Source organism: Flavobacterium sp. PLA-1-15 (assembly GCF_049060005.1).
Taxonomy (GTDB): Bacteria; Bacteroidota; Bacteroidia; order Flavobacteriales; family Flavobacteriaceae; genus Flavobacterium.
This window is the reverse complement of sequence record NZ_JBMGQS010000013.1, coordinates 1-57,671: the sequence shown is the minus strand read 5'-3', so window position 1 is coordinate 57,671 and position 57,671 is coordinate 1. Positions and strand designations below refer to the sequence as shown.

Below are 57,671 nucleotides of genomic sequence, written 5' to 3'. Positions count from 1 at the left end.
CGTCGTTTCACGGTGCTTGGAGTACGGCAGGATTTACCGGAGCTTTGATTGGTTTGATCATGCTAGGGTTCGGACTTTCGCCCTACGTTCATTTTATAACTGTTTTTGGGATTGTATTGCTCGTAATGGCGCTCAATTTCGGTCATCTGATAAAAGCGAAAGCAAAGAAGATAGTTGAGAAAAAGAAATTCTTTACCAAGCCCGATGCCACTTTAATCTGGTTGGGTGTAATTGGTTTCTGTTGTATGGCCAGCGAAGGAGTAATGTTTGATTGGAGCGGGGTGTACTTTAAAGATGTGGTTTTAGCACCCGGACCATTGGTGATCATCGGTTATACTTCGTTTATGATCATGATGGCAACGGGAAGATTCATCGGCGACAAGCTTATCTTTAAATTTGGTCGAAAAAAGGTGATGCAAATCAGCGGTATTATGATTTCGGCAGGACTTTTTACCTCCGTTTTCTTGCCCTATCTGATACCTTCCACGATAGCTTTTATGGTAGTCGGGTTGGGTGTTTCTACAATTGTTCCGACGGTTTATAGCGTGGCAGGGAAAAACGAAAGTGTTTCGCCAAGTGAAGCTTTAACCATCGTTTCGAGTGTGAGTTTTCTTGGGTTCTTGATGGGACCTCCCATTATTGGCTATATTGCCGAAGCTTTCGGATTAAAATTTTCGTTCGCTTTTATTGGTGTTTTCGGACTGCTGATTACGTTTTTGGCTTCAAGGATAAAGGCGATTCAGTAGTTTGTTTTCAAATGGATGACTTTGCGACTTTGCGACTTTGCGAGCATTATTTCTCGCAAAGTCGCAAAGACGCAAAGCAAAATTTCAAATAAATAATTACTCCTTTACAAACCGAATCTGCTTCACACCAAAATCAGTAAACACTTTCATGAAATAAACTCCGGAAGCAAAATCGGCTATATTCCAAGAATTTTCGGTTGAGGTTTTTATTTGCTGTCCGATGGTATTATAAAAAACAACTTCCTTGATTTGTAAGCCTTGCGGAACAGTCAATCGCAATAGATCCGAGGTAGGATTTGGGTATAACATCAATTCCTGCAACATAGTAAATTCTTCTGTCGATAAATTGGTGACATTATTTTTTGAGATGATTTCCTTATTCGGATCAAAATCAAAATCGGTCACTACAAACGGAACGTTCTCGATAAACTGCTGTCCGTTTGAAGTATGGTTCAAAACCAAATCCATTTGCTGGCCCGCATTTCCATAAACCCTAACCGGCAAAGGCATTTCAAAAAACGAAACAGAAAGATGTGATTGTGTCTGGTTTACGACAAATTTCACCTGCCCAGTACCTATATTTTGAGCTTGGATGTTATACGTTGGATAACCCTGACCATACACCCAGTCATTAAGAAATTCTGTCAAGCTGATGCCTGATGCCGTTTCCAAATGCGTCTTCAAATCGTTTGTTTCAGCATAATCAAATGCTAAGTTTGCATCGGCTAGATAATTTTTTAAACCTTGAAAAAAGTTCGTATCGCCCAGTTTCAATCGAAGCATGTTCACGACCATCGCTCCTTTATTATACGTCAATCGGCCACTGAAAATTCGGTTCACATTCAAGATGTCACTTTCGGGAACATACACCGAACCTCCCAGTTGCGAAGTGATGTTGAGCGTCAAGCTGTTTTTCCAATTCGCGAAAGCAGTAGCACCATCAAACTCCTCGATAACCAAGCCTTCCATATAGGAAGCAAACCCTTCGTTGAGCCAAATGTCGTTCCAAGAAGCACACGTAATTTTGTTTCCAAACCAATGGTGACCCAATTCGTGCGCAATCAAATCCCTTCCGAAACTTCCCATAAACGAAACCGTCGTGTGTTCCATACCGCCGCCCCAGCCAAATTGTGCGTGACCGTATTTTTCATCGGCATAAGGATAGGTTTCGAATAGCTCTTCAAACAAATCCATAATTGGTAGCGTCACAGCAAGACTGTTTTGTGCTGAAGTAAAATTCTCCGGATAAATGTAATTTACAATCGGGAAGGTGTTTGGAGCAGTTCCGGCAGTCTGCGTAAAAACCTGATAATTCGTCACGGCAATCGCAACGAGATAGGCAGGAATAGGATGGTTGTGTTTGAAATGTGTCGTTTTGGTGCTGTTTGGATTGTTCACAATACCAATTTGCTTGCCATTGGCAACACTAACGTGAGCAGAAGGAGCCGTAATATAAATATCAACACTGTCGATTTTATCGTTCAAATCCTGCTTGCAAGGCCACCAATCTCTTGCTCCATAAGGTTCGGATAGCGTCCAAAGAATAGGCGTTCCGTTATGGGTGTCAATCGTAAAAGCGTCTTCTCCCTGCGAAGGTTCACCTGAATAATTGATGACAACCGTTCCCGAAGTCCCAGCAGTTTGCACCGATGGAAGTGTAATCACCAATTCGTTGTTGCTGTTTTGAACAAATGTCAGGGGTGTTCCGTTTTTAGTCACGGAACTTACCGTTAGTTCATTAGTCAAATCAAAAGTAACGGTCGACATATTAGACAAGGCGGTAAAAGTTGTCGTTACTTTTCCCGTGATAAAAAACACCGAAGGGTTCACCGTGAATTCCAGTTTATGATAGGTAACATCGTAGTTTGCCGTGTTCGGATTGGCCGAAAAAGCTATTATTTGCGAAGCCGATTTCATTTCGGCTTCAGCGATATTGTTATTCTGTGCAAAGAGCGTTATAGTTGAAAATAAAAAAACGAGGAGGTAGCTATATTTCATCGAAAAGCAAAAATTTTGCCCAAAGATAAAGAATAACTACCACTTCGGTAAGACTTTGTGAAATAGAAGGTTAATTTGTTGAGGTTGTAATTTTAAAAATCAACAAACCTGTGTACAACTGTACAACCCTCTAAAGCAAGTGCTTTTGTGCCTTGTACAACTGTACAACCCTTTAAAGCAAGTGCTTTTATGCCTTGTACAACTGTACAACCTTCTAAAGCAAGTGCTTTTGTGCCTTGTACAACTGTACAACCCTCTAAAGCAAGTGCTTTTGTGCCTTGTACAACTGTACAACCCTCTAAAGCAAGTGCTTTTATGCCTTGTACAGTTGTAACGGATTGGTTGAAAAACTATAAAAAGGACAGTTTCTCATACATCTGTATCAGATTTTGTATAAAGTGGCGAAAAAACCAATTTCTCATACAGCTGTATCAGTTTCTGTAAAAACACGAAGAATTTAGTTTCTTGTAGTTCTTATTTTAAAATGAAAAGTACCCGAAACATCTTTGATAGTGGCTTCGTTGCTCAACAAATAGGTTCTCATGTTGTATTTGCATTTCACTTTAAAGATGGAATAGTTGGCTTCGTGACCAACGTATTCTATTTTTTCTACTTCGTTATAATAGGTAGAAGAATTGTCTGCCAAACTGATTAATCTATCGGTACTACCTTGATTATCGGGTAATTTTTGCGAAAATTGAAACGGTTGATCGTTATCGCCGTAGCTCACGATTCCGTATTTTTTATAGTTCGAAACCTGGTTCATGTCCGAACTGTCCTGAGGATACGAAAAATAAAATGTTTCATTTGTGGATGCAGAAGTTGCTGAAACCGCATAAACGCCATCGGCTGGATTCATCGGCATTAAATCCAATTGTTCACAATTGATGGTTCGCTCCCAATCAGGTGTCTTGAATTTCAGATGCAAGGAATTGCTTACTGTTCCACCGCCTGTATCGTCGCCCTCTTCATCCGAAGAACAAGCAACCATAGTGGTTAAACCAACAAAGCTCAGCAATAAATAGGAAAGAATTTTAGGGGTTTTCATGATGTAAAGTTTTTCCAAAGCTACTAATCGGATTGCACATAAAAAATAACCATAAATAGGTATTTTTAGAGGCGGTTATGCCCTGAGAAGAAAATCCACATTCCGTCGTTTAATAAAAGTATTTCATTAAATTTGCGCACTTATAAAACCATATATAATGTTACAGATAGCGTTTATTAGAGAAAATCAGGAGAAAGTCCTCAAAGCTTTGGCAAAAAGAAACATGGATGCCAAATCTATTGTTGAACAAGCGGTGCAGCTCGACGAAAAAAGAAGAGCCACACAAGCTGAAATGGACAATATTTTGTCGGAATCGAACAAGCTATCCAAAGACATTGGGGAATTGATGAAATCTGGCGAGAAATCGAAAGCTGAAATCTTGAAGCAGAAAAATGTTTCATTGAAAGAAAAAAGCAAGGATTTGTCTGAGAAATTAGAGGTTTACACCAATGAATTGACGGAACAATTATACCTATTGCCAAATCTTCCTGCCGATTTAGTTCCGGAAGGGAAAACCCCAGAAGACAACTTGACGACCTTGCAGGAGGGAGAAATTCCTGTTTTGCACGAAGGAGCCTTGCCTCACTGGGAATTGGTTAAAAAATACGACATTATTGATTTCGAATTAGGAAATAAAATCACAGGTGCCGGTTTTCCGGTTTACAAAGGAAAAGGAGCCAAATTGCAACGTGCGTTGATTACCTATTTCTTGGATAAAAACACCGATGCTGGTTATCAAGAATTTCAAGTGCCTCATTTGGTAAACGAAGCTTCAGCTTACGGAACGGGACAATTGCCGGACAAGGAAGGGCAGATGTACCACGACAAAACGGACGATTTGTATTTGATTCCGACTGCGGAAGTTCCGGTGACGAACTTGTTCAGGGATGTATTGTTGCACGAAAACGAATTGCCGGTTTTGGCAACGGCTTACACGCCATGTTTCCGTAGAGAAGCAGGTTCTTATGGAGCTCACGTTCGTGGTTTGAACCGTTTGCATCAATTTGACAAAGTGGAAATCGTGCGTGTGGAGCATCCTGATAAATCATACGAAGCGTTGGAAGGCATGGTAGAGCACGTTCGCGAAATCTTGAACGAATTGAAATTGCCTTACAGAATTTTAAGACTGTGTGGTGGCGATATGGGATTTGCATCTGCAATGACCTATGATTTTGAAGTATTTTCTACGGCTCAGGACCGTTGGTTGGAAATCAGTTCGGTTTCTAACTTTGAAACTTTTCAAGCACACCGTTTGAAATTGCGTTTCAAAGATAAGGATGGAAAAAACCAATTGGCACACACCTTGAACGGAAGTTCATTGGCTTTACCACGTGTTTTAGCGGGAATTCTAGAAAACTATCAAACACCAGAAGGAATCGTTATTCCAGAGGTGTTGCGAAAATATACAGGATTTGATATTATTGACTAATCAGTTTTAGGAAGTCATACTTTTATAATGCTAAAGAGAATCGATTTTGATTTTCTTTAGCATTAAATTTTAAGATAAAATTCAAGAATACAAATTTAAAAAGTACTAAATTTCACAATTCGCTGATTAGTATAATTTCAACTTCCAATGAAGCACTTTTTTTCATATATTCTCTTATTATTCACGCTAGCCGGTTTCGCCCAAAACGAACAGCTGGCACAGAATTATTTTGAAAAAGGTGATTTCGAAAAAGCACTTATTGCCTACGAGGAATTATTGAAAAACCAGCCCGGAAATAACCTGTATTTTCAAAAAGTAGTAGAGTCGAACCAGCAACTTTCTAACTTTGACAAAGCCAAGGAGCTTATTCAGATTAGGATGGATAAGTACAAGCAGGGCAATATGATGGTGGAAATGGGCTACAACTATCAACTGCAAAAAGACGAAGCCAATGCCAAGAAATTCTACGATAAGGCATTGGAAAAAATAGACGAGAATCCTTCGAATGTATTTGCAATTGCTGTAAATTTCGAAAAGAAAGCATTGTTGGATTATGCCTTGAAAGCCTATCAGAAAGGTTCTTCAATCCAACCCTTTACCTATCAGATGGCGGTGATTTATGGTCAACAAGGCAAGACCGATATGATGATTGAAAAATTCCTTGAGGAAGCCCAGAAGAATCCACAGAGTTCCATTATGATCCAGAATCAGTTGTCGCGATTTATGACGGAAGATGCCGAAACTAGCTTTAATGATTCGTTACGAAAAGCACTCTTGATTCGAACACAAAAAGACCAGGATATCTTTTGGAATCAATTCCTGAGTTGGTTTTTTGTACAGCAAAAGGAATACGGAAAGGCATTCATCCAAGAAAAAGCCATTTATAAAAGAGAGCCTGAAACCTTTTCAAACATCGTAAACCTAGCACAATTGGCCATTGAAGAAGGCGATGACGAATCGGCAACGGAAATCATCAATTTTGTTTTGGAAAATACACAGGACATCGACTTGCAGATTTTTGCACATTCGTTTTTGATGGAAAATAAAATCAAAAAAGCCACTGAAAAGGACTATCCGGCGATAAATGCAGAACTTGAGTTGTTGCTCAAAAAGTTCGGTATCAGTCCGTATTCGTTATCGTTGCAAACGCTTCAGGCGCATTTTGTAGCCTTCAATATGAAAAATCCAGAGCTTGGAAAATCAATATTGAAGAAAGCATTGGAACTTCCGATCAACAAATATCAAGAGGCTGACATCAAAATGGAACTTGCGGACATTTTGCTTTTCGAAGAGAAATTCAACCAAGCGTTGATCTATTATTCGCAAATTGAAGAGGATTTAAAAAATGATGAAATAGGGCACGAAGCAAGCCTGAAATCGGCGAAGACCAGTTATTTTAAAAGCGATTTCGTTTACGCGACAAGTCAGTTTAAAGTGTTGAAATCAGCTTCGACGCAATTGATCGCCAATGATGCCTTGGAGTATTTCCTGTTGATAAACGACAACACTGTTTCGGATTCGACGCAAACGGCGCTGAAGAAATTCGCAAGAGCCGATTATCTTTTATACCAGAACAAGACACAGGAAGCTTTGGTACAATTTCAAAATATTTTGAAGGAAAACAAAGGTGATGAAATAGAAAGTGCGACCATCTTAAGACTGGGACAGACCTATGAAAAGCTACACGATTATAATTCGACCTTGAGCCAATACCAGAATATCATCGACAATCATAAGGAAGGAATTTACATCGATGAAGCTCTTTATTTCTCTGCCGAAATTTACAACGACCAATTCAAAATGCCTGAAAAAGCAAAGCCTTTATACGAAGCCATTTTGTTCAACCATCAGGATAGTATTTATTTTATCGAGGCTAGAAGAAAGTTCCGTCAGTTGAGGGGAGATGCGAACTTGTAAATTCCAAATAGTTGAAATCCCAAATGTCAAATCTGAAATCCTCAATCATAAATCTTATATCTAAAATCAAATGATCATATACAACGTCACTATAAACATCCACGAAAGTGTTCACGACCAATGGCTGAACTGGATGCAACAAAAGCACATCAACGAAATGCTTGCCACAGGAAAATTCTCCTCTGCCAAAATCGTAAAGGTTTTGATTGAAGAAGAAATGGGCGGAACCACCTATTCCGTTCAATATACTACTGACAGCAAGGCAACACTCGAAAGGTACTACGAGGAAGATGCACCACGTTTGCGAGAAGAAGGGCAAAGGCTTTTTGGCGACAAAATGCTGGCTTTCCGAACAGAATTGGAACTTATTTCCGAACATTAATCAGAATCTATTTTAGATAAGCAATCTAAAATCTAAATTCTATCCCGAAGCGTCGGGACTAAAATATAATCTAAAATGGAAAAAGTAAAAGCCAAGAAGCATCTTGGGCAACACTTCCTTAAGGACGAAAGCATCGCAAAGGACATTGCCGATACCTTGAACCTTAAAGGCTATCAGGACGTACTCGAAATTGGGCCGGGGATGGGAGTGCTTACAAAATATTTGCTCGACAAGCCCATCAATACCTATGTAATTGAAATCGATACGGAATCGGTGGCGTATTTGGATGAAAATTATCCAAAGCTTCACGGAAAAATCATCTCCAAGGATTTCCTGAAATACAACATCAACGAAGTTTTCGACGGAAAGCAATTCGCCATCATAGGCAATTTTCCGTATAATATTTCAACGCAAATCGTGTTCCGAGCATTGGAACTGCGCAACCAGATTCCCGAATTTGCAGGCATGTTCCAGAAAGAAGTAGCCGAGAGAATCTGCGAAAAGAAAGGAACAAAGGCCTATGGAATTTTATCGGTTTTGGCGCAGGCCTTCTACGATGCCGAATACCTGTTTACCGTTAGCGAACATGTTTTCGATCCGCCACCGAAGGTGAAGTCGGGTGTTTTGCGTTTGCGAAGAAAAGAAAATTTCACCTTGCCTTGCAGTGAGAAATTGTTCTTCACGGTAGTAAAAACAGGCTTCCAGCAACGCAGAAAGACCTTACGTAACAGTTTAAAAACATTAAATTTATCTGATAATTTAAGAGAAGATAGTATCTTTGACCTCCGCCCGGAACAGCTTTCGGTAGAGGATTTCATTGAACTGACCAAAAAAATAGAAGCAGATGGAGTTTAAGATCAGTAAGGATTTTATAATAGAGGTTGAGCAACTCATTCAAAGCAAGAACGACAGGCAACTGGAGCTTTTGCTGAACGACTTGCACCACGCCGATATTGCAGAAATCCTTGATGAGCTTGACTTTGACGAGGCAACCTATATTTTTAAGATTCTCGACAGTGAGAAAACCGCCGAAATCCTTCTCGAGCTGGACGAAGATCTGCGTGAAAACATCCTGAGCAGGCTTTCGCCAAAAGAGATTGCCGAAGAGCTGGATGAGCTGGAAACGAATGACGCGGCCGATATCATCGCCGAACTTTCGCAAAGCAAGAAAGAGGAGGTTATTTCCGAACTTCAGGACGTGGAGCACGCGAAGGACATCGTGGAACTTTTGCGTTATGACGAAGATACCGCCGGGGGTATCATGCACAAGGAACTAGTTAAGGTCAATGAAAACTGGAACGTGCTCACTTGCGTAAAACAGATGCGCATCCAGGCCGAAAACATTTCCCGCGTACATTCCATCTATGTGGTGGACGACGAGGACCGTTTGAAAGGCCGACTTTCCCTAAAAGATTTATTGACCACTTCTACCAAAACGCCTATCAGTGACGTTTACATCACCAAATTAAACTTTGTAAAAGTAGACGACGAGGATGTTGAGGTGGCGCGGATCATGCAAAAATATGACTTGGAAGCCATTCCTGTGGTAGACGAGATGGGACGACTCGTAGGGCGCATCACTATTGACGACATCGTAGACGTAATCAAGGACGAAGCCGACAAGGATTACCAGTTGGCGGCAGGTATCTCACAGGACGTTGAGGCCGATGACAGCGTGATCGAACTTACAAAAGCGCGTTTACCATGGCTGGTTTTGGCGCTATTGGGAGGTTTTATCAGCGTAACATTGCTCGAAGGTTTCCAGGACGCCATGTCTGTTTACAGAGAATTATTTTTCTTCACTCCGCTCATTGCCGCTATGGCAGGAAACGTTGGTGTACAATCGTCGGCAATCATCGTGCAGGGTTTGGCGAATCAAACCATCACGGGTTCGCTTTGGAACCGACTTGTAAAAGAAGTCAGCCTGAGTTTATTAAACGGTTTCATCCTCGGAACCATCCTCTTGTTGGGTAGCCATTTGCTCCTTGGCGTAAGCTATGAAATCGGCTTGACCGTAACCATCTCCCTGATGTCGGTAATTATTATCGCCTCTTTGATCGGGACTTTTATTCCGTTGCTGCTCGACAAATTCGGCATCGACCCCGCACTTGCTACGGGTCCGTTTATAACGACGAGCAACGACATCTGCGGAATCTTGATTTACTTTTCTATTGCAAAATTGATTTTAGGGTTTTGAATACTACTGTTTTTATCGTAATTAAATAATTTATGTATATATTTATATAAATTATTGTGATATTGTATTGAAAATGTATAATAACTAGTATTGTATTTTGTTCCTGCAGTAATCGGCGTACATAAACTATAAAGGTTATTTGCTCCTGCTATACACGGCGTACATGAACTATAAAGTTTATTTGTTCCTGCAATACTCGGCATACATGAACTATGAAGTTTATTTGTTCCTGCAATACTCGTTGTACATGAACTATGAAGTTTATTTGTTCCTATAATAGTATCCGTATAAGAACGTATTAAAATTTAGCTTAAATTTATAATAATTGTATATGAACACTTTTGTATTGTGTTAAAACCAATTCGGGACAAATCAGTACTATACTAAAAAAGTTACTTTCTAATAAAAAGATGCTCATGATAGGAGCGTTTTCATTGTCAAACCTTAAAAGCAAGCAATTATGGCAGATGAAATACACGTAGGGAAATTGATTCAAAAATTTATCGATCGAAAAAACTTCAAAAGGACCGATGTAGCGCGCAAGATTGGTGTTCCTAATACCGCCATTTATGCGAATGAAAGACAGGAATCGTTGCAAACACGCAACCTGATCAGGATGTCGCATGCTTTGAAGTATAATTTTTTTATGGACATTGCAAATTTGCTTCCCAGAGAATATGAGAGCAGTACACAGCTCGTTGCAGATAAGGATTTGCTCATACAGCAGCAGGCCGAAGAACTCCAAAAACTTCGTTGGGAGAACAATTTGCTCAAGGAATTAATCACGGCAAAGAAGTAATTCTTCCGACTTAAAGGGAAGCTTTTTCCGACGCTTGTTGCTTCGGAAAAAACTTCCAAAATAATTATTCAAAATAGCGTATATTTAGTACAATATAAAACCAGCTTTAACAGTTATGCCACTAACGGCAGTGGCTGTTTTAACCTCTTAACTCTTTATAAAAATGAAAACAAAAGGATTCGTTTACGTGGTTTTTGCATTTTTATTGTTCCAAGCGTGTAGCAAGAAATCGGCTGCCGAATTTAATTCAGATTTTTCATTGTTTAAGGAGTTCATCACCAATTTTACCGGTGGTTTGGTTTCGACCAAATCGGACATCCGCGTGGTTTTGGCGTTTGACAAAAAAGACTGGAAAGCCAATGATGTTTTAGACAGCAACTTGTTTGATATTTCGCCAAGCGTAGACGGGAAAGTCGTGGCACTGTCAAGCAATACGCTGGCTTTTATACCCGAAAAAAAACTCGACCAGAATACCGAATACCAGGTGACCCTGCATCTTTCGAAACTGATTGATACCCCGAAAGAGCTCGACGATTTCAATTTTACGGTGAAAACCATCAAGCAGGATTTCCTGATTACTACGCAAGACATACAATCCTACAGCAAGGACTACCAATACCTGAACGCGACCTTGAAAACCGCCGATGATATGGATTTGGAAACGGCTACGAAGCTTGTAATGGCCGACCAAAAGGGCAAGAAACTCAAGATAAAGTTTGACAAGGCGATGAGCTCGCCGACGGAATTCAAGTTCAGGATCGATAGCATCCAGCGGTTTGTTGAGGATTCTACGATTGAAATCCTCTACGACGGCAGCGATGTGGGGATTGAGCAAAAAGGCAAGATTAATTATACGGTGGTGGGCAAGGACAACTTTAGCGTGGTGAATGTTGAGGTGGCAAATGGAAGCAACCAAACGTTATTGATTAACTTCTCCGATCCTTTGTTGAAAGGACAGAATTTCCAAGGCTTGGTATCAGTTGAAACGGCAGAGAACATTACCTACGCCATCCAAGGAAACATGTTGAAAGTATTTTTTGATGAACCGTTGAAGGGTAATTTGCTGCTGGAAATCTTCCAAGGAATTGAAAGCGAAGACGGCTATAAGATGAAGAAAAACTTCTCGACAAAAGTGCTCTTCGACCAGCTGAAACCGGACGTTCGGTTCATCAAGAACGGAACGATCATGCCGAGTTCGAACAATTTGAAGATTAATTTCGAAGCCGTAAACCTTAAGGCGGTCGACGTTAAAGTATATAAGATTTACAAGAACAACATCTTGCAATTCCTTCAGGACAACGACCTTAATGGCGTTCGAAACCTGAAAAGAGTGGCACAGCCGGTGGCCAAGAAAACCATCAACCTAAAATCCAACACACTAATAAATACCAACAAATGGAACACCTTTGCGATGGATTTGTCAAAAATCATTACGCCCGAACCGGGAGCGATTTACCGTGTGGAATTCTCCTTTAAGAAAGCCTACTCGCTCTACAAATGCGAAAGTTCAGAACCTAATGATGCTTCAGAAGAAGAGGAAGTGGATGAAAACGACGTGAACTACAGCGGCAGCTATGAAGATTATTACTACGACTATGACGATTACGAGTGGCGCGAAAGCCAAGACCCGTGCACGAATTCGTATTTCTACAACGCAAAGATTGGTACGAATATCTTGGCTTCGGATTTGGGTGTGATAGCCAAAAGAGGCGAGAACAAGTCGTATTTTATTGCCGTAAACAATATCGTGACGACCGAACCGGTTTCGGGAGCAACGGTTGACCTGTACAGTTTCCAACAACAGAAATTGGCTTCGGCCACGACCAATTCAGAAGGGATTGTAAATTTCCAATTGAAGGGATTCGCCTATTTTGCGATTGTAACACAAGGGAATAATGCCACTTACGTGAAATTGGACGATGGTACTTCGTTGTCGCAAAGTAATTTTGATGTGGCAGGCGAAGTGTTGCAAAAAGGGTTAAAAGGATACATTTATGGAGAGCGAGGCGTATGGCGTCCGGGCGATAATCTGTACCTTTCTTTTATCTTGAACGATCAGGCCAACAAACTGCCAAAGTCGCATCCAATCAAATTCCGCCTGACGGATCCGAACGGAAAAGTGAGCTATCAGACCGTTAAGAAAGCCAATGATTTGAACCATTATGCGTTTGGAGTGCCAACAAGTTCAGATGCCCCGACAGGTAGCTGGGAGGCGATGGTGAGTGTCGGCGGTGCGAAATTCTACAAGAGCATCAAGATTGAAACCATTAAACCAAACCGACTAAAAATCAAGAACAGTTTCAAGAATGCGGTGCTTTCTTCGGCCTATCCAAACACAAGCAACCTAGAAGTAACGTGGCTTCACGGAGCAATAGCGAAGAACCTGAAGGTGGAGATGCAGGCGAAATTCTCGCAACAGGCTACAACATTCAAGAACTATAAGAATTATGTTTTTGATGATGTGGTGCGAAAATTTAACACCGAGGAAATCAATATCTTCTCAGGAAAAGTGGACGAATACGGAAGGGCTTCGGTGGATATCAATCCAAGATTAAACGGACAGGCACCTGGAATGCTGAAGGCGGCCTTCATCACGAAAGTATATGAAGAAGGGGGCGATTTCAGTACGGATGTAATGGCTACGACCTATTCGCCTTACAATACTTATGTGGGAATAAAATCACCAGAGCCAAATAAATACGGAATGCTTGAAACGAGAAAGAACAATCGTTTCGAAGTAGTTACGGTAGATGAAAACGGCCGTCCGAAATCCGTTAGAAACCTTGAAGTGCGTGTTTATAAAGTAGAATGGCGCTGGTGGTGGGATGCTTCGTATGATAATCTTTCGAATTTCAGCTCTTCGAATGCTACGACTGCCTTCAAGAATTTCTATGTAAACACTGATGCTTCGGGTAAGGGAAGTTTCCAATTTGCCGTTACCGATGAAGAATGGGGACGATATTTAGTGCGTGTTCAAAACGGAGACGATGGTCACGCCACGGCTCAAACGGTTTTAATCGATTGGCCAATGTGGTCGGGTAAGACCAAGAATACGGATGCAACAACGGCTAATATGTTGGTTTTTTCTACCGATAAAAAGAACTATGCTGTTGGCGAAGTGGCGAAGCTTTCGTTTCCGTCGAGCCAAGGAGGCAGGGCTTTGATTTCGATTGAAAATGGTTCGAGAGTGGTGCAAACCGTTTGGACGCAAACCACAAAAGGTGAAACAAAAGTGGATATTCCAATTACGTCCGCCATGGCTCCAAATGTCTATTTCAATATTACGCTGTTGCAACCGCACGCCTCGACCAAGAACGATTCACCAATCAGGATGTACGGTATCATTCCGATAGAAGTGATTGACAAGAACACCATCTTGCAACCTCAGATTGCAATGCCGGATGTATTGAAACCGGAACAGAAATTCAACCTGAAAGTTTCAGAGAAATCTGGAAAAGCAATGACTTATACCATTGCCGTTGTAGACGAAGGTTTGCTAGATTTGACGCGTTTCAAAACACCGAATGCTTGGGACAGTTTCTATGTAAGAGAAGCTTTGGGCGTGAAAACTTGGGATGTTTATGACAATATTATAGGTGCTTATGGCGGAAAAATAAATCAGATTTTCAGTATCGGTGGAGATGAGGATTTGGGTGGAGGAAAAGCCAAGAAAGCCAATCGCTTCAAACCCGTTGTGGTGTACCTTGGGCCATTTGTTTTGCCAAAAGGACAAACGAAAACACATCAGATTCAACTGCCGAAATACATTGGTTCGGTTAGAACGATGGTGGTTGCGGGAGATGACAATACGAGTGCCTACGGAAGTGTGGAGAAAGCTACTCCTGTTCGTAGTCCGTTGATGGTATTGGCCTCGTTGCCGAGAAAAATATCTCCATCCGAAAAAGTGACCATCCCCGTTACGGTTTTTGCAATGGAAAATAAAGTGAAAAATGTAACGGTTCAAATCAAGACCAATAACGGATTGCGTGTTATTGGAGCGACAACCCAGACCGTGAATTTCACACAGCCTGATGAAAAGATGACGTATTTTAATTTGGCTGTAGGAAGCGCGACTGGAATCGGAAAAGTGCAAATCATCGCCACATCGGGAAGTGAGAAATCAACCTATGATGTTGAAATTGATTTGACGAATCCAAATCCGATGACCAATATGTTCAAGGATGTTATTGTAGAACCGAACAGTTCCAAAACGATTTCTTGGGAAACCTTTGGTATAAGCGGAAGCAACAAAGCCAAGCTTGAAGTTTCGTCAATGCCAACCATCGACATCAACAGAAGATTGCAGTACTTGATTTCCTATCCTCACGGATGTGTGGAGCAGACCACTTCGGCTGGTTTTCCGCAATTGTTCTTGAATGATGTGGCCGATTTGAGTGCCTCCCAACAGAACAGTATTCAGAAGAATGTAACGGCGGGAATCAATCGTTTGGGCAGTTTCCAGTTGGCAAATGGAGGATTGGCGTATTGGCCAGGAAATCAGAATGCAGACGACTGGGGAACTTCCTATGCAGGACATTTCTTGATGGAAGCGGAGAAAAAAGGCTATGTATTGCCTATCAACTTCAAATCAAAATGGATTTCGTATCAGAAAAAAGAAGCGAAAAACTGGCGATTCGTTCCGCAGTACGGAAATGATTTGGCGCAAGCCTACCGACTTTATACGTTGGCTTTGGCCGGTGCTCCTGATTTGGCCTCAATGAACAGATTGCGCGAAACCACTGGAATTTCCAATGAAAGCAAGCTTCGTTTGGCGTCGGCCTATGTTCTCGCAGGTCAGAAACAAGCTGGAATGACGTTATTGGCTAAAAGCAAAATTGATGAGGATAACAGCAATTATCAATACTATTATTATGGTTCAAGCGATAGAAATCGTGCAATGGCTTTGGAGACTTTGGTTCTATTGGGGCAAAAGCAAAAAGCATTTGCAATGGCGAATAAACTGGCCAAGCAAATGTCAGCCAATCAATGGATGAGTACCCAAACTACAGCCTATTGCTTGTATGCCATGTCGAAATTTGCATTAAGCAACGGAAGCAAGGGCATCGATGTGCAGTACAGCAATGGTGGAAAAAGTCAAGCCGTTAAAACATCAAAATCAATTGCCAATAGAGATTTGGTTGTAAAAACGGGTAGTAACGGCGTGACGATTAAAAACAATAAAGACAACACGATTTATGTGCGATTGCTGAACAGCGGAATACTTCCGGTGGGTGAGGAGCAAGTGGTTCAAAGTAATATGGACGCCAATATTGTTTTCAAAAACAGAAAGGGCGATGTCATCAATGTTGCAAGAATCAATCAAGGAACGGAGTTTATAGCGGAAGTAACCGTTAGAAATCAAAAGAACGAACGCGTAGAAAATGTGGCATTAACGCAAATTCTTCCTTCAGGTTTTGAAATCGTCAACACCCGATTCACAGATTACGGAGATGCGACCAACAATGTTGCCGATTATATTGATATTCGGGATGATAGAACCAACTTCTATTTCAGTCTAAAATCTAACGAAACCAAGACGTTCCGAGTGCTCTTGAATGCATCATATTTGGGAACGTATTATTTGCCAGGACTTCAATGCGAAGCGATGTACGACAATACCTTCTTGGCTCGAACAAAAGGATTTTGGGTTGAGGTGGTGAAATAATAATTTAAACACAAAGGCACAAAGAAATCACCAAGTCCACAGCGATGGAATTCGTGAGCTTTGTGCCTTCTTTGTGTCTTCGTGTTAAAGATGAAAACGAAAATAAAGACTTTCTTTCAAAGAATCCTTAACTGGATCAAACGCAACAAAATAAAATCCTCAATTGCTTTCCTGCTTTTGATTGGTTATTATTTTTGCTTGCCGAGGACTTTATTTGAAGAACCTTACTCCACGGTTATCGAAAGCAAGGAAGGTGAATTGTTAGGAGCCAAAATCGCTCGCGACGGCCAATGGCGTTTTCCTGCAAGTGACAGCGTTCCTGATAAATTTAAGAAATGCATCGTTTATTTTGAAGATCAATATTTCTACAATCATCCGGGTTTTAATCCCGTTGCAATGTTTAATGCTGTTCGTCAAAATCAAAAAGCGGGAAAAGTTGTTCGTGGAGGAAGTACATTGACGCAACAGGTAATCCGCCTTTCAAGAAAGGGAAAAAGCCGAACGTATTTTGAAAAAATAATTGAAATAGTACTTTCAACCCGATTGGAATTCCGTCATTCGAAAGATAAAATTTTAGAATTGTACGCCGGTCATGCTCCTTTTGGAGGAAATGTTGTGGGTTTAGAAATGGCTTCTTGGCGGTATTTTGGTGTACAATCGCATCAATTGTCATGGGCGGAAACGGCGACTTTGGCGGTTTTACCAAATGCTCCAAGTTTGATTTACCCGGGGAAGAATCAGGAGAAATTACGCTTAAAACGAGATGCACTTTTATTGAAATTGAAAAAGGAAGGTATCATCGATCAGCAAACTTATGAACTTTCAGTTGCCGAGCCATTGCCTCAAAAACCATTTGATTTACCACAGATTGCACCACATTTATTACAACGTATATCCAAAAATCAGGAAGGGCAAAAAGTCAAAACGACGGTTGATATTGCCTTGCAAAACCGTGTCAATCAGATAGCAAAATATTATTACAGCCAATACAAGCAAAACGAAGTACACAATCTTGCGATTTTGGTCATTGATGCTTCCAACCGAAATATTATGAGCTATGTGGGCAATGCTCCAACGGATGCCAATCATCAAAAAGATGTGGATATCATTGGCGCTCCAAGAAGTACGGGAAGTATTTTGAAACCATTGCTCTATGCTTCAATGCTGGATGAAGGTGCGCTTTTGCCCAACACTTTGATTGCTGATGTTCCAACCCAGATTTCGGGTTATACTCCTGAGAATTTCAACTTGACATTTGATGGTGCGGTTCCGGCTCATCGGGCTTTGTCGCGGTCTTTGAATATTCCGGCAGTCTTGATGTTGCAGGATTTTGGCGTGAATAAGTTTTATGAAGAATTACAGAAATTCAAACTGAAAGACATTTCACAACCCCCGAATCATTACGGCTTGTCGTTGATTTTAGGAGGAGCAGAAAGTAATTTATGGGACTTGTGCAGGACGTACGCGGGAATGTCTTCTACCGTCGATTATTTCAATAAAAATCAGGGAAAATACAGGAAGAATGAATTTGCGGAATTGAATTATCAATATGATTTTGAACCCGATTTCGGAAAGGAAAGCTTTCAGAAAACAATATTAGGAGCTGGAGCAATCTGGTTAACGTATAATGCAATGGAAGAAGTAAACCGACCAGAAGGCGATGAAGCCTGGAAGTTTTACGACAGTTCGCAAAAGATTGCGTGGAAAACAGGAACCAGTTTCGGAAATCGAGATGCTTGGGCGATTGGAACCAATTCGAGATATGTGGTCGGAGTTTGGGTTGGAAATGCTTCAGGCGAGGGAAGGCCAACCTTGACGGGTGTTTCGAGCGCCGCACCGATTCTATTTGATGTCTTTAATGTGTTGCCAAGAAAGAAATGGTTTGCAAAACCTTTGAACGATTTGGAAGAAGTGGAGGTTTGCAGTTTGAGCGGTCATTTGGCACAGGAAAATTGTCCAAAAATTAAGCAGATGGTTTCGCTGAAAGGAAAAACGACCTCTGTTTGTCCGTATCATAAAACGATCCATTTGGATAAAAACCAGCAATTTCGAGTAAACAGCAGTTGCGAAAACATCGAAAACATCGTAACTAAAACATGGTTTGTTTTGCCTCCGGTGATGGAATGGTATTATAAAAGTCAGCATATTGAGTACCAAACGTTGCCTCCTTTTCGGGAAGATTGTATGGCGACACAAACGGTTTCGATGGATTTTATCTATCCAAAGATGAACAGTAAAATCTATCTGACGAAGAATTTTGACAGCGAAATTCAGCCGGTAATTTTAAGAGTCGCGCATTCGCAAAAGGAAACGGAGTTGTATTGGTATGTGGACAATGTTTTTAAGGGTACAACGAAAACCTTCCACGAAATGGTCATCGAACCGAGTTCGGGAATTCATTACATCACAGTTGTGGATGCGTTTGGGAACGAAATTAGAAGAAAAATCGAAATTATTAGTGATTGATTTCTTTAGTTTAAAAATGTAGACTTTTATTTTTATATATTTAAAAAAAATGCAATAATGAGAATCAGAGTAATACTAATAATCATATTAAGTGTTTTAGTTTCAAATTGTACTTCAAAATATTTTACTCCTTTAAAAATTAATGAATATAGATTAAACACCGAAATAAAAGAAAATGAATTGATTAAGATGACTAAAGTAGATAGAGTTTATAAAGAAGATCCTTATATTCATTATACTTATAAAGACAGTCTGCAATTAAAAAATAAGAAATACGCTATAAGATATAATTTAAGTTTATATAAAGGAAGGTTAAAATCTTATTTCTTCGCTATTGAAGGTAATCCGGAATTGTATTATGAAATAGTGAAAGAAGTTTCAAAAGGAAAAGTGTTTGAAATTGATAGTAATAAAATAAAATACCGATATTTTTTGAAAGCAGGTAAGGAAGATATTTATTTACATTATAGACCTAATTTAGTGCCAGTAATAGGAGATATAATTGGAGGGAAAGAACTACCGAAATAATAACTTAAGCAAATAAAAAAAACCGCCAATCTAACGAAAAGCGGTTTCTTATTTATTCTTTTATTTCATTTCCATCTCTGTCGAAGAAATGGTATTCCAAGAACGTATACGCATTACGCGGTATGATTTTAATCCATTTTTTGTGTTCAAAAAACCATTTTGAACGCATGGATGGAAATCCTTGGGATAGATATGCTGCCACAAATGGATGTACATTAAGCACAACTTTTTTATGGGTTTTCAATACTCTTTCAAGGTCTGACGCAATTTTGTCGATGATCAGGATTGGAGCTTCGATTTCCCCATTTTCGTTGTTGGGATCTTCTTCTCTGGTCTTGATGTTGACTTCTGGTCGGACTCTTTGCCTAGTTATCTGGACTAATCCAAATTTACTTGGAGGCAAAATCTTGTGTTTGGCTTTATCGTCGCTCATTTCTTCACGAAGAAATTCAAACAATACTTTGCGATTTTCTGGATCTGACATATCGATAAAATCGACTACGATGATTCCGCCCATATCGCGAAGGCGAAGCTGGCGTGCCACTTCGGCGGCTGCAATCATATTGACTTCAAGCGCTGTGTCTTCCTGATTGGTTGCTTTATTGGAACGGTTTCCGCTGTTTACGTCGATGACGTGTAGAGCTTCAGTGTGTTCAATTATCAAATAAGCACCTTTGCTCATTGAGACGGTTTTTCCAAATGAAGTTTTGATCTGTTTCTCTATGTTATATTTTTCGAAAATCGGCGTATCCTTTGATTGATAATGCCTCACTATTGATTGTTTTGAAGGTGCAATTTCATGCAGGTAATCCTTCGTTTGATAAAACAACTCTTCATCATCTATGTGAATGCCACTGAAAGTGTCATTGAATACATCTCTAAGGATAGAAGAAGCTCGGTTGAGTTCTCCCAACACTTTGGATGGATGATGAGCAGTTGGTAATTTTTTACACATTCCCGACCATCTGTCGATCAATGTTGCTAAGTCTTTTTCTAATTCTGCGACTTTTTTGCCTTCGGCTACTGTACGAACAATAACGCCGAATCCTTTAGGCTTGATGGATTGTACTAATCGTTTAAGACGCTCTTTTTCTTCTTTGGATTCGATTTTTTGTGATATCGAAACTCTGTCAGAAAAAGGAACGAGAACAATAAACCTACCTGCAAGAGACAGCTCTGAACTGATTCTTGGACCTTTGGTAGATATAGGTTCTTTTACGACTTGTACTAAAATTGATTGATTGGCACTGAGAACATCAGTTACAACGCCATTTTTATCAATCTCTTTCTCAAACTGAAAGTTCTTTAAGGAGAAATCTTTTATTTTACCTGTGCTAACAAGTTTGATGAATTTCAATTGGGAAGCCAAATTGGGTCCTAAATCGTGATAATGCAAGAAGGCATCTTTTTCGAAGCCAACGTTTACAAAAGCGGCATTTAGCCCGGCAACTGGTTTTCTGATTTTGGCAATAAAAATATCACCAACCTGAAAGTTGCTTTTTTCTTCTTCCTTGTGTAATTCAATTAGTTTTCCATCTTTTAATAAGGCAAAATCTACGGCTTCTGAACTAGATCTGATGATTAATTCTTTATTCACACTGTAAATTTTTATCCGTACGGAATAGGTGTAAGGTAAAAGGTGTAAGGTATAGGGTTCTATACAAATGGATGACCAATGCTCAAACCTAAAACCTAAAACCCAAAACCCTGAACCTTTGAGTAGGGATGGATTAAACAATAATTAAACAGGTTTTTGTACCCGGATGGAAGTCAGTTTCTGGTGTAGTGTTTAGTTTGCAGATGAAAACTGCAATCTAAAAAACTGAATCTAAAATCTGAAATCCAAAATGTCAATGAACGTTAAAAAGAAAAAAGTAGTTTAGAACTACTTTTTCTTCTTGTGACGGTTAGCTCTCGCTCTTTTCTTACGTTTGTGCGTTGCTACCTTATGTCTCTTTCTTTTTTTACCACTTGGCATAATCTGTCGATTTTTGGTGATTAATAATTAGTTTTATTTTGCTTCGTTATTTGTTTTTACTCCTTCTACAAACACTTTTGCAGGTTTGAAAGCAGGAATATTGTGTGCAGGAATTTTAATTGTAGTGTTTTTAGAGATATTTCTACCTGTTTTTTCAGCTCTAGTTTTGATGATAAAGCTTCCGAAACCTCTCAAGTAAACATTATCTCCAGTTTCCAATGAAGTTTTTACTTCTTCCATAAAAGTTTCAACAGTTGCCTGAACATCTCCTTTTTCAAGACCTAATTTTTCTGAAATTTTCGCTACGATATCTGCTTTCGTCATTTTCTTTCGAATTTATATTGATGTACTAATTTTTTTGAGGTTGCAAATATATGAATTTAAAAAACAATATATCAAGCTAATTCACTAAAATTTAATTACATAAACTTTTACTTTTGTTAACTCAAAATTACCCATGGATTTTTCTAACTCATTAATAAGCTGGTATTTGCAAAACAAGCGCGATTTGCCTTGGCGAAATACCATCGACCCATATCATATTTGGCTCTCCGAAATCATGCTCCAACAAACGCGAGTAGTCCAAGGAATGCCCTATTTTTTTGCTTTTACAGAAGCTTTTCCAACCGTTTTTGATTTGGCGAAAGCCTCCGAGCAAGAAGTCTTAAAACTCTGGCAAGGCCTTGGTTATTATTCCCGTGCAAGAAATTTACATAAAACGGCTCAGTATGTGGCGTTTGAATTGGATGGGAAATTCCCCGATAATTATAAAGCTTTACTTTCCTTAAAAGGAGTAGGGGATTATACCGCTGCGGCAATTGCTTCTTTCTCCTATAATGAAGCTGTTCCGGTTGTGGATGGAAATGTTTTTCGGGTATTGTCGCGCGTTTTTGATATCGATGCGGATATTTCGCAACCGGCGACTAAAAAAATATTCCAAGAATTAGCTTTTGAGTTGATGCCAAAAGACGATCCAGCGATTTTCAATCAGGCGATTATGGAATTTGGTGCCTTGCAATGTGTTCCAAAGAATCCCGATTGCAATATTTGTGTAATGAACGAAGGATGCTTGGCTTTGAAACTCAATAAAGTGAACGAACTTCCTGTGAAGTTGAAGAAAACAAAAGTGACCAATCGGTTTTTTAATTACTTGGTTTTTGAGGATAGTGAAGGAAGAACCTTACTTCGGCAAAGAACCGAGAAAGGAATTTGGCATAACTTATATGAGTTTCCTCTAATTGAAACGGATAGAGAACTTAATTTTGATGAAATTTCGGCAGAAATAGCAAAAAGCAGTTTTACCAATAATCCAATACTTTCGATAATTGAATGGAACGAAAAACCTCAGATGCACAAACTTTCGCATCAAAACTTGAATATCAAGTTCTGGAAAGTCGAAGTTGATGATAGAATTGATGGAGCAATCGATCATTTATCTTTGATAATATTACCATTTCCAATTGTAATTCATAACTTTATTGAAAAGAATTTGAAAACGAACCAATGATGTTAAAGAAATTATAAAAGAGAACGGTTTTTATCATCATTTTTAGTAACTGGAAAATACTTTATTCTTAATATTTTAAATTTATTTTATGTAAATAATTAAATAACAACGTTTTGTAATAATTTAAGTTTAAAAGTTTATTTTAAAATAATTACTATATTTGAAATTATAAAAATACCCCTTAATATGAACGGAACCATAAATAAAGTAACACTAATAGGTCATCTAGGCGACGAAGTAAAAATGCATTACTTCGAGGGAGGAAATTGCATCGGAAGATTCCCGTTGGCAACGAATGAGACCTATATCAATAAAAGCACAGGAGAAAAAATCAATTCTACAGAGTGGCATAATCTTGTTGTGAGAAACAAGGCCGCCGAGATTTGTGAAAAATACCTTTCCAAAGGAGATAAGATTTATGTTGAAGGACGAATCAAGTCCCGTCAATGGCAGACAGAGGATGGAGTGCAAAAATATACTACCGAAATCCAAGTAACGGAATTTACGTTCCTGAACTTGAAAAAAGATTCCGAAGGTGTAAAATCAAGCCCAATCCCAACGCCAAAGAATACGCCTTATGACGACAGCATGATGCCAGATAACGACATGCCGTTCTAATTGTTTAACTAATTTTTTTAATTTGGACTCCGAGCCTCCCAGTTTAGATTTTTTTCAGACTTCAGATGCTAATTTAATTTTTGGTTTCATTGCAATACTATTGCTCTTGCTTTTGGCAGCCATAGTTTCAGGAGCAGAAGTGGCTTTCTTTTCGCTGACCCAAAAAGATTTAGACAATGCTTCAGCTCAGAACCCAAGGAAAATCCAAATTATCACCCAATTACTAGATAAGCCTAAAAAGTTATTGGCAACATTGCTTGTTGCCAATAACTTTTTAATTATCAGCATAGTCGTACTTTTTTCATTCCTCGCCCGAAATATTTTTGATTTTATCAGTAATCCTACGCTAAATTTTATTGCCGAAATCATTTTCATTACCATCATGATTTTGTTTTTTGGAGAAGTGTTGCCAAAAGTATATGCCAGCAGAAACAATATAAAATTTGCCCTCACTTTTGCTCATCCTATTTTACTTCTGGATAAATTGCTTTCGCCTGTAAGCTTGCCAATGCGTTCACTGACCTTGTATCTTCAAAAAAAAATAGGCAAACAAAAATCCAATATTTCGGTAGATCAATTGTCACAGGCTTTAGAATTGACTTCTTCTGACGAAACTTCCTCAGACGAGCAGAAAATTCTGGAAGGAATCATTTCTTTCGGAAATACCGATACAAAGCAGGTTATGAGCCCGAGGATTGATATTTTTGCTTTGGAAATTGATGAAAACTTTGAGGAAATTTTTCCAAAGATTGTGGAAAAGGGTTTTTCTAGAATTCCGATCTATCGGGACAATATCGACCATATCGAAGGCGTTCTGTTTGTCAAAGATTTGATTCCGCACATCGATAAGAAAGAATTTGACTGGAACACCTTAATAAGAGCGCCATTCTTTGTGCCCGAAAATAAAAAGCTAGATAATCTTTTAAAAGACTTTCAGGGAATGAAAAGTCATCTTGCTGTTGTGGTCGATGAATATGGTGGAACATCAGGATTGGTTTCTCTAGAAGATGTTATCGAAGAAATTGTAGGAGATATAAGCGACGAATTCGACGATGAGAATATTAATTTCTCCCAAATCGACGAAAAGAATTTTCTCTTCGAAGGAAAAATATATTTAAAAGATTTCTATAGGATTGTTTCAGTAAACGAAGACGTTTTTGAAGATAAAAAAGGCGAAGCGGAAACCCTGGCCGGATTAATTTTAGAAATTTTAGGTAATTTTCCGAAGAAAGGACAAAAGGTTAATTTTGAGGATTGTATTTTTACCATCGAAACGGTAGATAAAAAAAGAATAAAACAGGTTAAGGTCACGCTTAACTAAAAATTAAAACAGAATGCTAAAAAAAATCATATCGGGAGCTTTGTTTGCAACGGTTTTTCTTTGTGTGGTAAGTTGCAAGGATGATGTATTGCCCAAACCAGCCAGCCAGTTGCGATTGGATTATCCGGAAGCTGAATATGCGCATTACGAAACCGATTGTCCGTTTACGTTTGACGTAAATACTGAAGGAAGCGTAAAGCAAAACGACGGTTGCAACTTGTCCATCAATTATCCGAAGATGAAGGCAACCATTTATCTTACTTATAAACCCGTTAGGAACAACATAGACAGCCTTTTGGCAGATGCACAAAAACTGACCTATAAACACGTTGTAAAGGCCGATGATATTACCGAAATGCCTTTCTTGAATGCAAAGAATAAAGTTTTTGGTATGCTTTATCAAGTAAACGGAAACGCGGCGACCAACACACGATTCTATGTTACCGATAGTACAAGGCATTTCATAGATTGCTCCGTATATTTTTATGCTAAGCCGAATTTCGATTCGATTATGCCGGCTACGAGCTATGTACGAAATGATTTGCAGAACTTGATGGAAAGTTTAAGATGGAAGTAAAGCCAAAAAAAAAGGGAACTCATTTGAGTTCCCTTTTTTGTATTAAAGATTATTTTTAATCGCTAAGGCCAATGCTTCAAATTCTTCTTTTTCTAATTTGACTTTGTTTACGAATCGCATTTCATCCATTTCATTCAACGGAATTAAGTGAACGTGTGCGTGTGGCACTTCAAGCCCTACAACCGCCATACCAACTCTTTTGCACGGAACGGTTTTCTCCAAAGCGATTGCTACTTTTCTAGAAAACTTCATCAATTCTACATACAAATCCTCCTCGATATCAAAAATCTTATTGATTTCTTGTTTCGGAATACAAAGTGTATGACCTTTTGCATTTGGATTTACATCCAGAAAAGCCAGGAAATTTTCGTCTTCGGTTATTTTATAAGCTGGAATTTCTCCGTTGATTATTTTCGTGAAAATAGAAGCCATTTTTTTATTGATTCGTTGATTTGTTTATTTATTTCATCGAAATCGATTAACCAAATTACCGATTAACCAATTAAAGCTTTAGTCTCTAGATATTTCTAAGATTTCGAATTTCAAAACACCATTTGGAACCGTAATTTCGGCAATTTCACCAACGGATTTCCCAAGCAAACCTTTCCCAATGGGAGAAGTCACTGATATTTTTCCGGTTTTTAAATCGGCTTCACTTTCAGCTACCAATGTATATTTCATTTCCATTCCATTGGTTTGGTTTTTGATTTTTACATTCGATAAAACCAAAACTTTGGACACATCCAATTGTGATTCATCAATAAGTCTGGCATTAGAATATACTTCTTCCATCTTGCTGATTTTCATCTCCAAAAGTCCTTGCGCTTCCTTTGCAGCATCGTATTCTGCATTTTCCGACAAATCTCCTTTATCTCTTGCTTCCGCAATTGCTTGTGACGCTCTTGGACGTTCGACACTCTTAAGTTGTTCCAGCTCGTCCTTCAATTTTTTTAATCCTTCTGCAGTATAATACGATACGTTACTCATAATTTCCTCATTTATATAAATAGAAAAAATCCCATCAGGACGGGATTTCTTTCCACAAAGATAGTATATTTTGTTTTTAGTCTATAATTATATGTTAATCATATACAATCCAAAGTTAAATAATTTAAATTTGTTTGTCCTATTATTATGAAAAATTTTCTAATGAAAAAATTACTGCTTGCTATTACCGTAATCATACTTTCTTTGAGCTGTTCTAGCGACAGTGTTAGAAATAGAAATCCTAATATTCCAAATTATAATTTTTCCATTACAATCAATGCTAACTTGCCGACTTATAGCGCTTTAAAATCGGCTATGAATCCTATGAAAATTCCAAGTTTTGGTCAAAATCCTGTCTTGATCGTAATGAAAATTTCGGATACAGATTACAGAGCTTGGGATGCAAATTGTCCAGATCAAAGGCCTACTACTTGTCCCGTTATGGAATTAAATGGTATCGTTGCAAAATGTCCTTGTGACGATATTGAATATAGTTTGTTTACAGGCGTGAGTATGGACGGAAGTGGAGAATATACGATGAAACCATATCGCGTTGAAATTATGGGAACTGATTTGATACGAATTTCAAATTAAAAATCCTGACAACAAAAGCCGTCAGGATTTTCAAAAAAACTAAGTCAAATTATTAAAATTTCAAAGTCAATCCGGCTAGGAAATTGATTCCAGCTTGAGGATAATAACCGGCACCTTCCATTGTGGTTACTTGGCTTGGATCGGTCCAATTATCATCGAAAGTGTAGAAATAACCATTACTTTCGTATTCATAATCAAAAATATTATTCACAAGGGCCGAGATAATAATTGATTTGAAAATGCTTTTTGTTTGAATTTCATACGAAAAGCTTAAATCACTTACGGCATAAGCGTCTAATTTTGAAGCTTTAGAATCTATATTTCCCATGTATTGCTCGCCAACATATTTGTTAAGAAATGTTATCTGCATATTTTTTATTGGTAAGAATGTAAGTGCATTTCCAAAGATTACACTTGGCGAAAAAGCAATATTGGTATCGCCAAGATTTTGCAAAACACCATCTCTTTGAAATACGAAATCTTTGTTTTTATTGCTACTCAACGTCATATTCGGACGGAGGATGAATTTTTCTGTAAGATACAAAGCTGCATCAATTTCTAAACCTAATCTGTAACTGTCGCCACTGTTTTCGCGAACTGGAGCTCCAACATCGTTCAATTCACCCGTTAAGACCAATTGATCTTTGTATTGCATGAAATATCCATTGATATTCAGCTTTGCCTTTGGCGTACTGTATCTCCATCCCAGCTCAAAATCATTCATTTTTTCTGGTTTTGGATTTCCAGACTCGTAATCATTTCTGTTTGGTTCGCGATTCGCTCTTGCATACGAGAAATAAATATTATTGTTGTCGTTAACCGTGTAGGTCAAACCCGCTTTTGGATTGAAGAAATCAAAACTGTCGTCCACCAATCCAGTATCATTCCCATTTGCAGAAAAATTTACATTCCTGTATTGCAAATCACCGAAAAGGCTGAATTTTTCAGTCAATTTGTAATTTATTTTTGCAAAAATATTGAAGTCCGTCTTCGTTGAAAAATCATCGTAGTATTTGAAATTATATTCGGGCAAAATGATGCTTCTTGTCCAAAGTACATTACCAAAATGCTTTCCTTCGTATTTATTGTAACCTCCACCTAAAATAAAATCAACCTTTTCATTTTTATAATTGGTTGAAAAAGTGGTTCCATAAAAATCATTATCGAGCCATTTACGTCTTATTAAGTCTGAATTATCAATCAAAATACCATCAATTGTTTGGGGTTCCAAACCATAATCTGCGACATCTTCTCCAGATTTGTAGTTTTCAAAATATCCTTTTCCGATGGTATAATGAAAAGCCAAATTTGTGCTCCAGTTAGAATTCCATTTCTGGTTCCAATGCAATTGATAATGATCCTGGTCGTAATTATCAACTTCATTGTCATAGAAACGGGTTACACCATTGTCATCCACATACTCTCCAGCAGTATTGTAGGTTCTGTCGTTTTTGAGCTTTTTAGGATCTTCCAAACCATTCCAGGCCTGATAAGTTGTTTGCTTTCCTCCAAAAACCAAAGCCTTGATCAAAGTATTTTCGCTTGAATATGTTCCCTGTAAAAAGTAAGATCTCAAATTTGACGATGCTCTGTCGATAAAACCATCCGATTGAATATTTGAAACACGACCCGCCACTTCAAAATGATCGTTCATCAATCCAGTTCCGAATTTTACGGTATGTTTTCTGGAATTAAAACTTCCGAAAGAATTTGAAATTTCTGCAGAAGCTTCCTTGGAAGTTGCATCCGTCAAGAGATTAAGGCTTGCGCCGAATGCTCCCGAACCGTTTGTAGAAGTTCCGACACCACGTTGCAATTGAATATTCTCTACCGAAGAAGCAAAATCGGGCATGTTGACCCAAAAAGTTCCCTGACTTTCGGCATCGTTGTATGGAATTCCGTTTACCGTAACATTCACACGGCTTGCATCGCTACCACGAACACGGATTCCAGAATATCCAAAACCATTTCCTGCATCTGTAGTCGTTACAACAGATGGAAGGAAATTCAACAAGATTGGAATATCCTGACCAAGATTTCTCTTTTGAAGTTCTTCTTTGGAAATGTTGCTGAACGTTACCGGAGTTTGCGTCGTGACTCTCACAGCCGAAACCAAGACTTCGTCGAGCTGGTTGACTTTTGTGGAGTCTTTTTGTGTTTCCTGAGAAAAAGCACAGAACGAAGTTAGAAGAAGCGAAGAAAAAAGAAAGTTCTTTCGCTTGTTTGAACCCTGAAGGTTCGGTAATTTGAATAAAGTTTTCATTCGTAAAAATTTACGAATAAAAGGGGTAATTATTCTGTTGTTAAAATTAAATTGATTGTTCTACGGCATTTTCTTAGTGTGCACTCCAAGAATTTTGTCGTTTTTTCCCTTGGCAGCATTACCCGCCCAGGTTCTTTGGGTATAATCTCAGCTCGTTATTTGAGCACCCCTTTGAGACAGCGCAAAACTACTTATAAATTGTGGATTATGAATTAGGATTTAAAAAAAATTAAAAATCTGGTTTACGCCTGTTTTGCTTGATTTCAGAATTGTTTTTTTTGTCCTTTAATCTTTTCCTAATAACCGATTTAGGGATTTTTGTTGCTTTTCTTATTTTCGGAACAACAAGTCCTTGCGAAATGATTTGCAGGAATCTTTTAGTGACGATTTCCTTGTTTTTTAGCTGACTTCGGTCTTCATCACAGTTTAAAATAAGAATATTTTCGCTTGTCAATCGGGAGGCTAATTTGCTTTCGAGCTGTAGTTTTTCTTCTTCAGAAAGTCCTTCGGAAGACATCAAATCAAATGATAAAATGACTTTTGAAGAAACCTTGTTCACGTTTTGTCCTCCAGCACCACTGCTTCGAACGGCCTTGAACTTTAATTCTGATATAATTTTTTCCTTGTCCAAAATTATTGTGGCTGATGAGCAGGTTTAAGTAAATCGTTCACTGTTTTTACGGGATTGAATGTAATCAGCGGAACTTCCACAAAAATAGTAATCCATTTTGCCATTGCGCCGTTCCATAATCCTGGCAATTCGTAGGCCTTTAAAGCGCGTCCATCTTTATTTTTCTCTACAATAAATCCGCTGTTGTGATCTACAAATTCAGTCAATTCGAATTTTTCTCCTTTGTAATTTTTTATACCACAAATTAAATCAACCGGATTGAAGTGTGTGGCCGTTTTCATAATCCTAACTTGATCTGGATTATTGGCGTCAACTTGAGAGGACTCAACAATCTGTAACGAAATGTGTCCGTCATTACCTTTAACCCAGAAAGGACCTCCTCCAGGTTCGCCTTCGTTTTTGACCATTCCACAAATGCGAATTGGTCGGTTTAGTATTTCTTTTATATAAATGATTTTATTTTCTAAAGTATATTTCTGAAAATCTGAAACAATACCATTATTAAGCTTGCTTTTCACAAAAGTGACGATTTCATCAATATCCTTTTCAGTAATTTTATTCGAATCTAATTTATTCAAATAAGTAAAAACCTGCTCCTGTAACGTAATTAAAATTCCGGCCAAGGCCTTTTTATACAAGGAAATTTCTTGTATATGATTCTGAATGACATTGTCAATATTTTTAATAAAAATAATATCTGCATCCAGGTTATTCAGGTTGTCAATCAAGGCGCCGTGACCTCCTGGACGAAAAACAAGTTTCCCTTTTTCATCTCTAAAAGGTGTATTTTCGGCATTTACCGCTATCGTATCGGTAGCTTTATTTTGATAGGAGAACTTAATGTTTATTTCAACACCGGATTGTTTCTCAACCTTATGTTTTACGTTATTTATTATTTCTTGAAATGCTATTTGATGCTCCTCTGAAACTGTGAAATGTAAGAATGAAGCATTGTTTGAACTTGCATAAACAGCAGATTCATTCAAATGTTCTTCCACTGGAGTGGCAGTATAATTTTCGTATTTATGGAAAGGTAAAATCCCTTTTGGCTTACTTGCAAAGTTTAAATACTTAGGTGATAATAAGGTTTTTATAAAATAAAAATCCTTCAAATCCTTGTTCCAATGCTTGTAATTGGAATAGTTTTTTTGAAGCACATCATCAATTTCTTCATAAAAAGGATATTTTTCAAGACCTGCTAAAAAGATCGTCAGTGAAGTATCATTTTTTCTATTGATATATGCATTTATGGATTCTTCATTTACCTTAAAATCATTCAAGAATTCTAACAAGAACTTGAACATTCTACTTGCTGCTCCAGAAGCCGGAACAAATTTTTTGAGTTTTAAACTGTCCTTTTTTGAATCAAAAAAACTTTCGAGTCCTTTAAAATCATCAACGGATAATTTCACAATGCCATCATTGACAACCGCTGCCCTATCTAATATGGTTTTAGATATTCCTTTCTCGAAAATAGACAGATGCTTCAAAACCGTATCTATTTCTACACCATAATTGTATATCTGAGCAAAATCTGATGAAGAAAGTCCAGCGGATTTTGCCTTTTCTAAATCGGAAAGGATTTTCAGTGATTTGCTAAAACGTTCTTCGGGTGTTCCTGAAATAATTACAAATGGTTTTTTATGTTCCTTTAATGCGTTTTTAAAAGTATTGAATGTGTTTTCTCTTTCAGTTGGGCTGTCCCTTAAATCGTCTTTTGTCCAAGGAACGTCAATGTCGGTCAGAAAAAACAAATCATATTTGTGCTTTGACGCTGCTTTATCTAAAATAGGATCACAGAAATTATAATGTATTTCCGAAAACACTTTTGTAACCATCAAATTGGTATCGCAAAAAAGGTAATTATTGGCAGTAATGAGAGAATCATTTTCCAATTTTATTTGTCCAATCGCTATTGGAAGTAAATCTTCTGGAGTGCATATTTCTTGCGAAGAATTCCATTTTTCCTGCAAATATTCGCGTGCAAACTCGGGAGTCCAAACTGTTTGAAAGTGGTCTGCAAGTTGCTTTGCTAATGTTGTTTTTCCTGTGCTTTCAGGACCAAACATTGCAATCTTTATTATATCTGTTGGCTGTTGTTTAAGATTTTCCTCCATTCTAAATAAGCTAAAATAGCCAAAATTGTAAAAATTATATATTGTAAAGACAGCATCCCCAATCCTCTATATCCATAAAGTGGAACTGCAATCAAATCGCCAATAATCCACAAAGTCCAATTCTCAATTTTCTTCATTGCCATGTACCACATTCCAGTAAAAAATATCCCCGATGTAAAAATGTCGATATAGTTTTCGGGATTAATTTCCTGGCCAAAAATATGGTACACAAGAAAAGTGACCGCAATAGTAACGAAAAATAATAAAACCCCGATAACTTTTTCACGAGTGGTGGTTCTGGATATATGAATTGCTGGTTTTCCTTCCTTCATCCTCGACCAATTGATCCAGCCGTAAATACTCATTATCGAAAAATAGATATTTATGGTCATATCTGCAAAATAACCTGCTATATAAAGAAGGTAAACCGTCAATACTGTGGCGATTATCCCAGTTGGGTAAACGAGTATATTTTCTTTCTTGGCATAATAAACGCTTATAATTCCAAAAAAGAAAACAATCGCTTCTAAAACAATATCTAAGGTCGTTTTGCTTTTGTAGGCATCAAGAAAAAAATCAATCATTTTGGGTTTAAAATTTGGGTGAGTGAAACTACAACTAAAAATGATATTTATGCTTGTTCTATGTTGAAAAAATTGTTATCATTTTCAAATGCTGTTCCAATAACAACCAAATCCGCTCCATGATCATAAGCTTTTTGGATCCCATCTTGTGATTTGATGCCGCCACCTACAATTAATGGAATTTCTATGTTTTGAGACACCAATTCGATTATTTCTGAAGGTACAGCCAAATTCGCACCGCTACCTGCTTCAAGATAGATCAATTTGTTTCCTAACATTTCTCCGCCTTGAGCCGTATGGAGTACTTCTTCAGGGTTATCTCTGGAAATCGGTTGGGTTTGGCTCACTCTTGAAACTGCAGTTTCGCATCCGCCATCAATCAAGATATAACCAGTTGAAATAATCTCTAGCTTTGATTTCTTTAAGATTGGAACCGCCTTCACTTGATGTTCTATCAGATAATCAGGATTTCTCCCTGAAATTAGCGAAAGAAATAAAATGCCATCGGCTTCATTTGAAATTTGCGAAGGATTTCCGGGAAATAACACCATCGGAAGATTGCAGTTCTCTTTGATTTTCAAAACCAATTCATCTATTTTGTTGGAGAAGACAAGGCTTCCGCCTATAAAAATGTGTGTTGCTGGAGATTGATTGATTTTAGAAACCAAATCATCGATAGATTCCCAATCAATTTTGTCCGGATCGAGTAGAATGGCAAGCAATTTTCTCTTCTCAGATTTTGCTTTTAAGATTTCAGAATAGATCTCGCTCATTTTAATTTTTTTCGAAGGCATATACCAAAGTAAAATTCTCTATTTCTTCGAAATAAATAGTAAACTCTTTGTTCAAATTAGCAAATGTCAATATTGCGCTTGTTTTACCGTCGCTAATTTCAAACGGAAAAACCGAAATATGGTCTTTAAAGCTGATTCCAACTTCATTTTGAATTTTGAATATCGATTCTTTTACGCCCCAAATTACGGTCAGTTTTCGAATGTAATCATCGGCTTCTTTTTCTAGGAAATCAAATTCGGTGTCAATAAACTTATCGGCAATCAAAAGGATTTTTTCACGTTGCAATTCGATATCGATACCGGTATTCTTATTGCTGATTATAATGGAGGAAAAACCAAAAGAATGCGTCACGGAAATATGTTTTCCATCCGAAAGATGCGGTTTTCCAAATTCATCATAATACAAATCAGTATCTGAATATCCAGCATATTGAAGCAACATCCTCACGCTTAAGAATCCTCTTTGGTGCATTTCAGATTTCATGTTATTGAGTCTGATGAGATTTGTATCAGTCAGCAGAACCTGATCAAAAAGGTCCTCGAATGTTTCGGTTATTTCCCAAACGAATATGGTTGTTTCGGAATCAAATGCTGTTGTTTTGTATAATGGCATCTTGTGTACGGGGTTTTAGCCCTGATAGAAGCGGCATCCTTTTTCTCGTTTCTCCCGAAGCTTCGGGACGAGGAAAAGATACAGCGGATAGCAGGAATAGCTTCAAAAAAAATATATTGTTGTTTTTCAAAGCATTAACTTATTAAACATCTATTAAATAATTCTGATTGCTATTTTTAATAAAAAGTAATTCCGTAAATTTGCAAAAATTTTTTAGCTAATACAAATATAAAATAGATGAGTACACAAACTTTGCCTTTTGTAGCCTATAAAGTGAAAGATATTTCGCTAGCGGCTTGGGGAAGAAAAGAGATTGAATTGGCCGAAGCTGAAATGCCAGGTTTGATGGCTTTAAGAGCTGAATATAAAGACGAGCAGCCGTTAAAAGGTGCTAGAATTGCGGGTTGTCTTCACATGACAATTCAAACTGCGGTTTTGATTGAAACTTTGATTGCTCTTGGAGCAGAAGTTACTTGGTCTTCTTGTAATATTTTCTCAACTCAAGATCAGGCTGCTGCTGCAATTGCTGCTGCTGGAATTCAGGTTTATGCTTGGAAAGGTCTTGACGAAGAGTCTTTTGACTGGTGTATCGAGCAGACTTTGTTCTTTGGAGAAGATCGTCAGCCTTTGAACATGATTTTGGATGATGGTGGAGATTTGACCAATATGGTTATCGATCGTTACCCAGAATTGGTTGCTGGAATCAAAGGTCTTTCTGAAGAAACGACTACTGGTGTTCACAGACTTTATGAAAGAATGAAGGCTGGAACTTTGCCAATGCCTGCAATCAATGTAAATGATTCGGTTACTAAATCTAAATTCGACAACAAATACGGTTGTAAAGAATCGGCTGTAGATGCTGTTCGTCGTGCAACTGACTTGATGTTGGCTGGAAAAAGAGTTGTAGTTTGCGGATACGGTGACGTTGGAAAAGGAACTGCGGCTTCGTTCAGAGGTGCTGGTTCTATCGTAACGGTTACTGAAATCGACCCAATCTGTGCGCTTCAAGCTGCAATGGATGGTTATGAAGTGAAAAAATTAGACACGGTTATCGCTAATGCGGATATCATCATCACGACTACTGGAAACAAAGACATCGTTCTTGGTTCTCACTTCGAGAAGATGAAAGACAAGACTGTTGTTTGTAACATCGGTCACTTTGATAATGAAATCGATATGGCTTGGTTGAACAAAAACCACGGTGCTTCAAAAATCGAAATCAAACCTCAGGTTGATAAATATACAATTGCTGGAAACGATATCATCATTTTGGCTGAAGGTCGTTTGGTAAACCTTGGTTGTGCTACAGGTCACCCAAGTTTTGTAATGAGTAACTCATTTACTAATCAAACTTTGGCTCAAATCGAATTATGGAAAAACAGTGCCGCTTACAAAAATGAAGTTTACATGTTGCCAAAACATTTAGATGAAAAAGTGGCTGCTTTGCACTTGGCAAAATTGGGAGTTGAATTGGAAACTTTGAGAGAAGACCAAGCAGCTTACATTGGAGTTGAAGTTCAAGGTCCGTTTAAACCTGAATATTACAGATATTAGTATTAAGATTTTAGTATTAAGTAGTAAGATAAAAACCCTTGGCTGAGAAGCAAGGGTTTTTTTTTATTCAATTTATACTTAAATGGATGTGTCAATTTTAAAGCTTACTGTCAAAGTCATTATATATTGAATCCCTACTTCTGTTTGGTTGGAATTGACTACTTTGTCAAAACCAGCAGTTGAAACACTGTCATAATAATACGTTTTATTTTTCCTGGCGATCTTTTTTAAATATTGATTCCTACTAGCTGAATTTGATTCAATTTCTGCAGACTCGAATGCCTGATAACTTTTATACTGTGTTTTCGGAAAAACTACTGCAAATTCTTCGGTTGCATTTGGAGTTCCTAGAATTCTTTTTCCAAATGATTTAATGTATTTGGCTTTTTTAGCTTCGGCCAATAGCAAAGCATCATCAAAAAGCGCATCATGAATTGCGTTGGAGTTCTCATTATAATATTCAACTTTAATTACATCATGAATTTCATAATCTGATGCGAAAGCAATAATCTTTTCCAAATTATCAACATTTGAAGTGGTGATGATGATGTTCTTTTTGATTTCAAATCCCTTTTCGATTTGTTGTGCATTCAAATCAGCAACTGAATAATCATAAATTTTGGTTTGAGAAATGAAATCAACATATACCGCTTCCTTTTTAATGCCAAGTGTTTTCAATTTATCCAACAAACCGGAAATTCGCGTATTGATTTTTTTATTACAGCCCGACACAGTTTCGTCTTCTTCATTCAAACCTAAAGTAATCACAAATCCATCTGCTTTTTTGTTCATCAATATTTTAACTGTCACAGAAAGCATATTATCATTAACAGAAATTACATTATTTACAGGAAACGTACCATGTTCACTATTATAGTTGCTATTTCGATACACCTGATTGCCACTTACTTGAGCTTGAAGATTGAAAACCGCAAACAAACACAGCACAATAACCGATTGAAATTTTTGGTTTAAAAAAAATACTTTCGTTTTCATATTTATAGATTTTAAAATTAATATGGAGCAATAGTACTTACACTCGCCAAAAATGCTTTGGTAAAACGGCTTGCATCGCACTGTAAAGATTTTTCAATACTTTTACAGTAGGTTTACAGCAAATTATAGCAACCTATTTTTACTTTTGAATGAGTATTTATAAATGAATCCATTAGAAATTTTCCAACTCCTTAAAACCGATGTGCTTTTGACCTACAAAAAGCAACATCCTTATTTTGAAGGAACCTGGAAGACATTTACTTCACAAGACATTTTGAATCTTATCGATTTAATTGAAAATAAGACCAATCAAAGAGTGAGCGAAAAGTGGATTTACACACATCTGAAACCAGAAGATAATCCGAAGTTGCCACGAAAAGATATGTTAGATATTTTATCGCAATTGGTTGGTTATTCCGGTTGGGATGAATACTTATTTAAAAACAAAAAAGAAAGCATTAAGGAAAATAAGTCGATTAAAAGAAAACCGAAAACCGGAATCTGGGTTGTTCTTGGAATTATTTTGATAGGAATTGCAACTTATTTCTTTTATCAATTTAGGACAGAATCAAAAACAATTATAATCAAGGATGCTTTTACAAACAAAAAGATTGAAAGTGACGAAATAAGAGCGACAGTACTTGAAGACGAAAGGGAGAAACCAATTGAAATTGTCAATTCGGAAATAAAAATTTCAAAAGGAAAAACCAAAATCTTATTGAAGAGTCCTTATTATAAAGAAAAAACGATTGTTGTAGATAAAGATTCTCAATCGGATATTGTTTTACAACCAGATGATTATGCAATGATGCTGAAAGCTTTTATGAAATCTGACATTAAAGATTGGCAAACACGAAAAGTGCAACTCCAGAAGATATTAGCTGAAGATGTAGAAGTGATCATTATCTTAAAGGATGAATTGGGTTCAGAATATTTCAATAAACAAGAATTTTCAGAAAAATTGATTGTTCCGAGTGCTTCACTCAAAAAAATGCGACTGATCGACATTCAGCACAATGGCAAAAATGAGATTAACTTCGTTAGAATTATACAAGAATAGTATGCTTAAAAAAGCTTTCATATCAATAGTTTTTTTATTCTCATTTTCTTTTTATGGGCAAAATGCAACAAGTAATAGTTTGATGAGCATTAAGAATAACTTCTCTGAAATTTCCATAAAAGCCTATCAGGAAAGTGCCATTTTGAAGATTGAAGATTATTACAACTATCTCGCATTATTTTCAAATTCTTCCACCTCCGATGCTTTGAAAACAGAGATCAAAACCGCTTTGTTTTCTCTTTTTAAAAATAAACACATCCAAATAATGGATTTTACTCAAGAAGAAAACCCCCAAATAGAATTACCAGATTTACTGGATAAAATAAAAAACAAAAATTATAGTTTTTCAATTTTAAAAACTTCAAATACTTTTGTGTCAAATAATTACTGGGTAACATCTTATGATTTGCAGTTTCGTGAAAACGAGAATAATCACACACTGAAATGCACTCAAAAAGTATATTTTATTCCGACAACAAAACAATTTGGTACAACTGAGAAAGATGTCTGGACAATTAAGTTAGGAGAAATTGAATAAAGTAATATAACATTTTATAATCTAAATGCTGTTTTTTGGCACAAGATTTGTTAAGTTGATTTTAACATTTTAAAACAAAAACAAAAAATGAAAAAGGTAATTTTAAGTATGGCATTTGTAGCAATGATGTTTGCTACTTCTTGCAAAGAAGAAAAAACAGTTACTACAGACGGTGAAACAGTTGTAGTTGAAGAGAATGTTTCTGTTGTTGATGTAGCTGATTTAGAGGCGGCTTATAACGATGCAGTAATTAAATTAGAAGAAGCAAAGAAAAGTGGAGATGCAGAAGCACAAAAATTAGCTCAAGAAGCTGTTGACAATGCAAAATCTGCATGGGAAGCTGCTAAACTAAAAGCTGAAGAAATTTCTACGGATGTAAAAGAAGAAGCTAAAGAAACAACTGAAGAAATTAAAGCGGCAACTAAGGAAACAAAACAAGCTGTAAAAGAAACTGCTAAAGAAGTAGAAAATAAAGTTAACGAAAAAGTTCGTGAAACTAAAGAAGGAGCAGTAAAAGCAAAAGAAGAAGGAAAAAAAGAATATAATAAAGCAGTTGAAAAATTAAAAGTAAACTAATTCTTTATTTTTAGGATAAAAAGGTTTGACAGAATATGTCAAGCCTTTTTTTATGCGAAGATGTTTCTTATGCTCAATTGTAAATTGTTATTTTAATCAAAAATAAGTAATAAAAAAAGCCCAATCGAAAGATTGGGCTTTACAATATCAAAAATCTCGAGTCTTATGCTTCGAATGGAAGGATAGAAACGTAAGATTTGTTATCTCTTTTCTTTTGGAACTTAACAACTCCATCAACTTTTGCATGTAAAGTGTGATCTTTACTGATGTAAACGTTTTCACCTGGATTGTGTTTAGAACCTCTTTGTCTAACGATGATGTTCCCAGCAATTGCAGCTTGTCCACCATAAATCTTAACACCTAAACGTTTCGATTCTGATTCTCTACCATTCTTGGAACTACCGACACCTTTCTTGTGAGCCATGACGTATTGGTTTTAAATGTTATTATTCTTGAGTTTCTTCTTTTTTAGCTTTAGCTACTTTTTTCTTAGGAGCTTCTACTTCTTCTTCAGTTGCTGGAGTAGCTTCTTTTTTAGAAGCAGCTTTCTTAGCACCTGGAAGAGTAATTCCAGAGATTTGGATTTGAGTCAAGTATTGACGGTGTCCGTTTCTCTTTTTGTAACCTTTTCTTCTTTTCTTTTTGAAAACGATTACTTTGTCTCCTTTTAAGTGTTGTAACACTTTGGCTTCTACTGAAGCACCTTCTACAGCCGGGGCGCCTAAAGTGATTGTTCCGTTGTCGTCTAATAAAAGAACTTTTGCAAAAGAAATTGCATCTCCTTCTTTATCAGCCAAACGGTGAACATAAACCTTTAAGTCTTTGCTTACTTTAAATTGTTGCCCTGCTATCTCTACGATTGCGTACATAACAATGATGTTTAGTTAATTTTTAAGGTTGCAAATATACAACTTATTATTATATGTGCAATTACATTGAGAAAAAATATTTATTGGCTTCAAAATCAATCTTAAAAACAACAATTTTCAAGTCGCAATTAAAAAAATAATGACGCATAAAAGCTTTATTTTCTGTTAAATCATCAGTGTATGGAAAAAACAATTGAAAAAAAGTTAATTTTGGCGTAACAAAACGTTCAGTTGGTATACTTATATCAAAATCCAATAACAAATTATTAATCGTTATGAAAAAATCATTAATGGCTTTGAGTTCAGTTCTCATGCTCGGAAGTGTTGCTTCAGCTCAAAAAGTGGCTTTTGAGGAATTCACACTAGAAAATGGTCTTCATGTTATTTTGCATCAAGACAAATCGGCTCCCGTTGTAATTACATCTGTAATGTATCACGTTGGAGCAAAAGACGAAAACCCAGAAAGAACTGGATTTGCTCACTTCTTCGAGCATTTATTATTCGAAGGAACTCAAAACATCGGTCGTGGAGAATGGTTCAAGATTGTTTCTGGAAACGGAGGAACAAACAACGCCAACACATCTGACGATAGAACGTATTACTACGAAGTTTTCCCTTCTAACAATCTAGAATTAGGTTTATGGATGGAATCTGAAAGATTGTTGCACCCTGTAATCAACCAAATTGGTGTTGATACTCAAAACGAAGTTGTAAAAGAAGAGAAAAGATTAAGAGTTGATAATTCTCCTTACGGAAATTTATTCTCTGCTGTAAAGAAAAACATCTTCAAAAAACACCCTTACCGTTGGGCTCCAATTGGTTCTATGGAACATTTAGATGCTGCAACTTTAGAGGAGTTTCAAGCATTCAACAAAAAATTCTATGTGCCTAACAACGCAGTTTTAGTTGTTGCTGGTGATATCGAGTACGATCAAACCATCAAATGGGTAAACAAATATTTTGGTTCTATTAAAAGAGGAGCTGATGTAAAAAAGCAAACTTTTGTTGAAGACCCAATCACTCAAACCATCAGAGCTACTCATGAGGATCCAAACATCCAATTGCCGATGGCAGTTGCTGCTTACAGAACTCCTTCTATGAAAACGCGTGATGCGAAAGTATTGGATATGATTTCTTCTGTATTGAGTGATGGAAAAAGTTCTATGCTTTACAAGAAAATCGTAGATCAAAAGAAAATTGCTTTGGAAGTTGGTTCATTCAACTACAGCGAAGAAGACTACGGAACTTATTTCGTATACGGAATCCCGATGGGAGACAACACTATCGAAAGCTTGGTGAAAGAAATTGACGAAGAAATCTTGAAGCTTCAAACGACTTTGATTTCTGAAAGAGATTTCCAAAAATTGCAGAACAAATTCGAAAACCAATACGTAAACAGCAACTCAAGTGTTGAAGGTATTGCAGAGAATCTGGCTACTTACTACCTTTTATATGGTGACATCAACTTGATCAATACTGAGATCGATATCTACCGTTCTATCACTCGTGAAGAAATTAGAGATGCCGCTAAAAAATACTTGAATCCAAACCAAAGACTTCTTTTGGATTACGTTCCTGCAAAAGACAAAGCTCAAAACTAAGACATACATCATGAAAAAAATAATATTAATAGCAGGCTTGTTTTTAACAGTAATTATGCAAGCACAAGACAGACCACAGCCAAAACCAGGACCAGCTCCTGTAATTAACATTGGAAAACCGCAAACTTTTGAATTGAAAAACGGATTGAAAGTTATGGTTGTTGAAAACAACAAACTTCCAAGAGTTTCCTATAACCTTACCATCGACAATGCTCCTTATGCAGAAGGAAACAAAAAAGGTGTTGCCGATTTGGCAAGCAGCATGATTGGTAATGGAACTAAAAAAATGTCTAAAGACGCTTTCAACGAAGAAATTGACTTCTTGGGTGCTAACATTTCATTTTCTTCAAATGGTGCTTACGGTAGCGGACTTTCTAAATATTCAAATAGAATTTTAGAATTGATGGCTGACGGTGCTTTGAACTCAGTTTTCACTCAAGAAGAATTAGACAAAGAAAAAGCAAGATTGGTTGAAGGCATCAAAAACCAAGAGAAAAGTGTTGAAGCTGTTGCCGGACGTGTTGAAAACGTATTGGTTTACGGAAAAAACCATCCAAATGGTGAATACATCACTGAAGAGACTATCAAAAATGTAAGTCTTGCAGATGTATTAAACGAGTACAATACTTACTTCGTTCCTGCTAATGCTTATTTAGTAGTTATTGGAGATGTAAAATTCAAAGACGTTAAGAAATCAGTAGAAAAACTTTTCGGATCTTGGAAAAAAGCGGCAGCTCCAGCAGTTTCTTACAATGATCCAACGGATGTTCAGTACACTCAAATCAACTTTATCGACATGCCAAATGCAGTTCAATCTGAAATTTCTTTGGTAAATGTTTCTAAATTGAAGATGACTGATCCTGATTATTTCGCTGTTCTTTTGGCCAACCAAGTTTTGGGTGGAGATTTCAACAGCTACTTGAACATGAACTTGAGAGAGGCTCACGGATGGACTTATGGTGCTCGTTCTAGCATTCGCGGAAACAAATATGTAGGTAAATTTACAGCCAATACACAAGTTAGAAACGCTGTAACGGATAGCGCTGTTGTGGAGTTCTTTAAAGAAATCAAAAAAATCAGAAGCGAAAAAGTTACAGATGAAATGTTGAAAAACGTTAAGGCTGGTTATGTTGGAAACTTCGTAATGCAAATCCAAAAGCCAGGTACTGTTGCTTACTATGCTTTGTTGACACAAACACAAGGATTGCCTGCTGATTTCTACGAAAACTACATCAAAAACATTAATGCAGTTACTGCTGACGATATCTTGAGAGTTTCTAAAAAATACTTCTCTGAAGACAAAACAAGAGTTGTGATAACAGGTAAGGCTGCTGACGTACTTCCAGGATTGGAGAGCCTGAAAATGCCAATTTTCTACTTTGACAAGTACGGTAACCCAACTGAGAAACCGGCTGCTAAGAAAGCGGTTCCTGCTGGTGTAACTGCTAAAAGCATTTTAGACAACTACATTAAAGCTGTAGGTGGCGAGAAAGCTGCAAAAACCGTAAAAACTATTTTCTCTACATCTGCAGGAACGGTTCAAGGAATTCCTGTTGTAATGACTAAGAAAGTATCTTCTTCAAATAAATTAGTTGAAGAGCTAACGGGTATGGGACAAACATTAGGTAAAAACCTTTTCGACGGAACTACAGGATATGAGTCTGCTCAAGGACAAAAGCAAGATTATGACGCAGAAAAAATCGCTGCAATGAAAAACCAAGCTTTGCCATTCCCAGAATTGACAATGGCTTCAAAAGCTGGACTAACAATTTCTGGAATCGAACAAATCGATGGAAAAGATGCTTATGTTGTGAGAGATGGCAAATTTGCTTTCTTCTACGATGTTGCAACTGGACTTAAAGTAGCAGATTCAGAAGATTTGGAAGCACAAGGACAAAAATTCACGAAAGTAACTACTTACGGAGACTACAAAGAAGTGAAAGGCGTTAAAGTTCCTTACAAAACAGTAATGAACGTTGGAATTGAAATCGTATTGATTGCATCTGACGTAAAAGTTAACGAAGGAGTTACAGATGCTGATTTCAAATAATCAGACCTAAAATAAATTTAAAAGACCGTCAGCAATGGCGGTCTTTTTATTTTAAGATATATTACATTCAGAAGCAAATCACTTGGATATAAATCAATCCATATTCCTGCCTTCCTTCCAAATCTTTTTATTTTTAAAGGAAAAATAAAAAGGATTTTCCCTCCAGTCAGGGCTAGATTAAAACTAAGGGTATCTTTTAAACATCTCCAAGATTGTAGTCAAATCTACAGATATCCAAAAATCGTTTCTTATGTCTAAATATTTATTACTTTGGATGAATAGAAACCCTAAAAATTTGATTATGCTCACAGCCGTTCATCCTAAATTACCGATGCGTGACAAAAAGGTCACAAAGGATTTTTATCTTAACAAATTGGGTTTTATTCAATCTGGAAACGCAGATTATGATTTTTATTTGATGGTTTGCAAAGAAGGAGTAGAACTGCATTTCTTTTTGTTTGAAGAGCTAAATCCTGAGGAGAATTATGGTCAGGTTTATTTGCGTACGGATGCTATAGACGACTTGTATCAGTCGTTTTTAGACCGCCAGATTGAAATTCATCCAAATGGAAAATTGCAGAAAAAACCATGGGGAATCAAAGAATTTTCAATACTTGATCCGGATAACAATTTGATTACATTTGGCGAAAGCAATTGTTAATTAGATGGGTGTTTTTGTCTTAACTCCAAATAAACAAATTAGCTAATATTACCTACTATGAAATTTAAATTATCGCTTGTATTTTTTTTCTTGTGCACGATTTGTTTTGGACAGCACAACAAGATTATTGAATGGATAAATCAAAATGCGATCTCACTTACAGATACAGATTTCAAGAATGATTTGGCCTTCTCTAAAGAGCGGTTGCATGCAAATTTCATCAATGCCCAGGTTTTTGGTTTTGGTGAAGCGACGCATCACAGCAAGGAATTTTTTGAAGTGAAATCAAAATTTTTCAAATACCTGGTATTGCATCAGGATGTGAAGGTTTTTGTCCTTGAGGAAAGTTTTGGCGCAAGCTATTTTATAAATGAATACCTTCAGGGCAATGATGGCGACCTGAAGGTACTGATGCAAAATTTGCAACAGGGAATATGGCAAAATCAAGAACTCTTCGAATTGATCAGTTGGATGAAATCGTTTAATGACTCAAAAACAAGTGATGAAAAGATTCGGTTTTATGGCAATGACTGTATGTTTAATTACGGCATTACAACCATCCTCAAGGAACAATTGGGCTTACAAAACATGGGTTTGAGTACTGAAGAACAACAGTTGATTGACTTTTATGGAAAATCTTCTTTTTTGAAGGAAGAAAAAAGCATTCTTGAACAAAATTTTAATGCCTTGAAGGAATGGAGCAAAAGAACCAATTCATCTACAAAGAATGATAAACTCCGCAGTGCCTTTACTGCTCTTGAACAGTTTGCAACGTTTTTGATAAAGCCGAGCCAAGAAACCAGAGATTGGTTTATGGCCGAGATTGTAGAAAATTTATATAAGGAACAGCAATCGAAAATTTTTGTGTGGGCGCATAATGGTCATATTAACAAGACGGTGGTGTATAAAGACAAAACACCTTCTATGGGAAATTTATTGCATCAGAAATTTAAAGAAGACTATTATGCGATGGGTTTTGAATTTGGGGTTGGAAAACTTATGGGTTATGATGAAGAGAAAAAGGCGTTTGACTATGTTACTTTAGAAAAGCCGTTGAAAAACACGAATTCGGAATTTTTCTTTGATGCGAATCGTGATGTCTTCTTTATTGATTTTGCAATGGCCAGTCAAGAAGATGTGATGAAGAAATTTTTATCGCAAAAGAGAGACTATATCCAAATTGGAGGTTACGGACTTATTTTAAAATATGTAAAATACAACTATGCTTCTGAGCGGTTGAACGAGATGTACGATGGATTGATTTATATTAAAAAAATCAGTCCTAGGACAGTTTTAAAGTAATTACTTCCTAGCCGATAAATAAACCCCAACCAATACAATAAAACCTCCCAGAAATTGAATAGGAGTTAGCGCTTCGTGATCTAAAACACCCCAGAAAATGGCTACTATCGGCAACATATAAGTAACCGATGAAGCAAAAATTGGAGACGAAATTTGGATCAATCTGAAATACATAATATTCGCAACACACGTACCCATTATAGCCAAAATTGCCACAAAGAACATGGAAGCTTGAACTTCGGATTTGCCTACAATTTCGAAAAAATCGGTACAGCACAAAACGATAGTAGCAGGAACAAGGAGCACGGCAAAGTTTCCTGTCGTGATGCTGAGAGGATTTACATCCGATAGGTGTTTTTTGATCAGGTTGACGTTTATGGAATAGCAAATGGCGCCGAGAATGGCAAGTGTCGCATACCAATAATTCTGTCCGGGATGGTTTACAGCTCCGTTCATAACCAACAGAAGACAACCTACCAATCCTATTATCACCCCGAATAGTTGTCGCTTTTGGAAACTTAAACCAAAGACTAGAGCACCAAGAATCAGAGTCCCAAGTGGCGTGAGTGAATTGAGGATGGCACTAACAGAACTGTCTATTTGGGTCTGAGCGATGGAAAACAGATAGGCCGGGAAAAAAGTTCCCATAAAGGCCGTCAAGGCGATGTATTTCCATTGGTGCTGGCGAATATTCTTCAAGCTATTGAAACCAATTATCAAAAGAAACGTTGCAGCAAATATCATTCGCAGGGAACCAAGCTGAAATGGCGACAGGCCAACGAGTCCGCGCTTGATAAGTATAAACGAGCTTCCCCAAATCAGCGAAAGCAAAACCAGTAGGACCCATTTGGATTGTTTGGAAAGCATAATGATGTTTTTTGTGTGGCAAAATTCTATTTTTTAAATGGAATTCGGCTTCTTTTTTTATTATTTTTGTAATGTCTTTTAAATAAAGGAATTAAACCTAAACGTATAAAATAACATACATCATGAATTTAAAAAAATCATTTTTAGCATTGGCTCTTGCAGGATTTGTATTGACAGGTTGCAAACAAACTGCCACTGAAACTGCTCCAGAAACTGCTACAACTCCAGAAACTGCTACAACTCCAGAAACAACAGCGAACACAGATGCAACTCCTGGGAAAATTGAAACGGCAAGTTTCAACATAGAAGGAATGTCTTGTGAAGTAATGTGTGCTTCTAAGATTCAAAAGGAACTATCTAAAACAGATGGTGTAAAAGATGCCAAAATAGATTTTGAAAAGAAAACGGCGACTGTAGAATATGATTCTGGAAAAATTACTCTTGAGCAACTGGTTAAAACTGTTGAAGCAGTTAACGGTGGCGATTCTTACAAGGTTTCTAACGTGAAATCTTCTGCAGATCACGCAATGTTGTTCCCAAAAGAAAAAGAAAAAAAGAAGAAAAAAAACAAGGAAGAGAAAGCTGAAGCTGAAAAATCTAGTACAACTGGAGAAGCAAAAAGCGAGAAACCAGGATGTTGCAAATCTAAAAAGTCCTGCTCATCTTCTGAATCTAAAAAAGAAACTACTTTATAATAGTACTATTTCATAAAAAAAAGGGAACTCATTTGAGTTCCCTTTTTTTAATCCAATTTTTTAAAGCTCACCTGAATGCAAGTTCCTTTCCCAACTTCGGAAGATAATACACGGATTTTACCGTTATGATATTCTTCTACAATTCTTTTTGTTAGAGAAAGTCCCAATCCCCAGCCTCTTTTTTTGGTAGTGAATCCAGGTTCAAAAATCTGCTTGAACTGATTTTTTGGAATTCCTTTTCCTGTATCCGAAACGCGGATTTTGACGAATCGGGCATCTTCCAGAATGACTACATCTAATTTTCCCCTACCTTTCATGGCGTCGATGGCATTTTTTACCAAGTTTTCGATGGTCCAGCTGTGCAAGGCAGAATTCAGGTTGATTTCTATGGGATAAGTCGGAGCTTTAAATGAAAACTCCACTTGTTTGGAAAATCTCGATTTCAAATAATCGAACGATTCTTCTGTTTCTTTGATGATGTCTACTTCTGCTAGAATAGGTTCTGAACCAATCTTTGAAAAACGATCGGTTATGGTTTGAAGTCGGACGATGTCTTTTTCAATTTCCGAAACCGTAGTTTCATCAACATTATCGGCTTTCATGATTTCTAGCCATCCGATCAAGGAGGATAATGGTGTTCCAATCTGATGAGCGGTTTCCTTTGCCATTCCTGCCCAAAGCTTATTCTGGGTGGCCATTTTGGTACTCTTGTAAAAATTATAAACCAATCCGCCGAAAAGTACAATAATGGAGATAAGCGCCAGCGGATAATATTTCAGTTTGTTCAATAAGGACGAATTCCCGTAATAGAGCAAGCGATAATCTGTTTCATCATAGGTAATTTTTATCGGTTCGTTTTCATTCTTGAATTGCTTGAGCATCTTTTTGAGCTGGATGCTGTCTTTTAACACTTCGGTATCGATGTTTATACCATCCATAACGCTGTCCTTGCTGTTGGTGAGGAGAATCGGAATGGTCTTGTTGTGCTCGAAGATAAATAGGTTCAATTCGGGATTATAGGTTTCCAAATCCGAAGTCAATAACGTACTTTGTGCCTTTGCCCAGAGTAACATTTTTTGTCGTTCTTCGGTTTTGAAGATTTGAAAAAAGGCATACGTATTCCAAAGGATTAAAAGGATAATGATAAAGGAAACGGCTATGATGATCCAGCGGGTTGTATTTCTTCTTTCGGAGAATTGCATTCGGTAATTTTTTTCTAAATGTACTAAAAAAAAGTTTCTCAAAGGAAAATGGAAAATTCTCTAGCTCTGATTACCTCACATTACTCTAATTAACATAGGTGATCGGTGAACACTCCGTGTTTGAAGAGTAAATATTTTGCTTTTTAAAGAAAAAAGCAAAATATTGTAACGGAAAGCAGGAAAATGTCCCGAAACTTCGGGACGAAAATGCCTAGAGTTTCACTCCAAAAATTTATCTTTGTGTAAAATTTTATCACATGATTAGCATTGAACCGAAAGAGGTTTCGCCGGTTAAATTACAGGGATATTTGCAGGGTTCTGTAGGTCCAAGACCGATAGCTTTTGCAAGTACGGTTGATGAAAATGGGAATCCAAATTTGTCGCCGTTTAGTTTTTTCAACGTGTTTAGTACGAATCCGCCGATTTTGATTTTTTCGCCTTCGAGAAGGGTTCGAGACAATACGGTAAAGCATACGTTGCTGAATGCCGAAGCGACCCGCGAAGTGGTGATCAATGTGGTGAATTATGATATTGTGCAACAAGCTTCTTTGTCTAGTACGGAATATGCTGACGGTGTGAATGAATTTCTGAAATCGGGCTTGACGCAATTGAAATCGGATGTTGTAAAACCGCATCGTGTAGCGGAATCACCAGTTCAATTTGAATGCAAGGTGAATGAAATCATCAGTTTGGGAACCGAAGGTGGTGCAGGAAATTTGATCATCTGCGAGGTAGTAAAAATGCACATCAGCGAGGAAATTTTGGATGAAAACGGGGCAATCGATCAGTACAAGATTGATTTGGTCTCGAGAATGGGAGGAAACTGGTATTCTAGAGCCAATAAAGGTTTGTTTGAAGTGCCAAAACCATTGACAACATTAGGAATTGGTGTGGATGAAATTCCAGATTTCATTAAAGAAAGCACTGTTTTTGATGGGAATGATTTGGGAATGTTGGGCAACGTAGAATCTTTGCCAACGAACGAAGAAATTGATATATTTGTAAAAGAAAATTTTGCCGTGAAAGGTGTTTTGAGTTCTGCCGATGAAGAAAACGTACACCAAAAGGCAAAGGAATATTTGGAAAAACAGGACGCGATTTCGGCTTGGAAAGTATTATTAGCAAAAAGAGTATAAATAGGTTTGTATATGCCACAAGCCATCAAATAAACAAAACGTTATGGAAGTTACAGGAAAAGTAAAAGTAATCAATGCAGAGCAACAAGTAAGCGCGTCGTTCAAGAAAAGAGAATTGGTTGTTACAACCGAAGAGCAATATCCACAGCATATTTTGATTGAGTTTACTCAGGATAAATGTGATTTGTTGAACAATTACAGACCAGGTGAAGCGGTAAAAGTTTCAATCAACTTGAGAGGTAGAGAGTGGACAAATCCACAGGGAGAAACAAAATATTTCAACAGTATCCAAGGTTGGAGAATCGAGAAATTGGCTGCTGAGGCTCCAGTTCAAACAGCTCCGATTCCTGCTGCTGAAGCTTTCCCTCCGGCGACAAATTTTAAAGAAGAAGATCACGACGATTTGCCTTTCTAAGAAAATAGAAGACGGAAGTCAGAAGATGGAAGTCAGAAGTTTGAGTTTTACTCGAATTTCTGACTTTTTTGTTGAAGTTTAATTTTGATGTTTTTTTAAAATGTATTTCGTAACCAAAGCATTATTTTTTCCGCCAGTTGAGGAAGCCAATGAAGATGGAATTCTCGCCGTTGGTGGAGATTTATCGCCTAAACGATTATTATTGGCGTATAAAAGTGGCATTTTTCCTTGGTTTGATGGAGACGAACCTATTTTGTGGTGGTCGCCAGAATACAGGATGGTGGTTTTTCCAGAGGAATTTGTAGTGTCAAAAAGTATGCGAAATATCTTGAACCGAAATATCTTCAAAGTTACCTTCAATCAAAATTTTAGGGAAGTCATTTCCAATTGCAGTTCCATTAAAAGAGAGGGACAGGAGGGAACTTGGATTTCCAATGATATGATTGAGGCTTATTGCAAGTTAAACGAAATGGGAATCGCCAAATCAATCGAAGTTTGGCAGGATGATGCTTTAGTAGGAGGCTTATATGGAATTGATTTGGGCGATGTTTTCTGTGGAGAAAGCATGTTTTCGAAAGTTTCAAATGCTTCCAAAGTGGCATTTGTTTCGTTGGTAAAAAGACTGAAGGACGAAAATTATAAACTTCTAGATTGTCAAGTGCATAATGATCATTTGGAAAGTTTAGGAGGGAGGGAAATCCATCGGGAGGATTTTATGGAGCTGTTGAAATCAAAACGGTAATCAGTTTTTTGCTTCTTCTGAAATATATTTTTTAATGAAATGATGTCCTAGATAAATAAGTGGCGTCAAAGCAACTGCTGTCGCTAATTTAAACGTATAGCCGGTCAATGCCGAAGAGAAAAAGGTTTCGGTATTGATCTTTCCAGGAAGCCAGAATGCAATTCCCAATACAATAAAAGAATCGAAAAGCTGTGAAATAACGGTTGAGCCTGTGGCTCTCAACCAAATCATCTTGTTTCCTGTTTTGCTTTTAAAGAAGGAAAAAAGGGTCACATCAATCAATTGTGAAACCAAGAAAGCAATTATACTTCCGACGATTATCCACATACTTTGTCCTAAAACAGCCGTAAATTGTTCATCGTTTACAGGACTGATGCCACTTGCGGCAGGAATGCGTATCGCTAAGGCTAAAATAACAAAGGAATAGGCAATCAAACAAGCTGTAATGTATGAGAGTTTCTTCACTCCTTTCTTTCCGAAATATTCATTGATTAAATCGGTTGTGATGAAAACAATCGGCCACGGTAAGATTCCAATGCTCATTACAAACGGGCCAATCTGGATTAGTTTTCCACCAATCAATTCGGCGGTTACAGCATTGGTGATGAATATTCCCGCAAGGATAACATATACTAAATCTTTCTTTGATTTAAACATATAAAAGTTTTGTTAGCCAAATTTACCATTTTATCTGTTTTTAAAAAGTCGAACAGACGTTAAATAAAAATCCCACTTCAAATGAATGAAGCGGGATTTATAGGAATAAGTTTCAAATCAAGAATTAACCTAAAGCAACTCTTTTGAAACCTGTAATTTCAACTTTTGAATCTTTAACGTAATCACCAACTTTTTTACTGTCATCTTTGATGAAGTTTTGGTCCAATAAAGCTTTTTCTTGATCCAAAGTTGTGTTATCAGAGATAAAACGTTGGATTTTTCCTGGGATAATTTTGTCCCAAATTTGCTCTGGTTTACCTTCAGCTTTCAATTCAGCTTTAGCATCTTCTTCTGCTTGTTTCAAAACTTCTTCAGTCAATTGAGAGTAAGAAATGTATTTAGGAACATTTTTCAAAGTTTTTCCTAAACGTTTTGCTTCTTCATTGTCTTTTTCGATTACAGCAATACGAGCAGCAAGTTCAGATTCAACGAAAGCAGGATCAAAATCTTTGTAAGATAATGTGTCAGCACCCATTGAAGCAACTTGCATAGAGATGTCCTTAGTCAATGTAGCAGCGTTGTCAACTTTAGCAGAAATAGCCGTTAAAGCAGCAATTTTGTTTACGTGAACGTAAGATCCAACGAAAGCTCCTTCTAGGATTTCGAAACCACCGATTTCGATTTTTTCACCGATAACACCTGTTTGCTCGATTAATTTTTCAGCAACAGTAAGTCCGTTGAAATCAGATGCTAAAAATTCTTCTTTTGAAGAGAAGTTAATAGCCCTTTCTACTAAATCTTTAGCTAAAGTTACGAAAGCTTCATTTTTTCCTACGAAGTCAGTTTCGCAGTTCAAAGTGATGATAGCTCCTTTTGTATTGTCAGCATTGATAAAAGCAACAGCAGCTCCTTCAGAAGACTCACGGTCAGAACGGTTAGCGGCAACTTTTTGTCCTTTTTCTCTAAGGATTTGGATTGCTTTATCGAAATCTCCATCAGCTTCAACTAGAGCTTTTTTACAGTCCATCATTCCGGCACCTGTAGTTTGTCTTAATTTATTTACGTCTGCAGCAGTAATTGTTGCCATTTTGTTTTCTATTTTAAGATTAAAATTTAATGTAAAAAAAGAAATTCCAATCTTTAAATCCCAAATTCCAATTTTAATAAATCATCAACTTTTAGTTTTAGATTTTTATGGAACTTGGAATTTAAGATTGGAATTTAATATTTATTTATTCTTCAGTTGCAGGAGCTGCTTCTACAGCTTCTGGAGCAGCAGCAGCTTCGCCAGCTGGTTGTTCTGTTTCTTTATCAGATGTTCTGTTAGCCAAACCATCGATAACAGCGGCAGTTACTAAAGATAAAACTTTCTCGATTGATTTAGAAGCGTCATCATTTGCAGGGATTACATAATCAACCTCTCTTGGGTCAGAGTTTGTATCCACCATTGCGAAAACTGGAATGTTTAATTTTTGAGCTTCTTTAATTGCGATGTGTTCCGCTTTAATATCTACTACGAACAATGCAGCAGGAAGTCTTGACATATCAGCGATAGAACCTAAGTTCTTCTCTAATTTTGCACGAAGACGATCAACCTGTAAACGTTCTTTTTTAGATAAAGTCATGAAAGTACCGTCTTTCTTCATTCTATCGATAGAAGCCATTTTCTTAACAGCTTTACGGATAGTTACAAAGTTAGTCAACATACCACCTGGCCATCTTTCAGTGATGTAAGGCATGTTTGCTGCAGCTGCTTTTTCAGCTACGATATCTTTTGCTTGTTTTTTGGTAGCAACGAATAAAATTTTGCGACCTGATGCAGCGATTTTCTTCAAAGCTTCGTTAGCTTCTTCGATTTTAGCTGCAGTTTTATATAGATTGATAATGTGAATTCCATTACGCTCCATATAGATGTAAGGAGCCATGTTTGGATCCCATTTTCTAGTCATGTGTCCGAAGTGAACACCTGCTTCTAGTAATTCTTTAACTTCTACTTTGTTTGCCATTTTAATAATAGTTTACGTTCTGTTGAATTAGCAATGTTCCTTTTAGGCTTTAAGCTTTAAGCTTTAGACTTTAGGCTTCATTTAGATGCTAAACTAATTTCCTGCCTCGACAGGAACAACAATTGTGTTTTTAAATAATAAATGAACGATGTCTTGTCCCATTTGAACAAGACGGTAATATTAACGTTTAGAGAATTGGAATCTCTTACGAGCTTTCTTCTGACCGAATTTCTTACGTTCAACCATTCTTGGGTCTCTTGTTAATAAACCTTCTGGTTTCAAGATGGCTCTGTTTCCTTCACCAACTTCGCACATTGCTCTTGCCAAAGCCATTCTTACAGCTTCTGCTTGACCTGTTGAACCACCTCCGTAAACGTTTACTTTTACGTCAAAGTTGTTTACATTTTCTGTCATAGACATTGGTTGTAATACTTTGTACTGTAAAGTAGCTGTTGGGAAATAAGTTGCGAATGCTTTTTTGTTTACTGTGATGTTTCCAGTTCCTTCTGTAACATAAACACGAGCAACAGCAGTTTTTCTTCTACCGATTTTGTGAATTGTAGCCATTACTTAAGATCGTTAAGGTTAACAGTTTTAGGTTTTTGAGCGCCTTGTTTGTGCTCAGTACCTACAACAACATTTAAATTTCTGAAAAGTTCTGCTCCTAATTTGTTTTTAGGTAACATTCCTTTTACTGCTTTTTCTACCAAAGCTGCAGGGTTTTTTGCCTGTAATACTTTTGCAGTTAAAGTTCTTTGTCCTCCTGGGTAACCTGTGTGACGCATGTAAATTTTGTCGTCCATTTTAGTACCTGTAAGGTTGATTTTTTCTGCGTTGATAACAATTACGTTATCTCCACAGTCCACGTGTGGTGTGTAACTTGGCTTGTACTTACCTCTCAAAATCATTGCGACTTTTGAAGCAAGACGACCTAAGTTATGACCGTCAGCATCAACAACAACCCACTCCTTAGTTACAGTGGCTTTGTTAATTGATTGTGTCTTGTAGCTTAATGCGTCCATAATAAATTTTTAATTAAACATTCCATTCCCAATAAAGGGAGTGCAAAAGTACAATTATTTATTTATTATCCAAACTGCTGTAAAAGATTATTTTACGAGTTTTAATTTAAGGGTTTATTTTTTTAGAAATTAACGCTATACGGAGAAAATGATTGGCCATTTAGCCCCGATTGTAGTGGAAATCCTTTTCTTTTTTTCTTAAAAAAGAAAAGATTATTTCACAAGACTTTATTTGTTTTGGTGTTCAATGAATTTCATTTGTAACGGAAAGCGGGAATAAAGATTCCGAAAATGCCTTAACCTTTCGCTCCAAATAATCGATTGTATGAATTGTTTTAGTATTTTTACCACTCAATTTATATAGGTATGAAAGAAAAAGCTACACTGAAGCAAATTGCCAAGGAACTCGGAGTTTCGGTTTCTACAGTTTCTAAAGCACTAAACGACAGCCCCGAAATTAGTGAGCCTACAAAAATCAAGATTCAGGAGTTTGCAAAACTCAAGAATTACAAACCGAATATCACGGCGCTCAACCTCAAAAATCGAAAGACCAAGACCATTGCGGTTATTATTCCGAATATATTGAATTCCTTCTTCGCGAAGGTATTTACAGGAATCGAGAAGGTGGCCGATGAGAAGGGTTATCATGTGATTACGTGTATTTCGAATGAATCGCTTGAGAAGGAAATTCATACTTTACAGATGTTGAGCAACGGAACGATTGATGGGTTTATCTTGTCGATGTCTGAAGAGACGCAGAAGGAAAGTTATTATCAGCATTTTACTGAGATTATTAATGATGGTATTCCGATTGTGATGTTTGACAGGGTGACGGACGAAGTTTCGTGTGACAAGGTGATTGTGGATGATTTTGATTCTTCGATTGATGCTACACAGCACCTTATTAACTCTGGTTGCAAAAAGATTGCATTGTTTTCGACTATTGATAATTTGAGTGTTGGAAAGCTAAGAGCCAAAGGTTATTTCAAGGCTTTGGAGCATCATAATATTGAAGTGGATCCGAATCTTATAGTGTTGACGGATTCTGTTGAAGATTTTGATGAGAAAGTAATCGCTTTATTCAAAGAGCATAAAATTGATGGAATTTTTGCCTTGGACGAACATGCTTCGGTTTCGGGAATCAAGATGGGATTGAAGAATGGCTATAAAATACCGGAGGATTTATCAGTGATAGGTTTTGCAGACGGGGTTTGGTCGAGAAGGTTGACGCCGAGTCTTTCAACTGTGAGTCAGCATGGTCCTGAGATAGGAGAGGCGGCTGCGCGATTGCTTATTGATAAATTGGAGAGCAAAGACGATGAAGAGTATGCTTCTAAGACTACTGTGGTTAAAACGGAATTAAGGCAGAGAGAGTCTACTAGAAAGCTGTAAACAGACCGTTTTTTATACATATTAAAAAGGTTGCGAGAAATTTTAAATATTTCACGCAACCTTTTTTCTTTTCCTGCATCTGTTTATTGATATGTTAAAATTAATATATTTGCTTAAAAATCGTCAACGATTATGATAAAAAATTACATTCTCTTTCTATTCTTTTTGTCTTTTCAAATTGCTTCTGCTCAAGAGCCTTTGAATGTTTTTGATGTTGCCCGCAAGGGAACAGTAGATCAGGCTAAAGCGCTGTACAAGCAAGATCCTAAAATTTTCAACACGGTTAACGACTCTGGATATTCTCCTTTGATATTGGCGTGCTACCGCGGTAATAACGAAGTGGCGAAGTTTCTTATTGAAAACGGAAGTGATATAAATGGTTCCAGTAGTATGGGGACACCGCTTATGGCATCTATCGTGAAAGGAAATACCGAGGTTGCGGAATTGCTTATCAATAAAAAGGCCGATGTGAATTTTGCCGATGCAAATGGCACTACTGCCTTGATGTATGCAGTTCAGTTTAAGAATGTAGGCGTGACGAAACTGCTTCTTGCTCACAAGGCAGATAAAACTAAAGTGGACAAAACAGGAAAAACGGCTTTTGAATATGCTGTTTTTTCTAACAATCAGGAAATTATTAACCTTTTAAAATAAAACCCAAAACATGAAAAAAACTACTCTTTTATTAATGACATTGCTTTCACTTGGAGGTTTTGCACAGACGAAATCAACGGGCGAGGTGAACTTGTCGACCAATGTGAAGGCTACATTGGAATTAAATAATACTACAACAACCGCTAAACTTACGCTTGTTGGGCCAAATGACAGATGGTTTGCGTTGCAATTTGGGTCTTTTGCAAATGGTCAAGGAATGATGGCTGGTACTGATTTGGTATATTGGAATAATCAAACATTAGTGGACGCTGTTCACCAAGGAGAAGGGGAAGTTCCTGAAACGGATACCAACAATTGGACATTGGTTTCTAATACCAATAATTCTCCTTCAACAGGTCTAAGGACAATTGTTTTTACTAGACCTTTTGTTACTGGAGATGGTAACAATGATTTTACATTCAATTATGCAGATACTTCAATAGATTTTGCATGGGCCAGAAGAAGCAATGCCGGATATACTATAAATAACCATGGAGGTACTAATAGAGGTTATGCTATTAATGCTCCTTTTACAACCCTTGGTGTGGAGGATTTTTCTTTGAATGCAGCGGCTCTTTACCCGAATCCGTCTAATGGAAATTTTGTGGTGAAGTCTAAGACTACTTTGGAAAAAATCAATATCTACACGCAGACGGGTGCTTTTGTAAAGACGGTTGAAGCGAAAGCTGGTGCTACGGAAGTGGAAGTGGATGCTAATGGATTATCGCAGGGTGTTTATTTGGTAGAGCTTCAGAATGCATTTGAGAAATCATGGAAAAAGGTTATAATTAATTAGATAGTAATTATAAGTTGAAGAAGAGGGTCGGTTTTATAGCCGACCCTTTTTTATTTTCCGGTGATGCGTTTGTAGACTTCGAGTTCTATCTGCAGGATTTTTACTCGTTCTTCGAGTTCGAGTTCTCTTGGGGTGGGTGGCACTCCAATTGGATGCTGTGCGGCAATTTCGGCCAGGAAGTTATAATCTAGGGCGGTGCTTATCTTCCAAAGGGCACCCGCTTGAAGGGATTCTTGAGAAAAATAGCTCAGGATTCCGTTTGGTGAAATGTTGATCTTTCGGGCTAGGGAGGCTTGGCTTATGTTGCGTTCTTTCATGTGTCTCTCTAACATTTCTCCCATATTTGGATAGGGATCTTTGCCTTGTATCTGGTATTTTTTTTTGTATTCCATGCTTTTAAAATATTACTATACTCAAATATAGCAAAGTTTTAAATAAAAAAATCATTATTATATACAATTTTCGTATTAGATAATTTAATTACTGTACTTATAAATATGATTACTGTTTTAGGATATAAAATTATTGTATTATAAATTTTAATAACTGTACTGAAAAATAATATCACTATATTATAAAATTTAATTACTATCTTATAAAATAATTTAACCATATTAAAATATTACTATATTAATAGATTAAATTACTGTACTATAAATTATGTTTACCCTATTATTTTTGTTTCATTTCTATCTCTATAATTTTTTTTCCGTTATCGCCTAGATATTGGGTAAGGAGTTTTTCAAAGATGATGTTGCCCACATCAGAATTGGTGAAGATGAGGATGCCTTGCTTAGTTTTCGGTAGGAGGAAGGCGATGCACTGCGTGCCTTGATCGGAGCCACCGTGGGAGAGGGCGAATTCTTCTTGTCCTAAATCATAGATTTCAAAACCGAGGCCGAAGTATTTGCTTTCCTTTGTTTGCACCTGCTTTTGGAGCATTTCTTGGTAGATGTTTTTCTTTAGATTCGCACCATCGAGAATGCTTACCAAGAAGTTTCCATAGTCTTGGATGGTGGTGTGCAGGTCATCGGCGGCGTTTGGTGTTTTGTTTTGGATGGTTTCGTAGGGTTTTGCATCCTTATCATAACCAATTGCAAATCTTGATGCATCGGTATTTT

The 57,671-nt window shown here is 37.3% G+C and carries 54 protein-coding genes and 1 riboswitch (1 of these 55 running past the window's edge); of the genes, 30 read left to right on the top strand and 24 right to left on the bottom strand.

Annotated features, from left to right (window positions below; genetic code table 11):
- Positions 1-746, top strand: the 3' portion of a protein-coding gene (locus tag ACI6PS_RS09440) for an MFS transporter (RefSeq protein WP_421012314.1). It extends 460 nt beyond the left edge of the window; the window shows 746 of its 1,206 coding nt (coding positions 461-1,206); its start codon lies beyond the left edge, outside the window; the stop codon is at positions 744-746.
- A 96-nt stretch (positions 747-842) separates the two neighbouring features.
- Here the strand turns inward: ACI6PS_RS09440 and ACI6PS_RS09435 are convergent, their stop codons facing one another.
- Entirely contained in the window at positions 843-2,744 is a 1,902-nt protein-coding gene (locus ACI6PS_RS09435) for a M1 family aminopeptidase (protein WP_421012313.1), read from the bottom strand.
- 457 nt (positions 2,745-3,201) lie between these two features.
- Positions 3,202-3,792: a hypothetical protein gene (locus tag ACI6PS_RS09430; protein WP_421012312.1), complete on the bottom strand. Its 591-nt coding sequence runs from the start codon at positions 3,790-3,792 to the stop codon at positions 3,202-3,204.
- Between the two features lie 157 nt (positions 3,793-3,949).
- Here ACI6PS_RS09430 and serS point away from each other — a divergent pair, with 157 nt between their 5' ends.
- The 9 genes from serS (at position 3,950) to ACI6PS_RS09385 (ending at position 19,175) form a co-directional block, all read left to right on the top strand.
- Positions 3,950-5,221 carry a serine--tRNA ligase gene (gene serS / locus ACI6PS_RS09425; RefSeq protein ID WP_421012311.1) on the top strand — a complete coding sequence of 424 codons (1,272 nt, stop codon included), beginning with the start codon at positions 3,950-3,952 and terminating at the stop codon, positions 5,219-5,221.
- A 147-nt stretch (positions 5,222-5,368) separates the two neighbouring features.
- Entirely contained in the window at positions 5,369-7,138 is a 1,770-nt protein-coding gene (locus ACI6PS_RS09420) for a tetratricopeptide repeat protein (protein ID WP_421012310.1), read from the top strand.
- A 70-nt stretch (positions 7,139-7,208) separates the two neighbouring features.
- Positions 7,209-7,520: a DUF4286 family protein gene (locus ACI6PS_RS09415; protein WP_421012309.1), complete on the top strand. Its 312-nt coding sequence runs from the start codon at positions 7,209-7,211 to the stop codon at positions 7,518-7,520.
- Between the two features lie 75 nt (positions 7,521-7,595).
- Positions 7,596-8,375: a 16S rRNA (adenine(1518)-N(6)/adenine(1519)-N(6))-dimethyltransferase RsmA gene (gene rsmA / locus ACI6PS_RS09410; RefSeq protein ID WP_421012308.1), complete on the top strand. Its 780-nt coding sequence runs from the start codon at positions 7,596-7,598 to the stop codon at positions 8,373-8,375.
- Positions 8,365-9,717, top strand: a complete 1,353-nt coding sequence (mgtE, locus tag ACI6PS_RS09405; protein ID WP_421012307.1) for a magnesium transporter — start codon at positions 8,365-8,367, stop codon at positions 9,715-9,717. Before rsmA ends, mgtE begins: the two co-directional genes overlap by 11 nt.
- Positions 9,718-10,177: 460 nt before the next feature.
- Positions 10,178-10,516 carry a hypothetical protein gene (locus tag ACI6PS_RS09400; protein WP_421012306.1) on the top strand — a complete coding sequence of 113 codons (339 nt, stop codon included), beginning with the start codon at positions 10,178-10,180 and terminating at the stop codon, positions 10,514-10,516.
- Positions 10,517-10,679: 163 nt separating this feature from the next.
- Complete coding sequence (locus tag ACI6PS_RS09395; protein ID WP_421012305.1) at positions 10,680-16,181, top strand: alpha-2-macroglobulin family protein; 5,502 nt, start codon at positions 10,680-10,682, stop codon at positions 16,179-16,181.
- Between the two features lie 90 nt (positions 16,182-16,271).
- Complete coding sequence (pbpC, locus tag ACI6PS_RS09390; protein ID WP_421012304.1) at positions 16,272-18,647, top strand: penicillin-binding protein 1C; 2,376 nt, start codon at positions 16,272-16,274, stop codon at positions 18,645-18,647.
- 57 nt (positions 18,648-18,704) lie between these two features.
- Positions 18,705-19,175 carry a hypothetical protein gene (locus ACI6PS_RS09385; protein ID WP_421012303.1) on the top strand — a complete coding sequence of 157 codons (471 nt, stop codon included), beginning with the start codon at positions 18,705-18,707 and terminating at the stop codon, positions 19,173-19,175.
- A gap of 52 nt (positions 19,176-19,227) precedes the next feature.
- On the opposite strand, the gene ACI6PS_RS09380 is transcribed toward ACI6PS_RS09385, so the two are convergent.
- Together ACI6PS_RS09380 and ACI6PS_RS09375 are read right to left on the bottom strand one after the other, a co-directional pair.
- Entirely contained in the window at positions 19,228-20,772 is a 1,545-nt protein-coding gene (locus ACI6PS_RS09380) for an Rne/Rng family ribonuclease (RefSeq protein WP_421012302.1), read from the bottom strand.
- 414 nt (positions 20,773-21,186) lie between these two features.
- Complete coding sequence (locus tag ACI6PS_RS09375) at positions 21,187-21,477, bottom strand: HU family DNA-binding protein (RefSeq protein ID WP_026703531.1); 291 nt, start codon at positions 21,475-21,477, stop codon at positions 21,187-21,189.
- Between the two features lie 133 nt (positions 21,478-21,610).
- Here ACI6PS_RS09375 and mutY point away from each other — a divergent pair, with 133 nt between their 5' ends.
- The 4 genes from mutY (at position 21,611) to gldD (ending at position 25,176) form a co-directional block, all read left to right on the top strand.
- The gene (gene mutY, locus ACI6PS_RS09370) at positions 21,611-22,660 is read left to right on the top strand and encodes an A/G-specific adenine glycosylase (protein ID WP_421012301.1); all 1,050 of its coding nucleotides are present in this window, start codon (positions 21,611-21,613) and stop codon (positions 22,658-22,660) included.
- Between the two features lie 186 nt (positions 22,661-22,846).
- Positions 22,847-23,278, top strand: coding sequence for a single-stranded DNA-binding protein (locus ACI6PS_RS09365; RefSeq protein ID WP_421012300.1), 432 nt, complete (start codon positions 22,847-22,849; stop codon positions 23,276-23,278).
- 22 nt (positions 23,279-23,300) lie between these two features.
- Positions 23,301-24,599 carry a gliding motility-associated protein GldE gene (locus ACI6PS_RS09360; protein WP_421012299.1) on the top strand — a complete coding sequence of 433 codons (1,299 nt, stop codon included), beginning with the start codon at positions 23,301-23,303 and terminating at the stop codon, positions 24,597-24,599.
- A gap of 13 nt (positions 24,600-24,612) precedes the next feature.
- Positions 24,613-25,176 carry a gliding motility lipoprotein GldD gene (gldD, locus tag ACI6PS_RS09355; protein WP_421012298.1) on the top strand — a complete coding sequence of 188 codons (564 nt, stop codon included), beginning with the start codon at positions 24,613-24,615 and terminating at the stop codon, positions 25,174-25,176.
- Between the two features lie 42 nt (positions 25,177-25,218).
- Here gldD and ACI6PS_RS09350 read toward each other — a convergent pair whose 3' ends face one another.
- Positions 25,219-25,608 (bottom strand): HIT family protein, encoded by a 390-nt coding sequence (locus tag ACI6PS_RS09350; RefSeq protein WP_421012297.1) that lies wholly within the window; start codon positions 25,606-25,608, stop codon positions 25,219-25,221.
- Positions 25,609-25,686: 78 nt separating this feature from the next.
- A complete protein-coding gene (gene greA / locus ACI6PS_RS09345) occupies positions 25,687-26,163 on the bottom strand; it encodes a transcription elongation factor GreA (RefSeq protein ID WP_421012296.1) in 477 nt (158 codons plus the stop codon).
- Positions 26,164-26,325: 162 nt separating this feature from the next.
- Here greA and ACI6PS_RS09340 point away from each other — a divergent pair, with 162 nt between their 5' ends.
- Complete coding sequence (locus ACI6PS_RS09340) at positions 26,326-26,757, top strand: hypothetical protein (RefSeq protein ID WP_421012295.1); 432 nt, start codon at positions 26,326-26,328, stop codon at positions 26,755-26,757.
- Between the two features lie 52 nt (positions 26,758-26,809).
- Here ACI6PS_RS09340 and ACI6PS_RS09335 read toward each other — a convergent pair whose 3' ends face one another.
- From ACI6PS_RS09335 to ACI6PS_RS09310, 6 genes are all read right to left on the bottom strand, one after another.
- Positions 26,810-29,020, bottom strand: coding sequence for a TonB-dependent receptor (locus ACI6PS_RS09335; RefSeq protein WP_421012294.1), 2,211 nt, complete (start codon positions 29,018-29,020; stop codon positions 26,810-26,812).
- Between the two features lie 88 nt (positions 29,021-29,108).
- Positions 29,109-29,201: riboswitch (TPP riboswitch) on the bottom strand.
- A 48-nt stretch (positions 29,202-29,249) separates the two neighbouring features.
- Positions 29,250-29,651, bottom strand: coding sequence for an alternative ribosome rescue aminoacyl-tRNA hydrolase ArfB (gene arfB / locus ACI6PS_RS09330; protein ID WP_421012293.1), 402 nt, complete (start codon positions 29,649-29,651; stop codon positions 29,250-29,252).
- 2 nt (positions 29,652-29,653) lie between these two features.
- Entirely contained in the window at positions 29,654-31,768 is a 2,115-nt protein-coding gene (locus tag ACI6PS_RS09325; protein WP_421012292.1) for a DUF4301 family protein, read from the bottom strand.
- A complete protein-coding gene (pnuC, locus tag ACI6PS_RS09320) occupies positions 31,732-32,352 on the bottom strand; it encodes a nicotinamide riboside transporter PnuC (protein ID WP_421012291.1) in 621 nt (206 codons plus the stop codon). The genes ACI6PS_RS09325 and pnuC overlap by 37 nt, the downstream gene beginning before the upstream one ends.
- A gap of 47 nt (positions 32,353-32,399) precedes the next feature.
- Positions 32,400-33,125 carry a geranylgeranylglyceryl/heptaprenylglyceryl phosphate synthase gene (locus tag ACI6PS_RS09315; protein WP_421012290.1) on the bottom strand — a complete coding sequence of 242 codons (726 nt, stop codon included), beginning with the start codon at positions 33,123-33,125 and terminating at the stop codon, positions 32,400-32,402.
- Position 33,126: 1 nt separating this feature from the next.
- Complete coding sequence (locus ACI6PS_RS09310; RefSeq protein WP_421012289.1) at positions 33,127-33,759, bottom strand: 4'-phosphopantetheinyl transferase family protein; 633 nt, start codon at positions 33,757-33,759, stop codon at positions 33,127-33,129.
- Positions 33,760-33,996: 237 nt separating this feature from the next.
- Here ACI6PS_RS09310 and ahcY point away from each other — a divergent pair, with 237 nt between their 5' ends.
- Complete coding sequence (ahcY, locus tag ACI6PS_RS09305; protein ID WP_421012288.1) at positions 33,997-35,313, top strand: adenosylhomocysteinase; 1,317 nt, start codon at positions 33,997-33,999, stop codon at positions 35,311-35,313.
- A 78-nt stretch (positions 35,314-35,391) separates the two neighbouring features.
- Here ahcY and ACI6PS_RS09300 read toward each other — a convergent pair whose 3' ends face one another.
- Positions 35,392-36,309, bottom strand: a complete 918-nt coding sequence (locus ACI6PS_RS09300) for an SIMPL domain-containing protein (protein WP_421012287.1) — start codon at positions 36,307-36,309, stop codon at positions 35,392-35,394.
- Between the two features lie 163 nt (positions 36,310-36,472).
- Between ACI6PS_RS09300 and ACI6PS_RS09295 the strand changes: the two genes are divergently transcribed.
- The 3 genes from ACI6PS_RS09295 to ACI6PS_RS09285 all read left to right on the top strand — a co-directional run bounded on the left by ACI6PS_RS09295 (position 36,473) and on the right by ACI6PS_RS09285 (position 38,483).
- Positions 36,473-37,369 carry a hypothetical protein gene (locus ACI6PS_RS09295; protein ID WP_421012286.1) on the top strand — a complete coding sequence of 299 codons (897 nt, stop codon included), beginning with the start codon at positions 36,473-36,475 and terminating at the stop codon, positions 37,367-37,369.
- Between the two features lies 1 nt (position 37,370).
- Positions 37,371-37,907 (top strand): hypothetical protein, encoded by a 537-nt coding sequence (locus tag ACI6PS_RS09290; RefSeq protein WP_421012285.1) that lies wholly within the window; start codon positions 37,371-37,373, stop codon positions 37,905-37,907.
- An 87-nt stretch (positions 37,908-37,994) separates the two neighbouring features.
- Entirely contained in the window at positions 37,995-38,483 is a 489-nt protein-coding gene (locus ACI6PS_RS09285; RefSeq protein WP_421012284.1) for a hypothetical protein, read from the top strand.
- Positions 38,484-38,646: 163 nt separating this feature from the next.
- Here ACI6PS_RS09285 and rpmA read toward each other — a convergent pair whose 3' ends face one another.
- Together rpmA and rplU are read right to left on the bottom strand one after the other, a co-directional pair.
- Positions 38,647-38,907, bottom strand: a complete 261-nt coding sequence (gene rpmA, locus ACI6PS_RS09280; RefSeq protein ID WP_071636208.1) for a 50S ribosomal protein L27 — start codon at positions 38,905-38,907, stop codon at positions 38,647-38,649.
- Positions 38,908-38,929: 22 nt separating this feature from the next.
- Positions 38,930-39,352: a 50S ribosomal protein L21 gene (gene rplU, locus ACI6PS_RS09275; RefSeq protein WP_421012283.1), complete on the bottom strand. Its 423-nt coding sequence runs from the start codon at positions 39,350-39,352 to the stop codon at positions 38,930-38,932.
- A 275-nt stretch (positions 39,353-39,627) separates the two neighbouring features.
- On the opposite strand from rplU, the gene ACI6PS_RS09270 reads away from it, so the two are divergent.
- From ACI6PS_RS09270 to ACI6PS_RS09255, 4 genes are all read left to right on the top strand, one after another.
- Positions 39,628-40,953, top strand: a complete 1,326-nt coding sequence (locus tag ACI6PS_RS09270; protein ID WP_421012282.1) for a M16 family metallopeptidase — start codon at positions 39,628-39,630, stop codon at positions 40,951-40,953.
- A gap of 10 nt (positions 40,954-40,963) precedes the next feature.
- Positions 40,964-43,003, top strand: a complete 2,040-nt coding sequence (locus ACI6PS_RS09265; protein ID WP_421012281.1) for a M16 family metallopeptidase — start codon at positions 40,964-40,966, stop codon at positions 43,001-43,003.
- Positions 43,004-43,304: 301 nt separating this feature from the next.
- A complete protein-coding gene (locus tag ACI6PS_RS09260) occupies positions 43,305-43,664 on the top strand; it encodes a bleomycin resistance protein (protein ID WP_421012342.1) in 360 nt (119 codons plus the stop codon).
- Positions 43,665-43,721: 57 nt separating this feature from the next.
- Complete coding sequence (locus ACI6PS_RS09255; RefSeq protein ID WP_421012280.1) at positions 43,722-44,966, top strand: erythromycin esterase family protein; 1,245 nt, start codon at positions 43,722-43,724, stop codon at positions 44,964-44,966.
- On the opposite strand, the gene ACI6PS_RS09250 is transcribed toward ACI6PS_RS09255, so the two are convergent.
- Positions 44,967-45,833, bottom strand: a complete 867-nt coding sequence (locus tag ACI6PS_RS09250) for a DMT family transporter (RefSeq protein WP_421012279.1) — start codon at positions 45,831-45,833, stop codon at positions 44,967-44,969.
- A 122-nt stretch (positions 45,834-45,955) separates the two neighbouring features.
- On the opposite strand from ACI6PS_RS09250, the gene ACI6PS_RS09245 reads away from it, so the two are divergent.
- Complete coding sequence (locus tag ACI6PS_RS09245; RefSeq protein WP_421012278.1) at positions 45,956-46,528, top strand: heavy-metal-associated domain-containing protein; 573 nt, start codon at positions 45,956-45,958, stop codon at positions 46,526-46,528.
- Positions 46,529-46,575: 47 nt separating this feature from the next.
- Here the strand turns inward: ACI6PS_RS09245 and ACI6PS_RS09240 are convergent, their stop codons facing one another.
- Positions 46,576-47,730 (bottom strand): sensor histidine kinase, encoded by a 1,155-nt coding sequence (locus tag ACI6PS_RS09240; protein ID WP_421012277.1) that lies wholly within the window; start codon positions 47,728-47,730, stop codon positions 46,576-46,578.
- A 257-nt stretch (positions 47,731-47,987) separates the two neighbouring features.
- Here ACI6PS_RS09240 and ACI6PS_RS09235 point away from each other — a divergent pair, with 257 nt between their 5' ends.
- From ACI6PS_RS09235 to aat, 3 genes are all read left to right on the top strand, one after another.
- Positions 47,988-48,866 carry a flavin reductase family protein gene (locus tag ACI6PS_RS09235; protein ID WP_421012276.1) on the top strand — a complete coding sequence of 293 codons (879 nt, stop codon included), beginning with the start codon at positions 47,988-47,990 and terminating at the stop codon, positions 48,864-48,866.
- Positions 48,867-48,909: 43 nt separating this feature from the next.
- Entirely contained in the window at positions 48,910-49,281 is a 372-nt protein-coding gene (locus tag ACI6PS_RS09230; RefSeq protein WP_421012275.1) for a DUF3127 domain-containing protein, read from the top strand.
- Between the two features lie 100 nt (positions 49,282-49,381).
- A complete protein-coding gene (aat, locus tag ACI6PS_RS09225; RefSeq protein ID WP_421012274.1) occupies positions 49,382-50,023 on the top strand; it encodes a leucyl/phenylalanyl-tRNA--protein transferase in 642 nt (213 codons plus the stop codon).
- On the opposite strand, the gene ACI6PS_RS09220 is transcribed toward aat, so the two are convergent.
- The 5 genes from ACI6PS_RS09220 to rplM all read right to left on the bottom strand — a co-directional run bounded on the left by ACI6PS_RS09220 (position 50,024) and on the right by rplM (position 53,708).
- Complete coding sequence (locus ACI6PS_RS09220) at positions 50,024-50,680, bottom strand: queuosine precursor transporter (protein ID WP_421012273.1); 657 nt, start codon at positions 50,678-50,680, stop codon at positions 50,024-50,026.
- A 124-nt stretch (positions 50,681-50,804) separates the two neighbouring features.
- Positions 50,805-51,767: a translation elongation factor Ts gene (gene tsf / locus ACI6PS_RS09215; RefSeq protein WP_421012272.1), complete on the bottom strand. Its 963-nt coding sequence runs from the start codon at positions 51,765-51,767 to the stop codon at positions 50,805-50,807.
- A 145-nt stretch (positions 51,768-51,912) separates the two neighbouring features.
- Positions 51,913-52,686 carry a 30S ribosomal protein S2 gene (rpsB, locus tag ACI6PS_RS09210; protein WP_421012271.1) on the bottom strand — a complete coding sequence of 258 codons (774 nt, stop codon included), beginning with the start codon at positions 52,684-52,686 and terminating at the stop codon, positions 51,913-51,915.
- Between the two features lie 180 nt (positions 52,687-52,866).
- Complete coding sequence (gene rpsI, locus ACI6PS_RS09205; protein WP_421012270.1) at positions 52,867-53,253, bottom strand: 30S ribosomal protein S9; 387 nt, start codon at positions 53,251-53,253, stop codon at positions 52,867-52,869.
- Positions 53,253-53,708, bottom strand: a complete 456-nt coding sequence (gene rplM / locus ACI6PS_RS09200; RefSeq protein WP_421012269.1) for a 50S ribosomal protein L13 — start codon at positions 53,706-53,708, stop codon at positions 53,253-53,255. The genes rpsI and rplM overlap by 1 nt, the downstream gene beginning before the upstream one ends.
- 366 nt (positions 53,709-54,074) lie before the next feature.
- On the opposite strand from rplM, the gene ACI6PS_RS09195 reads away from it, so the two are divergent.
- The 3 genes from ACI6PS_RS09195 (at position 54,075) to ACI6PS_RS09185 (ending at position 56,550) form a co-directional block, all read left to right on the top strand.
- Entirely contained in the window at positions 54,075-55,100 is a 1,026-nt protein-coding gene (locus ACI6PS_RS09195; protein WP_421012268.1) for a LacI family DNA-binding transcriptional regulator, read from the top strand.
- A gap of 132 nt (positions 55,101-55,232) precedes the next feature.
- Entirely contained in the window at positions 55,233-55,754 is a 522-nt protein-coding gene (locus ACI6PS_RS09190; RefSeq protein ID WP_421012267.1) for an ankyrin repeat domain-containing protein, read from the top strand.
- Between the two features lie 10 nt (positions 55,755-55,764).
- Entirely contained in the window at positions 55,765-56,550 is a 786-nt protein-coding gene (locus tag ACI6PS_RS09185) for a T9SS type A sorting domain-containing protein (RefSeq protein WP_421012266.1), read from the top strand.
- A gap of 50 nt (positions 56,551-56,600) precedes the next feature.
- Here the strand turns inward: ACI6PS_RS09185 and ACI6PS_RS09180 are convergent, their stop codons facing one another.
- Positions 56,601-56,942 carry a helix-turn-helix domain-containing protein gene (locus ACI6PS_RS09180; protein ID WP_421012265.1) on the bottom strand — a complete coding sequence of 114 codons (342 nt, stop codon included), beginning with the start codon at positions 56,940-56,942 and terminating at the stop codon, positions 56,601-56,603.
- Positions 56,943-57,222: 280 nt separating this feature from the next.
- Positions 57,223-57,671 (bottom strand): serine hydrolase (locus ACI6PS_RS09175; RefSeq protein ID WP_421012264.1); only part of this gene is annotated, 449 nt, incomplete at its 5' end.

Excerpts from the sequence above, each read along its gene's own strand:
- ACI6PS_RS09435 (WP_421012313.1), bottom strand. The coding sequence starts at position 2,744 with ATGAAATATAGCTACCTCCTCGTTTTTTTATTTTCAACTATAACGCTC.
- ACI6PS_RS09430 (WP_421012312.1), bottom strand. The coding sequence starts at position 3,792 with ATGAAAACCCCTAAAATTCTTTCCTATTTATTGCTGAGCTTTGTTGGT.
- serS (WP_421012311.1), top strand. The coding sequence starts at position 3,950 with ATGTTACAGATAGCGTTTATTAGAGAAAATCAGGAGAAAGTCCTCAAA.
- ACI6PS_RS09420 (WP_421012310.1), top strand. The coding sequence starts at position 5,369 with ATGAAGCACTTTTTTTCATATATTCTCTTATTATTCACGCTAGCCGGT.
- ACI6PS_RS09415 (WP_421012309.1), top strand. The coding sequence starts at position 7,209 with ATGATCATATACAACGTCACTATAAACATCCACGAAAGTGTTCACGAC.
- rsmA (WP_421012308.1), top strand. The coding sequence starts at position 7,596 with ATGGAAAAAGTAAAAGCCAAGAAGCATCTTGGGCAACACTTCCTTAAG.
- mgtE (WP_421012307.1), top strand. The coding sequence starts at position 8,365 with ATGGAGTTTAAGATCAGTAAGGATTTTATAATAGAGGTTGAGCAACTC.
- ACI6PS_RS09400 (WP_421012306.1), top strand. The coding sequence starts at position 10,178 with ATGGCAGATGAAATACACGTAGGGAAATTGATTCAAAAATTTATCGAT.
- ACI6PS_RS09395 (WP_421012305.1), top strand. The coding sequence starts at position 10,680 with ATGAAAACAAAAGGATTCGTTTACGTGGTTTTTGCATTTTTATTGTTC.
- pbpC (WP_421012304.1), top strand. The coding sequence starts at position 16,272 with ATGAAAACGAAAATAAAGACTTTCTTTCAAAGAATCCTTAACTGGATC.
- ACI6PS_RS09385 (WP_421012303.1), top strand. The coding sequence starts at position 18,705 with ATGAGAATCAGAGTAATACTAATAATCATATTAAGTGTTTTAGTTTCA.
- ACI6PS_RS09375 (WP_026703531.1), bottom strand. The coding sequence starts at position 21,477 with ATGACGAAAGCAGATATCGTAGCGAAAATTTCAGAAAAATTAGGTCTT.
- mutY (WP_421012301.1), top strand. The coding sequence starts at position 21,611 with ATGGATTTTTCTAACTCATTAATAAGCTGGTATTTGCAAAACAAGCGC.
- ACI6PS_RS09365 (WP_421012300.1), top strand. The coding sequence starts at position 22,847 with ATGAACGGAACCATAAATAAAGTAACACTAATAGGTCATCTAGGCGAC.
- gldD (WP_421012298.1), top strand. The coding sequence starts at position 24,613 with ATGCTAAAAAAAATCATATCGGGAGCTTTGTTTGCAACGGTTTTTCTT.
- ACI6PS_RS09350 (WP_421012297.1), bottom strand. The coding sequence starts at position 25,608 with ATGGCTTCTATTTTCACGAAAATAATCAACGGAGAAATTCCAGCTTAT.
- greA (WP_421012296.1), bottom strand. The coding sequence starts at position 26,163 with ATGAGTAACGTATCGTATTATACTGCAGAAGGATTAAAAAAATTGAAG.
- ACI6PS_RS09340 (WP_421012295.1), top strand. The coding sequence starts at position 26,326 with ATGAAAAAATTACTGCTTGCTATTACCGTAATCATACTTTCTTTGAGC.
- ACI6PS_RS09335 (WP_421012294.1), bottom strand. The coding sequence starts at position 29,020 with ATGAAAACTTTATTCAAATTACCGAACCTTCAGGGTTCAAACAAGCGA.
- ACI6PS_RS09325 (WP_421012292.1), bottom strand. The coding sequence starts at position 31,768 with ATGGAGGAAAATCTTAAACAACAGCCAACAGATATAATAAAGATTGCA.
- pnuC (WP_421012291.1), bottom strand. The coding sequence starts at position 32,352 with ATGATTGATTTTTTTCTTGATGCCTACAAAAGCAAAACGACCTTAGAT.
- ACI6PS_RS09315 (WP_421012290.1), bottom strand. The coding sequence starts at position 33,125 with ATGAGCGAGATCTATTCTGAAATCTTAAAAGCAAAATCTGAGAAGAGA.
- ACI6PS_RS09310 (WP_421012289.1), bottom strand. The coding sequence starts at position 33,759 with ATGCCATTATACAAAACAACAGCATTTGATTCCGAAACAACCATATTC.
- ahcY (WP_421012288.1), top strand. The coding sequence starts at position 33,997 with ATGAGTACACAAACTTTGCCTTTTGTAGCCTATAAAGTGAAAGATATT.
- ACI6PS_RS09300 (WP_421012287.1), bottom strand. The coding sequence starts at position 36,309 with ATGAAAACGAAAGTATTTTTTTTAAACCAAAAATTTCAATCGGTTATT.
- ACI6PS_RS09295 (WP_421012286.1), top strand. The coding sequence starts at position 36,473 with ATGAATCCATTAGAAATTTTCCAACTCCTTAAAACCGATGTGCTTTTG.
- ACI6PS_RS09290 (WP_421012285.1), top strand. The coding sequence starts at position 37,371 with ATGCTTAAAAAAGCTTTCATATCAATAGTTTTTTTATTCTCATTTTCT.
- ACI6PS_RS09285 (WP_421012284.1), top strand. The coding sequence starts at position 37,995 with ATGAAAAAGGTAATTTTAAGTATGGCATTTGTAGCAATGATGTTTGCT.
- rpmA (WP_071636208.1), bottom strand. The coding sequence starts at position 38,907 with ATGGCTCACAAGAAAGGTGTCGGTAGTTCCAAGAATGGTAGAGAATCA.
- rplU (WP_421012283.1), bottom strand. The coding sequence starts at position 39,352 with ATGTACGCAATCGTAGAGATAGCAGGGCAACAATTTAAAGTAAGCAAA.
- ACI6PS_RS09270 (WP_421012282.1), top strand. The coding sequence starts at position 39,628 with ATGAAAAAATCATTAATGGCTTTGAGTTCAGTTCTCATGCTCGGAAGT.
- ACI6PS_RS09265 (WP_421012281.1), top strand. The coding sequence starts at position 40,964 with ATGAAAAAAATAATATTAATAGCAGGCTTGTTTTTAACAGTAATTATG.
- ACI6PS_RS09260 (WP_421012342.1), top strand. The coding sequence starts at position 43,305 with ATGCTCACAGCCGTTCATCCTAAATTACCGATGCGTGACAAAAAGGTC.
- ACI6PS_RS09255 (WP_421012280.1), top strand. The coding sequence starts at position 43,722 with ATGAAATTTAAATTATCGCTTGTATTTTTTTTCTTGTGCACGATTTGT.
- ACI6PS_RS09250 (WP_421012279.1), bottom strand. The coding sequence starts at position 45,833 with ATGCTTTCCAAACAATCCAAATGGGTCCTACTGGTTTTGCTTTCGCTG.
- ACI6PS_RS09245 (WP_421012278.1), top strand. The coding sequence starts at position 45,956 with ATGAATTTAAAAAAATCATTTTTAGCATTGGCTCTTGCAGGATTTGTA.
- ACI6PS_RS09240 (WP_421012277.1), bottom strand. The coding sequence starts at position 47,730 with ATGCAATTCTCCGAAAGAAGAAATACAACCCGCTGGATCATCATAGCC.
- ACI6PS_RS09235 (WP_421012276.1), top strand. The coding sequence starts at position 47,988 with ATGATTAGCATTGAACCGAAAGAGGTTTCGCCGGTTAAATTACAGGGA.
- ACI6PS_RS09230 (WP_421012275.1), top strand. The coding sequence starts at position 48,910 with ATGGAAGTTACAGGAAAAGTAAAAGTAATCAATGCAGAGCAACAAGTA.
- aat (WP_421012274.1), top strand. The coding sequence starts at position 49,382 with ATGTATTTCGTAACCAAAGCATTATTTTTTCCGCCAGTTGAGGAAGCC.
- ACI6PS_RS09220 (WP_421012273.1), bottom strand. The coding sequence starts at position 50,680 with ATGTTTAAATCAAAGAAAGATTTAGTATATGTTATCCTTGCGGGAATA.
- tsf (WP_421012272.1), bottom strand. The coding sequence starts at position 51,767 with ATGGCAACAATTACTGCTGCAGACGTAAATAAATTAAGACAAACTACA.
- rpsB (WP_421012271.1), bottom strand. The coding sequence starts at position 52,686 with ATGGCAAACAAAGTAGAAGTTAAAGAATTACTAGAAGCAGGTGTTCAC.
- rpsI (WP_421012270.1), bottom strand. The coding sequence starts at position 53,253 with ATGGCTACAATTCACAAAATCGGTAGAAGAAAAACTGCTGTTGCTCGT.
- rplM (WP_421012269.1), bottom strand. The coding sequence starts at position 53,708 with ATGGACGCATTAAGCTACAAGACACAATCAATTAACAAAGCCACTGTA.
- ACI6PS_RS09195 (WP_421012268.1), top strand. The coding sequence starts at position 54,075 with ATGAAAGAAAAAGCTACACTGAAGCAAATTGCCAAGGAACTCGGAGTT.
- ACI6PS_RS09190 (WP_421012267.1), top strand. The coding sequence starts at position 55,233 with ATGATAAAAAATTACATTCTCTTTCTATTCTTTTTGTCTTTTCAAATT.
- ACI6PS_RS09185 (WP_421012266.1), top strand. The coding sequence starts at position 55,765 with ATGAAAAAAACTACTCTTTTATTAATGACATTGCTTTCACTTGGAGGT.
- ACI6PS_RS09180 (WP_421012265.1), bottom strand. The coding sequence starts at position 56,942 with ATGGAATACAAAAAAAAATACCAGATACAAGGCAAAGATCCCTATCCA.